This is a genomic window from Belliella calami, assembly GCF_022549695.1.
Classification (GTDB): domain Bacteria; phylum Bacteroidota; class Bacteroidia; order Cytophagales; family Cyclobacteriaceae; genus Belliella; species Belliella calami.
Window position 1 is genome coordinate 321,486 of sequence record NZ_JAKZGS010000001.1, and the last position, 57,671, is coordinate 379,156.

The 57,671-nt window shown below is 38.4% G+C and carries 39 protein-coding genes (2 of these 39 cut by a window edge); 8 read left to right on the plus strand and 31 right to left on the minus strand.

From position 1 onward, the window contains the following. The 5 genes from xylA to uxuA form a co-directional block, all read right to left on the minus strand. Positions 1–539, minus strand: partial view of a xylose isomerase gene (gene xylA, locus MM236_RS01330; RefSeq protein WP_241273123.1) — the start only. It extends 775 nt beyond the left edge of the window; 539 of the gene's 1,314 nt are visible here — the first part of the coding sequence; the start codon lies at positions 537–539; its stop codon lies beyond the left edge, outside the window. A 221-nt stretch (positions 540–760) separates the two neighbouring features. After that, positions 761–2,254, minus strand: a complete 1,494-nt coding sequence (locus tag MM236_RS01335; protein ID WP_241273124.1) for a xylulokinase — start codon at positions 2,252–2,254, stop codon at positions 761–763. Positions 2,255–2,276: 22 nt separating this feature from the next. Next, entirely contained in the window at positions 2,277–5,129 is a 2,853-nt protein-coding gene (locus tag MM236_RS01340; protein ID WP_241273125.1) for a glycosyl hydrolase 115 family protein, read from the minus strand. Between the two features lie 51 nt (positions 5,130–5,180). After that, complete coding sequence (locus MM236_RS01345; protein WP_241273126.1) at positions 5,181–5,363, minus strand: YbbN family protein; 183 nt, start codon at positions 5,361–5,363, stop codon at positions 5,181–5,183. A 1-nt stretch (position 5,364) separates the two neighbouring features. Next, positions 5,365–6,546 carry a mannonate dehydratase gene (gene uxuA / locus MM236_RS01350; RefSeq protein ID WP_241273127.1) on the minus strand — a complete coding sequence of 394 codons (1,182 nt, stop codon included), beginning with the start codon at positions 6,544–6,546 and terminating at the stop codon, positions 5,365–5,367. A gap of 723 nt (positions 6,547–7,269) precedes the next feature. Here uxuA and MM236_RS01355 point away from each other — a divergent pair. Beyond that, positions 7,270–8,304, plus strand: a complete 1,035-nt coding sequence (locus MM236_RS01355; protein ID WP_241273128.1) for a LacI family DNA-binding transcriptional regulator — start codon at positions 7,270–7,272, stop codon at positions 8,302–8,304. Between the two features lie 65 nt (positions 8,305–8,369). On the opposite strand, the gene MM236_RS01360 is transcribed toward MM236_RS01355, so the two are convergent. Then, positions 8,370–10,313 carry a RagB/SusD family nutrient uptake outer membrane protein gene (locus MM236_RS01360; RefSeq protein WP_241273129.1) on the minus strand — a complete coding sequence of 648 codons (1,944 nt, stop codon included), beginning with the start codon at positions 10,311–10,313 and terminating at the stop codon, positions 8,370–8,372. 5 nt (positions 10,314–10,318) lie between these two features. Continuing rightward, positions 10,319–13,423 (minus strand): SusC/RagA family TonB-linked outer membrane protein, encoded by a 3,105-nt coding sequence (locus tag MM236_RS01365; RefSeq protein ID WP_241273130.1) that lies wholly within the window; start codon positions 13,421–13,423, stop codon positions 10,319–10,321. Between the two features lie 525 nt (positions 13,424–13,948). On the opposite strand from MM236_RS01365, the gene MM236_RS01370 reads away from it, so the two are divergent. The 7 genes from MM236_RS01370 (at position 13,949) to MM236_RS01400 (ending at position 22,709) form a co-directional block, all read left to right on the plus strand. Further along, positions 13,949–16,087: an alpha-glucuronidase family glycosyl hydrolase gene (locus tag MM236_RS01370; RefSeq protein ID WP_241273131.1), complete on the plus strand. Its 2,139-nt coding sequence runs from the start codon at positions 13,949–13,951 to the stop codon at positions 16,085–16,087. Positions 16,088–16,499: 412 nt separating this feature from the next. Next, a complete protein-coding gene (locus tag MM236_RS01375; protein WP_241273132.1) occupies positions 16,500–17,249 on the plus strand; it encodes an SDR family NAD(P)-dependent oxidoreductase in 750 nt (249 codons plus the stop codon). 41 nt (positions 17,250–17,290) lie between these two features. Further along, on the plus strand, positions 17,291–18,409 hold the full coding sequence (locus MM236_RS01380) for an endo-1,4-beta-xylanase (RefSeq protein WP_241273133.1): 1,119 nt from the start codon (positions 17,291–17,293) through the stop codon (positions 18,407–18,409). A gap of 105 nt (positions 18,410–18,514) precedes the next feature. Beyond that, positions 18,515–20,464: a 7TM-DISM domain-containing protein gene (locus tag MM236_RS01385; protein WP_241273134.1), complete on the plus strand. Its 1,950-nt coding sequence runs from the start codon at positions 18,515–18,517 to the stop codon at positions 20,462–20,464. A 371-nt stretch (positions 20,465–20,835) separates the two neighbouring features. After that, positions 20,836–21,015 (plus strand): hypothetical protein, encoded by a 180-nt coding sequence (locus MM236_RS01390; RefSeq protein ID WP_241273135.1) that lies wholly within the window; start codon positions 20,836–20,838, stop codon positions 21,013–21,015. 147 nt (positions 21,016–21,162) lie between these two features. After that, positions 21,163–21,468, plus strand: coding sequence for a helix-turn-helix domain-containing protein (locus MM236_RS01395; RefSeq protein WP_241273136.1), 306 nt, complete (start codon positions 21,163–21,165; stop codon positions 21,466–21,468). Further along, on the plus strand, positions 21,465–22,709 hold the full coding sequence (locus tag MM236_RS01400; RefSeq protein WP_241273137.1) for a type II toxin-antitoxin system HipA family toxin: 1,245 nt from the start codon (positions 21,465–21,467) through the stop codon (positions 22,707–22,709). Before MM236_RS01395 ends, MM236_RS01400 begins: the two co-directional genes overlap by 4 nt. 185 nt (positions 22,710–22,894) lie before the next feature. On the opposite strand, the gene MM236_RS01405 is transcribed toward MM236_RS01400, so the two are convergent. From MM236_RS01405 to MM236_RS01520, 24 genes are all read right to left on the minus strand, one after another. Beyond that, positions 22,895–23,236, minus strand: a complete 342-nt coding sequence (locus tag MM236_RS01405; RefSeq protein ID WP_241273138.1) for a hypothetical protein — start codon at positions 23,234–23,236, stop codon at positions 22,895–22,897. Positions 23,237–23,282: 46 nt separating this feature from the next. After that, the gene (locus MM236_RS01410; protein WP_241273139.1) at positions 23,283–24,476 is read right to left on the minus strand and encodes a DUF4934 domain-containing protein; all 1,194 of its coding nucleotides are present in this window, start codon (positions 24,474–24,476) and stop codon (positions 23,283–23,285) included. Positions 24,477–24,522: 46 nt separating this feature from the next. Further along, on the minus strand, positions 24,523–25,359 hold the full coding sequence (locus MM236_RS01415) for an alpha/beta hydrolase (protein WP_241273140.1): 837 nt from the start codon (positions 25,357–25,359) through the stop codon (positions 24,523–24,525). A gap of 127 nt (positions 25,360–25,486) precedes the next feature. Next, positions 25,487–26,968, minus strand: coding sequence for a Gfo/Idh/MocA family oxidoreductase (locus tag MM236_RS01420; RefSeq protein ID WP_241273141.1), 1,482 nt, complete (start codon positions 26,966–26,968; stop codon positions 25,487–25,489). 189 nt (positions 26,969–27,157) lie between these two features. After that, complete coding sequence (locus MM236_RS01425; RefSeq protein ID WP_241273142.1) at positions 27,158–28,288, minus strand: endo-1,4-beta-xylanase; 1,131 nt, start codon at positions 28,286–28,288, stop codon at positions 27,158–27,160. 249 nt (positions 28,289–28,537) lie between these two features. Then, positions 28,538–29,911, minus strand: a complete 1,374-nt coding sequence (locus MM236_RS01430; RefSeq protein WP_241273143.1) for a glycoside hydrolase family 43 protein — start codon at positions 29,909–29,911, stop codon at positions 28,538–28,540. 80 nt (positions 29,912–29,991) lie between these two features. After that, a complete protein-coding gene (locus tag MM236_RS01435) occupies positions 29,992–31,926 on the minus strand; it encodes a glycoside hydrolase family 97 protein (RefSeq protein ID WP_241273144.1) in 1,935 nt (644 codons plus the stop codon). Positions 31,927–32,004: 78 nt separating this feature from the next. Beyond that, the gene (locus tag MM236_RS01440) at positions 32,005–33,378 is read right to left on the minus strand and encodes a glycoside hydrolase family 43 protein (RefSeq protein WP_255742236.1); all 1,374 of its coding nucleotides are present in this window, start codon (positions 33,376–33,378) and stop codon (positions 32,005–32,007) included. Between the two features lie 16 nt (positions 33,379–33,394). After that, complete coding sequence (locus MM236_RS01445; protein WP_241273146.1) at positions 33,395–35,137, minus strand: alpha-L-fucosidase; 1,743 nt, start codon at positions 35,135–35,137, stop codon at positions 33,395–33,397. A gap of 11 nt (positions 35,138–35,148) precedes the next feature. Then, on the minus strand, positions 35,149–36,906 hold the full coding sequence (locus tag MM236_RS01450; protein WP_241273147.1) for a glycoside hydrolase family 43 protein: 1,758 nt from the start codon (positions 36,904–36,906) through the stop codon (positions 35,149–35,151). Next, positions 36,906–38,873 carry a glycoside hydrolase family 97 protein gene (locus MM236_RS01455; RefSeq protein WP_241273148.1) on the minus strand — a complete coding sequence of 656 codons (1,968 nt, stop codon included), beginning with the start codon at positions 38,871–38,873 and terminating at the stop codon, positions 36,906–36,908. The genes MM236_RS01450 and MM236_RS01455 overlap by 1 nt, the downstream gene beginning before the upstream one ends. A 22-nt stretch (positions 38,874–38,895) precedes the next feature. After that, positions 38,896–39,879, minus strand: a complete 984-nt coding sequence (locus tag MM236_RS01460; RefSeq protein WP_241273149.1) for a glycoside hydrolase family 43 protein — start codon at positions 39,877–39,879, stop codon at positions 38,896–38,898. A 260-nt stretch (positions 39,880–40,139) separates the two neighbouring features. Continuing rightward, on the minus strand, positions 40,140–42,242 hold the full coding sequence (locus tag MM236_RS01465; RefSeq protein WP_241273150.1) for a hypothetical protein: 2,103 nt from the start codon (positions 42,240–42,242) through the stop codon (positions 40,140–40,142). 72 nt (positions 42,243–42,314) lie between these two features. Next, positions 42,315–43,259, minus strand: a complete 945-nt coding sequence (locus MM236_RS01470) for an alpha/beta hydrolase (RefSeq protein WP_241273151.1) — start codon at positions 43,257–43,259, stop codon at positions 42,315–42,317. 182 nt (positions 43,260–43,441) lie between these two features. Then, positions 43,442–45,190: a glycoside hydrolase family 43 protein gene (locus MM236_RS01475; protein ID WP_241273152.1), complete on the minus strand. Its 1,749-nt coding sequence runs from the start codon at positions 45,188–45,190 to the stop codon at positions 43,442–43,444. Between the two features lie 201 nt (positions 45,191–45,391). After that, positions 45,392–47,011, minus strand: a complete 1,620-nt coding sequence (locus MM236_RS01480) for a glycoside hydrolase (RefSeq protein WP_241273153.1) — start codon at positions 47,009–47,011, stop codon at positions 45,392–45,394. A gap of 27 nt (positions 47,012–47,038) precedes the next feature. Then, on the minus strand, positions 47,039–47,875 hold the full coding sequence (locus MM236_RS01485) for a sialate O-acetylesterase (RefSeq protein ID WP_241273154.1): 837 nt from the start codon (positions 47,873–47,875) through the stop codon (positions 47,039–47,041). 13 nt (positions 47,876–47,888) lie between these two features. After that, positions 47,889–50,375, minus strand: coding sequence for a glycoside hydrolase family 95 protein (locus tag MM236_RS01490; RefSeq protein WP_241273155.1), 2,487 nt, complete (start codon positions 50,373–50,375; stop codon positions 47,889–47,891). A gap of 13 nt (positions 50,376–50,388) precedes the next feature. Continuing rightward, positions 50,389–51,783 (minus strand): family 43 glycosylhydrolase, encoded by a 1,395-nt coding sequence (locus MM236_RS01495; protein WP_241273156.1) that lies wholly within the window; start codon positions 51,781–51,783, stop codon positions 50,389–50,391. 6 nt (positions 51,784–51,789) lie between these two features. Next, entirely contained in the window at positions 51,790–53,358 is a 1,569-nt protein-coding gene (locus tag MM236_RS01500; protein WP_241273157.1) for a glycoside hydrolase family 43 protein, read from the minus strand. 97 nt (positions 53,359–53,455) lie between these two features. Further along, complete coding sequence (locus MM236_RS01505) at positions 53,456–53,683, minus strand: hypothetical protein (protein ID WP_241273158.1); 228 nt, start codon at positions 53,681–53,683, stop codon at positions 53,456–53,458. Between the two features lie 123 nt (positions 53,684–53,806). Continuing rightward, on the minus strand, positions 53,807–54,955 hold the full coding sequence (locus MM236_RS01510; RefSeq protein WP_241273159.1) for an endo-1,4-beta-xylanase: 1,149 nt from the start codon (positions 54,953–54,955) through the stop codon (positions 53,807–53,809). A 369-nt stretch (positions 54,956–55,324) separates the two neighbouring features. Then, entirely contained in the window at positions 55,325–57,433 is a 2,109-nt protein-coding gene (locus tag MM236_RS01515) for an endo-1,4-beta-xylanase (RefSeq protein ID WP_241273160.1), read from the minus strand. 20 nt (positions 57,434–57,453) lie between these two features. Next, positions 57,454–57,671, minus strand: the 3' portion of a protein-coding gene (locus MM236_RS01520; protein ID WP_241273161.1) for a DUF5627 domain-containing protein. Its footprint extends 811 nt past the window's final position; the window shows 218 of its 1,029 coding nt (coding positions 812–1,029); its start codon lies beyond the right edge, outside the window; it ends in the stop codon at positions 57,454–57,456.

Here is a 57,671-nt window from a genome sequence, read left to right on the forward strand (position 1 = left end):
TTGATAGTGGCATCGATTGCATTTTTTACTTGGGTACCAGCCCAAGCCAATACGTCAAAGTCAGGATTGGTAGAAGCACCATTCATATATCTTGGGTTAGAAAATACATTAGCTGTACCCCAAAGTAATTTCACCCCAGTTTCTTTTTGCTTTTCCAAAGCATAGTCAGTGATGATCTTCATTCGCTCTTCGTATTCTTCGATAGAAGCACCTTCGTCAATCAAATCCACATCATGGAAACAATAATATGGAGCACCGATTTTCACGAAAAATTCAAAAGCTGCATCCATTTTATCCTTTGCACGCTGCACTGCATCTTCGCTTGCATCCCATGGATGAACGATCGTACCTGGACCGAAAGGATCACCTCCAGTGCCACAGAATGAATGCCAGTAAGCGATGGCAAATTTAAAATGGTCTTTCATCGATTTTCCTGCAACAACTCTATTTTCATCATAGAATTTAAATGCAAAAGGATTACTTGACTCTCTGCCCTCAAACTTGATCTTGTCGATGTTTGGGAAATAAGTTTTTGACATAATACTATAGGTTTACTTTTGTTGAAATTTATTTTATTTGATTATCCGCTACTTTACCAGAAATGAAGAAAGCAAACCATCATGTTGTGGATAATCGTCAACTACGCCACGCCTGTCCGCCGTGGTGGAGCGCACAAGTGTCAACGGACGACAGTCAACAGAAATGAAAACCCGTTGATGGAGAAACTTTGTTTGGCTAGTGGAAAAGTCGCAGATAATTATTATTTTAAATGGTTTTCAAGGTTATCAAGCCAATTTGCATAGACTTCTTTATACATTTCTAATTTGCTAGGACTTGGTTCTAAGGAAGCGATTTTTTCAAGGCCAATGAAAGCATCAGCAGCATGGGCATAAATCCCTAATCCTACACCCGCTCCCCTTGCAGCCCCTTGCGATCCATCTGTATCATAAAGTTCCAAAGCGACTTCATTCATATGGATAAAAGTCTCTCTAAACAATGGACTCAAAAACATGTTTGCATGGCCTGCTTTGACTGTATTCAAGTTTAGACCCATTGCCTTCATGATGTCAAATCCATAAGTCAAAGATGCGACTATACCTTCCTGGGTTGCTCTCAATATGTGTTTTTGATTGTGTTTCAAAAGATTAATACCATTCAAATGCGCACCTATATGCCTATTTTCCATGATTCTTTCGACACCATTTCCGAAAGGTATAAAACTCAGGCCTTCTGCACCAATGGGCACTTGAGATGCCATTTCGTTCATCTCTGGATAAGAAATATTCTCCCCACCTAGCAATCTCTTCACCCAAGAATTCAAAATCCCAGTACCATTGATACATAAAAGCACTCCATAACTAGGGTTTTCTTTCGTATGGTTTACATGGACAAAAGTATTTACTCTGGATTTAGGATCGTATAGTGGCTTGTTGGCAACTCCGTAGACTGTACCAGATGTACCCGCTGTCGTTGCTAATTCCCCGTCATTTAACACATTCAAGGAAAAGGCATTGTTTGGTTGATCACCTGCTCTATACGTAATAGGGATACCAGCTTCAATACCAAGTAACTCAGAAACTTCTCGGCTCACTTCTCCTTGCAAAGAAAAAGATGGAACTGCTTTTGGCAATAGACTCTTGTCTATTCCATAATAATCAAGAAGATTCTGGGAAATTCCATTTGCCTTGAAATCCCAAAATACTCCTTCAGAAAGCCCAGATTCTGAAGTCAAAATATCACCGGTAAGCTTCATGGCAATGTAATCTCCAGGAAGCATCATTTTATGGATTTTGGAATAATTATCCGGTTCGTTTTCCTTGACCCATTTCAGTTTTGAAGCGGTGAAATTTCCTGGAGAATTCAACAAATGCGGAAGGCAATATTCTGACCCTAATGCTTCAAACGCTTGATTACCGTAACTCACTGCTCTACTATCACACCAAATGATCGATGGTCTGATTACTTGGTGATCTTTGTCAACCAAAACCAACCCATGCATTTGGTAGGAAATCCCAATAGCCTTTACCTCTCCTTTTTGGATATTTGCTGACTTCACAATTTCTCGTGTAGTTTCCACTATATACTTCCACCACATCTCAGGATCTTGTTCTGCCCAATCCTTCTGCAGAGAATGGATAGGCATTTCTACCTTAGGAAGACCTTGGGAAGACACCACTTTTCCAGTGTCCGCATCAAGCACTGTAGCCTTGACTGACGAACTCCCGATATCATATCCAATCAATAATTTTCTCATTTTCAAACAATCATTTAAGATTTTAATATACCAACACACTCTCTTTAGGACCCAAATTACTGGGCTGAAAACCTCCAGCGTCAATAATTATTTTCTGAAAAACTACTCCTGAGTTCACCAGGAAAACTTTAAGTTGATTATGCCCTTTTTCAAATTTCAATTTACGTTTTGTTAAATTGATACTGTTTGTAACCCAAGTATCCCATCTTCGCATTCTTTCATTTTCATGAATTGAGACCAATACTAGTTCTTCATCATTTACGGCTATTCCATATTGTAGTCCTTTTTCTAAATTCAGGTAATTCAATGATGGATTTGTCATAACGCTTACTTCAAACTCACCGCCTTCTTCCAACCAGACATCATAAACCAAATAACTTCCCTGTACGGTATCAATATCAGTAAAACTTATTTCAGGACTAGCCATTATTGCATTTCCTGTTTTTCCAAGATCATTTATAATTTGCCACCTCACGGGATTTACCTCATGCTTCGCAGTGAAATGATCAGCTTCCATTGAAACTACTCCATAAGACTCTACAAATCCAGAAAATGTATCTGCTATTTCATGATTATTAATTGGAATCTGTACTTCTACTTTATCCCTTCCACTTGTAATCTCAATCTTAGCAATGTGTTTCCCTTTGGGAGCTTTTGACCAATCTACCATCACAGGAACGATCAATTGATCATCAATCTTCCCAGATTCTGTTTGTATTTTCAACCAATTCAACTTGCTTTTGATTTTGAAATCAACTGGTTTTTTCCCTCTATTAAACAATTCCAAATTCATCTTTTGCACATCATAAGGCGATAATGCGATTGATTTCAAGACTTTTTCTTCAGGATAAAATGACGTCGACTGTGAAATGGCAACTCCCAAAGAACCAGATTCCGATAACTCAAGGTTTTTCAATTCAGGAATTCTATTCCTTCTTGGTTCCTGCCAGCTGGTGTAGCCAATATGGGTCTGATCCATCATATGAGACCATTTTCCATCGAGTAATTTATTGTTATAAAAATCTGAAATCAAAGAATCATTTTCAAAATAAGATTTGACTTCATCAGCCATTTTGTTGGTCAAAATCCGGCCTTGCTCAAAGTAAAGGTGGTTCAAAGCAGTACTTTCATAAAGTCTGTGAAGGTTTGCAGAAGCAGTTATTGGGTGTTCTACTAGTTGGTAGAATGCTGCATGGTACTTATCTTCCAATTTTGATTTCACAAAATCAGTTAATGCTTCAAGATCCTTCCACTCTTTGGATACAGACTCCATCTCTTCATAATAATGCACACTGTAAGTTCTTTGATCCAATAACTCAGGCTTTCTTCTTCCACTCAATTTTCCAAATCCTGACAATAGTTCAGAGATTTGGGAAGAAAATTCTTCACCAAATTGAGCTGCTGCCCAAGTTTTTGTATAGTCAGCGACTGCAGATGCTGGTATAGCATCAGGGTTCCATGCAAAATCCAAAAAGAAGGAAATTGGAAATTCCATTGGTTTGATATCACCGACATTGACTACCCACAATTCATCTACTCCATGCTTGTATGTACGGTTCATTTGCTCCCAAATTTTGGGCAAAGGATTCGTATTTATCCACTTGTAATTTCTTGGCCCACCAACATAATCAAAGTGATAGTACATTCCATAACCACCTTTTCTAGGCTTAGCTCCTATCTCAGGGAGTTTTCTTACATTTCCCCAATTGTCATCACACAGTAAAAGGGTAATATCATCAGGAACACGCATTCCTTTGTCATAGTACTCCTGAACTTCCTTGTAGAGTGCCCAAAACTGAGGTGTTTCTGAAGCAGGCTTACCTGTTACTTCTTCTATAATCTTCCTTTGATCATCGATGATTTGCTCCAGCAAAGCGATATTGTTTTCTTCACTCATTGGTTCATCGCCGTCTCCACGCATACCCAAAGAAACAGTGGACTCCATGTTTCCCTGCCTCTCCATTCCTTTTCTCCAAAAATCCTGAAGAACTTCCTTGTTTGTCTGATAATTCCAATCACCTTCACCGTATTTAGACCACTCAGCATGTGCCCTCATCAGCGGTTCATGATGTGAAGTACCGATTACAATTCCAAATTTATCAGCCAGTGGACCATTCAATGGATCATCATCATAAAACGCCCTACCCCACATAGCTGGCCATAAATAATTGCCTTGCAGTCTTAGGATAAGTTCAAATACATTTTGGTAAAACTTATGATTAAACCCTCCAAATTTCTCATGCGTCCATCCTGATAAGGCTGGTGCCTCATCATTGATGAAGATTCCTCTATATTTTACAGCAGGAGTACCTTTAGAATACACTCCATGATTGATATAAATGGAAGATTTTTCTTCTATTGGCACATCAGCCCACCAGTACCAGGGAGATACTCCTATTTGCTTTGAAAGTTCGTAAATCCCAAAAATCGTCCCTCTCTTATCACTGCCAACAATCACAAGTGCTTGATCAACATCTGGAAAAGGATTTTGGATAGTTTGGATTTGGAAGGTTTCCCATTTGTTTGCCAATGAAGAAACGTTGATTTTCCCATCCTTCACCAATTTATCAATCAACTTGCTTTGGCCAAGCTCGCCAATGATCACTACAGTTTTTTTGTCAACTCCATCTTTCAATAAATCAGGAGTCTTTCCTGTCACTGCATTGATATCTTTACGGAGGTTTTCTACAGCAATTAGAACTCCTTCATCACCCCCGTCAAAAACAATAGGCGTAGCAACTTCTTCAACCAGTTTAAAGCTATGTAAGGAAGGTGTGGAAGAAAGAATATTGGAAATGTCTGATTGGGCATTTACCATGGATATGGAAAATACCCCTAGAAAAACAATGGTGGTTATTTTAAGTAATTCCTTCATTATTTGTTAGGTTTTTATTGGGTTTGGTCAATTCTATTTAATCAAGAAGTCCTACAATCCTGTCTTTGAGCTCAATTGAGCTAGGGGCATTGCGTCCTTGTCATGAATTCTTCCGTTTTTATCTACGATCATGTATCTAGGAATAGACTGAATTTGAAATTGCTCACTCATAAACTGAAATTCATCACCATTCAATAGGCCAAAATCTAACCTGATGAATTTTGATTCTATCAAATCACATGTTGTTGGAATTCTTCATCCTAGCTATCCCCATTTCCAAACCACGCAGCTCAGCCAAGCCTTTTAGTCTTCCGATTGCTGAATAGCCAGGATTGGTTTCTTTGTGGAGATCATCAAGAATCTGATGCCCATGATCAGGTCTAAATGGAATAGGTACTTCTCTAGTGCTGTTAATGTCAACCAATTCTTTCATAACCTCAAACATATCAACATCACCATCAAGGTGATCCGATTCATAAAAGTTGCCAAACTGGTCTTTTTTGACATTTCTCAAGTGTGCAAAATAAACCCTTTCGCCAATTGCTTTCAATATCGATGGGAGATCGTTAAAACTGCCTGCACCTAGAGATCCTGTGCAAAAGCATACTCCATTGAATGGTTTGTCAACTGCATTCAAGATCCAAGACAAGTCATCATGGTTGGAGGCAATTCTCGGCAATCCCAAAATCGGAAAAGGAGGATCATCTGGATGAATTGTCATTTTGATACCATTGGATTCACACACTTCGGCTATGCTTTCTAGGAACAAGACCAAATTTCTCCTCAAACCATCCTTTCCAATTGCTTTATAAATCTCAAGGCTATTTCTCAACTGTGAAAGACTTACACTTCCTTCCGTGGGTACGCCCATGCAAATGATGGATTCCAAGAGTTGCTTTTTTTCTTCAGGAAAATCTTCAATTTTCTTCTCTAAAATCTCCAAATTAGCTTTGGAATAATCATCTCTTGCACCATCCCGCCTTAGAATATAAATATCAAAAAAAGCCAAATCAGACCAATCGAGGTAAAGAGCTTTTGCTCCATTTGGCAAAGAAAAACTCAAATCTGTTCTGGTCCAATCCAATACTGGCATAAAATTGTAGCAGATTGTTTTTAGCCCAGCTTGGGCAAGATGCGTAAGTGTTTGTTTATAGTTTTTGAGATACCTATCAGCATCTTTGGAGTTTGTTTTGATCGCTTCATGTACAGGAACTGACTCTACAACCGACCAAACCAATCCTGCCGACTCAATGATTCTCTTGCGTTCTATAATATCCTCGAAAGGCCAAATTTCCCCATGGGGAATCTGATGTAACGCAGAGACTATTCCTTTAGCTCCAGCCTGTTTGATATCAAGAAGACTTACAGGGTCATTTGGGCCATACCATCTCCAAGTCTGAATTAGATGTTTTTTCATTCAATGATTCCAATATTTTGATTTTGCTGGATTTCATTTAGCAGATACCCAACACTATTTGGTCAATAAACACTAAGTGGATTCCTAATCACAAAACCCTTACCCATTACAAACTTCTTGGATTGGGGTTTTGGCAAAATAAAACCGGAAGTTCCCAGAAGGAACTCCGGTAATGAATAATAAACCCTAATATTTATTGAACTATGAATAACAAACACAAACCATTATAGAGATTTGCAATCTGTACCAAAGTTAAATCCTAAGAATTGCTGAAAATGTCTGATTTATAGAAATCGATCCATTCGAAATTGCCTTATCGAAAAGGCAACAAAGACATTATCAGTGTGCAATTCACTTTCATGACATAAACTTGATGAAAAAAAAATAAAAATGCAACCGATTTCATAAAATTTTAAATATTTTTATGAGGATGATGATTTGAGCAACTATCAGTTAAAAGTTTGTGAAAATAAAACTTCTAAAATACAGATACAGAATTCGTTTAAAAAACAACCTTATCATTGATATCTCCGACAACAAGCATACCTTTGTGAGAAGACAAACTCAACCTGTTTGAGCGATCTATGGCAACAATCGATTTCAATAAATTTGGTGGAATTTAAATTAAAAGAAGGAAGTTTTTTATATTCCACTATTTTTACGAATAGAACACAAGCAGAATGGAAATCTATTTTGTTGAATTAAATTACATTTAATCCTAGAATGGAGAAAGACATAACGATATACGACATCGCAAGGGATCTTGGTGTTTCACCCACTACGGTAAGCAGAGCGTTAAACAACCACCCAGCTGTAAAGGAAAAGACAAAGAAAAAGATTTTTCAGGCGGCTTCTGACATGGGTTACCAGTCCAATATATTTGCTGCGAACTTGAGAAGCAAAAGGACAAACAATATCGGCGTGATCGTACCAAGTTTGAACAGTAATTTCCAGGCATCAGTATTGGCTGGGATGGAGAAAGTAGCCAATGCTGCAGGATTCAATCTAGTAATAAGTCAATCACTCGAGTCCATTGAAAAGGAAATTGCCAATACCCGCTCTATGTTCAATAGTAGGGTTGATGGATTATTGGTTTCTTTGGCAAGCGATGCCGAGAATTTGGCACATTTTGCTCCATTTCACAAAAGAGGTATACCCGTCATCTTCTATGATAGGATTGCCAACAGCGACAGTAGCACTGGTGTCGCCATTGACAATATTCAAGCCGCACAAATAGCTACCAACCACCTTATAGACCAAGGTTGCAAAAAGATAGTTCATGTATTGGGAAGTACAAATGTAAGTGTGTATTCTGACCGATTAAAAGGCTATAAATATGCCTTGATGGACAAAAATATTTCTTTCGATCAAGATCAAATCATTGTACTCTCTGACATCAATGAAGAAGCTGGTGAGAAGATCGTAGCACAAATCTTGAAAATGGATCCACTTCCCGACGGTATTTTCATTTCCAACGATGCATGTGCAGCTAGCTGTATGAACCATCTAAAGCAAAAAGGCATAAGAATCCCTGAAGACATGGCTATTGTAGGATTCAACAATGAATTGATTTCAAGACTTGTAGAACCAAAAATCACCACGATTAACTACCCTGGGTTTGAAATGGGAGAAGTTGCCATGAAAAACATGATCAATTATTTGGACGAACCTTCAAACACCACCCTTCACAACACAAACAAAATTACTTTAAGATCAGAATTACTGATCAGAGAGTCTTCTTTGAAAAAGAAAAAATAAAAAATGGAAACTTTTAAAGCTTCCATTTTTTATTTTTTAAAATCTAAAGAAATCCAATTTTCAAATCAATAGCCAGGGTTTTGATAGATTGCCCTATCCCCTTCCATGGCATCAATTTGACCTTGAGGAATAGGTCTCAAGTAATGAAAAGGCTGAATGTTTCTGGTGACAGTTTGAGGAGTACGGTCACTATAACTCATCCCTCCTATCTGATATGTCCCAGCGAGCTCTTCCCACTTTTGAGTTCTGATCAGGTCATACCACCTGTATCCTTCCCCATAGTATTCTCTCGACCTCTCAGCCAAAATATAGTTGACATCTATTTCAGCTGGAGTAGCTGCTATCATTTCAGCGCTATTATCTTCGATTTTTTCTTCATTTCCATTGTTATTCCATCTCCATACACCTGCTCTTGCCCTGATCACATTGATCAATTCGCGAGCACTCATAGACCCTGTAGCACCTTGTACCGCCGCTTCTGCTGCTATGAAATAAAGTTCAGACAGCTTGGCAATATTAAAAGGTCTAGTACTACCAGCATTTGGTTCCCCAAGACCTGATCCACTATCCGTTCTATAGGGCCCAAGCTTCCAAAGACCTGGGTGAACAATCCTACTTATACCACTCGGGGAAATGACAAAATCTGATCTTCCAGGTAAAATTCCTGCACCTATATTTCCTCCCAAACTCGAAGGAGACGGGTAATTTATCGCTTGATCAGGCTCTTCGTCCAAAAAGGTTAGAATAGCATCACCTGCCTGAACTTCCATTAAGTTTGCATTATACATAGGCCCACTAATCAATGGAGTCCTGTCATTATTAGCTCTATAAACTGTAGTGAATGTCCCATCGTACCTAGAGTCATTGGTTTTGTCTGCAAAAGTATTGGTAATCACACCAATAGGCGGAGCCATTCTTGTCCAAGGCCTACCTGTAGCTTGAATTGCTTCCCTTCTGACAGACTCTATATTACCCACCCATTCACTTGAAGATGAACTACTTCTGAGCACTGTGTAATTCCATGTCATCATCCAGCCAGCAAAATTATCCGGTGCAGCACCATTACCCCACACGAGACTTCCACCATTGTAGAATTCACTATCCTCAGTATGATCAGCATATAATAGCAACTCGCTATTTCTATCGTTCTGAGCCAAATTCACATCGTAAAATGTTTCTTGAAGAGAAAATGGCCCTGGATCATTAATTGCATCCATTGCTATATTATAAGCTTCTTGATAATACCACTGAGCCGAATTTCCATCAGGATCCTGTCTTGGCGTCTCTGGATAAGTTGGTATGTTGTTTGGATTATCTAGCCACCAAGCATACGTCAAATATGCCTTTGCCAAGTACAGCCTTGCCAAAGTTTTAGTCGCTGTGCCTGTTAGCCTTGGGACAGAAGGCAAATCGTCAATAGCCTGAAGCATATCGGGAAAAACACCTCTTGTATAAACTTCCGGAACTGTATTTCTTACTGATGTCCTAGAAGGTTCAATATTGAAAGCCAATTCACCTGAGCCTAAATCCAAAGGAACTCCTCCGAAAGTCTGAACTAGCAAGAAATAGTCAAAGGCCCTAAAGAACCTTGCTTCCGCAACTAGCGCCTCTGAAACTCCAGCTTCTGGAGCAAATTCAATAATCCCATTAGCTGTATTGATATTTGAAAAAGCGGCTCCCCAGAGTGCATCTGCTCTACTGTTGTTAGGATCAATATCTCCTTGACCACTTAAGTCCATCACCAGAAAATTTTGATCTGCACTTTGTGCATAAGTAGCTTCATCAGTTCCTGTAAGAGTGGTATTATAATAGTATGCTTGTCCATATATATATCTTAAATGTGCATACATAGAGGTAATACCTCCAAAGATTCCTTCCTCAGTTTGGAAAAAACCTGGTTCAAAAATGCTCCTTGGTTGCTCTTCTAATATGTCTGTACATGAAACTAAAAGCAAACCAGTCAAAAGAAACACCTTGATTGATTTTAAGTATAATTGTATATTTTTCATGGTATTTAGAATGTCAAGTTAAGACCTATAATAAAATTTCGTGTAGCTGGTGAATTGGTACCAATGGTTAACAACCTACTTGGAATAGCATCTGTAATGGCTGCATTCTGGTCACCAAACGAGTTGGTCTCTGGATCCAAACCAGTTTCTCTGTTGAATGGAGAAAATAGGACAAATGGATTTTGAACTGCACCATAAACCCTTAATCTACTCATTCCTGACTTGGTCATCCACTTGGAAGCATTGTCAAAATTATACCCCAAAGTCATTGTACGGATCTTCAAATACGATGCATCAAAATAGCCTAAAGTACTTCCATACTTTGGATTATCACCACTTGCCAAACCACCAGGTGCAGGATACCTAGCCTCTGTATTCTCTGGAGTCCAGTAATCCACAGACACATTATTCCTCCTACCACTCATTAGGTTCAAATAACCTGACGAAGAATGAAGGGTACTGATCAATACTCCGCCACTTTTGAAAGTACCTATAATACTTAGATCAAAATTTTTGTAGGCAACACGGGTATTGAAACCACCCATAAAGTTTGGCTGAAGATCTAGGATTTGACGATCATCTGGACCAATCGCTCTGGTAGGAACTCCTTCATCATCAAAATCACCAGTATATTTCACTTTAATCATACCTACGTTTCCTCCTGGCTCCAAAATATCCCTGTGAGCATCACCTTCCTGCCACAAACCAACATACTGATGATCAAAAATCACATCGATTGGGTGTCCGACAAACCACCAGTTTCCCTCATCCCTATCTTGCCCTGAAGCCAAAGAAACCAATTGATTTCTATTCGCATAAATATTGACTCCAGCTTCCCAACTCCAGTCATTGTTTTCGAATATCAATCCATTTAAAGCCAACTCCACACCTTTGTTTTGAGTCTCGCCAATATTTGCTGTATAGCTCCCTACTCCAGAAGTAGCCGGAAGGTTTACTCCCAAAAGGATATCCTTTGTGTTTGTAATATAGTACTCCAAACTACCAGTCAGTCGGTTGTTAAACAAACCAAAATCAACCCCTACATTGTAAGTTTCTGAATATTCCCATCCTAGATTTGGATTCGGAAGAGAATTTACAAAGTACCCTGTCAATAAGGCATCATTGCCAAAGTTATATGGCCGTATTCCCAAACCTCCCAAAGTAGCATATGGAGCTATCGCTTGATTTGATGTTTGTCCATATCCAAGTCTGAGTTTGAGCATATCCACTTGAGAGACATTATTCATAAATGATTCTTTGCCAAGATTCCAACCTACCGAGACAGCGGGATAGGTATGCCATTTGTAACCAGGAGCTAGTCTGGAAGACCCATCAGACCTCAGCGTTGCAGAGATCATATATTTATCATCGTAAGAATACATCACACGACCCATTAATGAACTCAAACCCCAAAGCTGATAATTTTGGTCATTAGGATTGATTTGGATTTCACCGTCTGAATTTCCCAGGTTGTAAAACTGGAATTGATCGGCTGCAATATCCCTTGCCCACATTCTCGAGCTATAGAACTTATTCTGTTCGTTGGCATATAAAGCTGTCACATTTACAATATGCTTATCTGCAAAAATCCTGTCATAGGTAATCAAATTCTCCATGATCCAATGAAAATTATGTGAATTACCTACCGCTGCAAACGACTCCGTATCTGGATTTGGGCTATTTACTCCTCTGGCAGTAAACTCGCCATTGTTGGTTTGACGATAATCCAAACCTAAGTTTGCTCTATATTTCAAACCTTCTATACCTGGAATTTTCAACTCAGCATAAAGGGCATTGTAGGTGGCATAAGTTCGGTTTTCATTCAACCATTGCCCATCCAATTCATTCAACACATCTCTTGTTCCAACCCAAACATCATCCATTGGCATACTAATATTTCTTCTTCTAGAACCATCAGGATTAAATGGACTTGCAAGTGGGGACAAACTTAATATACCATACGAACCTACCTGTGAACCTTGAGTTGTATTGAAGTTACTATTGCTGTTGAACCCAATTCTCAAATGATTCCCAATTTCCTGATCCACCGCTGCTCGCATCGAAATCCTATCAAACTGCTGGGTCGGTACAACCCCTTCATCATGATAATATCCCAATCCAAAGCTATACGTGCTTTTCTCTCCACCACCAGACACATTTACATCATGACTAGACATTGTACCTGTCTGATAAAACAATCCTTGCCAATCTGTATTTACATCATTGGATTCGCTTGCACCTGGGCTTTCGAACAAACCAGCAGCTTCCCTCATTGCAAGAAACTCAGGGCCATCCATCATAGGGTAAGGTGAAAAAACTGTCCGAGGACCATGAAAACCACTATAACTCACCTTTGCTTTCTGTCCCTTAAATCCTTTTTTGGTAGTAACCAAAACCACACCATTTGCTCCCCTAGATCCATAAATGGCAGTAGCAGAAGCATCTTTCAAAATATCAATGCTATCAATGTCTTCGGGATTGATATCTGCTATTGATCCAGCAAAAGGTATCCCATTCAGCACAATCAAAGGATCATTGCTGGCAGTAAGAGACCTATTTCCACGAATCCTAATTTGCATTGTAGCTCCAGGCTGCGAGGAAGTCTGGGAAATATCTACACCAGGCAATCTACCTTGTAGTGCTTGTGATATGTTCGCTGAGGGAACTTCTCGCATAACATCTCCTCCAATCGATGCCACTGAGCCAGTGACAGCTTCTTGCCGCATGGTACCGTAACCCACCACAACGACTTCGTCCAAGGAACTGACATCAGCACTCATATTGACCGTAATAGATGATCTATTTCCTACCAAAATCTCTTGGGTAGCAAATCCTATGTAGCTCACTACCAAAGTAGCTCCACTCTGTACACTGATACTAAAATCACCATCCAATCCTGTAACTACACCATTTGTAGTACCTTTTTCCTGAACCGAAGCTCCCGGCAGTCCCATTTCTTCTTCATCGAGAACCACCCCCGTTATGTTCACTGTTTGAGCTTCTGATAAAAAGCTAACAAAAGTAAATAATAGCATTGCCCAAATTTGGGCAAACCATTTAACAGATTTTTTTTTCCCAGGTCCATTAATCCTAGCTGATCTTAAATCCATAAGTCTGATTATTTTGAGGTTTAGTTTTTTGAAAGTATCAATTAGATCACTATCAGTTTCTTAAATCAAAAAACTGATACTTTTCCATCAATAATCATTAAACTTCCTAAAAATTCATTTTAATTGCAACCGATTTCATTAAAAATTGTGTTTTTTTACATAAAATTTATAGAAATTATTCTACAAAAATCGAAATCTAGAGTAAATAGGACCATCTCTTTGCTCAATAAATAAAATTCTGACACAAAATAAAAGCGCTTATTTTTTTTCAAAAACTGCACTAAAACACCAAAAAATGAAACAAACAGTTTAAACGGCATATTTTAGCAATACCCAAACAAGCAGAAACAATACAATATGAACTCTAGATTGATTTAACAGAATATAAATCTATTAAGAAAAATAATGTAACCGATTTCATTTAAATGCTTTGATCAAGGAGTCAAATATGGTATTTTTGAGTTTACCAATTTGTTTCTGAAAGTAGAATCACGCAAAACCCAATTAGAACCTAACCCTATTGAAATGAAAATTCTTTTCTTCAGCCTACTTCTCATAATAAGTACTACTGTTACTAATGCGAATGACGGCTACAAACTCTGGTTGCAATACAATCAATTAGAAAATCCAAGTGAGTGGCAAAAAGACTGCTTTGAACAGTACAAAATCAATGGCTCTTCTTCCACTTTGGACATTATTGATGATGAAATTCAAAAAGCTAGTATGGGATTTTTTCAAAAAGTAGCCAATCAGGAGCAAAACAACCCTAAACTTATTATTTCCAAAATATCGGATTTGGACTTGAAAAAATTCAAGCTAGATGCTACAAAAATAACTGACCTTGGCTCTGAGGGTTTTTTCATTCAAGAGTTGGTGACAGATTCTCAAGACAAAACTACAATAGTAGCCGCAAATACTGATATAGGCTTACTATACGGAACTTTCCACCTTCTTCAAAAGATCCAGAAAAACGAGTGGATACCAATAGAAGGTATTTTTCAATCACCCAAAACACAACACAGGTTACTGAATCATTGGGACAATTTAGACAGAACAGTAGAACGGGGCTATTCTGGCTTCAGTATTTGGAACTGGCACAGACTTCCTCGCCATATTGATCAGCAATATATAGACTATGCAAGAGCAAATGCTTCCATTGGAATCAACGGAACTGTATTAACAAACGTCAACGCCAACTCTCTTGTATTGACACCAGAATATTTGGAAAAAGTAAAAGCACTGGCAGACACATTCAGACCCTATGGGATCAAAGTTTACCTAACTGCTAGGTTTTCCTCACCTATTGAAATCGGAGGGATCAAAACGGCCGATCCACTTGATAAGGAAGTACAAAACTGGTGGAATAAAAAAGCCAAAGAAGTATATGAGTACATCCCTGATTTTGGAGGATTTGTAGTAAAAGCTGATTCGGAAGGACAACCTGGACCTCACAATTATGGCCGAACCCAAGCAGATGGTGCCAATATGCTTGCAGACGCCGTAGCGCCTTTTGGGGGGATTGTCATGTGGAGAGCTTTCGTATATAGCGAAAAGACCCCCGATGATCGACACAAACAAGCATTTAATGAATTCAAACCTTTGGACGGGACTTTTCGCGAAAATGTAATCGTACAAGTAAAAAATGGAGCGATAGATTTCCAACCAAGAGAGCCATTCCATCCTCTTTTTGGCGCAATGCCAAAAACCCCTCTGATGATGGAATTCCAAATAACACAGGAATACTTGGGACATGATACCCATCTTGCTTTTTTGGCACCTATGTATGAGGAAGTACTAAAAGAAGACACCTATGTAAATGGAGAAGGAAGTGAGGTAGCAAAGACAGTTGACGGGAGCCTGCATTCCCACAAATTGACAGCCATGGCTGGTGTCGCAAATATTGGTACTGATAGAAATTGGACGGGGCATCACTTCCATCAAGCCAATTGGTTTGCCTACGGAAAATTGGCATGGGATCCCTATGAAACATCTGAAAACATAGCAGAAGATTGGCTTAAATTAACTTTTACTAATAATCCCGATTTTGTTGATCCTGTGAAAGAGATCATGCTTGATTCTCGGGAAATGGTAGTCAACTACATGACACCACTCGGCTTACATCATATTATGGCTGAAAGTCATCACTATGGACCTGGCCCCTGGGTAACTGGTGGATCAAGAGCTGATTGGACTGCAACATACTACCACCAAGCAGATGAAAATGGGATTGGATTTGACAGAACAAGTACAGGAAGTAATGCCCTTGGGCAATATGCCGAGGAAATTCAGACTAAATGGGGAGATGTCAATTCAATTCCGGAAGAACATCTACTTTGGTTTCACCATGTTTCATGGGATCATCAATTGCAAAATGGTGATAACCTTTGGAACAACCTTGCTAAGTACTATCAAAAAGGTGTAGAGGAAGCAAGAAAAAATGTCAAAATATGGGAATCTTTAAAAGGGAAAATCGATGACGATAGGCATCAACATGTCTTATCATTTATGACTATCCAAGCTGAAGAGGCCGAATGGTGGAGAGACGCTTGTCTGCTCTACTTTGGTCAGTTTTCCAAAATGCCGATCCCTGAAGGTGTAGAAAAACCCAAGTATGACTTGGAACATTACATGAATTACAATCCAAAAAATGTCCCCGGGATTTGAGGAGTAGTTAGAATGTTTGAAGGTTAGGGGATTGGAAGATTGAAAGATTGGAAGATTGGAAGATTGAAAGATTATGGGATAGAGATAAACTCTGTTGAGATATAGCTTTCCATGAATTTACTAGTCGGGAGTAGGTTGTAAATTATTACTACATCTTGCGTATTGTGTCTTATATCTTTCTAAAGAAGGTTGAAAGATTGGAAGATTATGGGTAAGGGATAAACTCTAGGGTTGAAATATAGCTTTCCTTGACTTTACTATTCGGGAGTAGGTTGTAAATTATAGCCACTTCTTATGTCTTGTATCTTGCGTCTTGTGTCTTGCGTCTTGTGTCTTATGTCTTGTATCTTGTATCTTGTGTCTTCCCAGCATTGTCTGAAAATCAAATTCTAGCAATTAAAAAAGTATTAAAATGAATCAACAAACTCAAAAGATAGCAATAGTAACAGGTGGAGGGTCAGGACTTGGTTTGGCGACTAGTAGAAAATTTGTCAAAGAAGGAATAAAGACCATTATTATCGGACGTGATTCCAAAAAACTGGAAGATGCCAAAAATGAATTGGGTGAGCTTGCATACCCTATATCCTTTGACTTAAGTGACCTTGGTAAAATCCCAAAGCTTGTAGAAGACATAAAGTCAGAGTTTGGCAAAATCGACATTTTGGTAAACAATGCGGGTATCAATATGAAGAAAAACTTCCTTGAAGTCACTGATGAAGATTTCTTTAACGTGATCAATACAAACGTATTTTCTGTATTTGCTATCAGCAGAGAAGTATCAAAAGTAATGGTAGCGCAAGGAAATGGATCGATAATAATGATCTCTTCAATGGCTGCAAAATATGGTATTCCAAAAGTCATTGCCTATACAGCTGCCAAAACAGCCATCGAAGGCATGACCAAAGCTATGGCTGTTGAGCTTTCTCCATTGGGAATCAGAGTCAACAGTGTAGCACCAGGTTTTATCTTTACAGCCATGTCATCCAAAGCATTGGATTCTGATCCTGAAAGAAAAAACAAAGTACTTGGAAGAACCCCAATGGGTAGATTGGGTGACCCATCAGACGTCGCAGAAGCTGTATATTACTTTGCCTCTGACACTTCTATGTACGTGACAGGCACTTCACTCGCAGTAGATGGAGGCAATTCTATAGGATTCTAAACTATAACTAACAATACATCAACCCCAAACACATAATCTATATGAAAACCCAACTTCGTATTTTTATTTACATATTGGCAATCTCTATCTTCAACACCTCCTATGTCTCATCACAATCCTTGAAAAAAAGTTACGAGGGTATATTTGACATAGGTGCAGCCGTAGGAGTAAGAGAAGCAAATGGTACCGATACAAAAGCATTTCCAATATTGGACAAACACTTCAATAGCCTGACACCAGAAAACCTGATGAAATGGGGATCGATTCACCCAAGACTTGGGCAATATAATTTTGAGCCGATGGATCGATTGGTAGCCTTGGCTGAGAAAATCGATGCAAGGGTCATTGGACACACTTTGGTTTGGCACAATCAGACTCCGGATTGGGTGTATGAAGATGAAAATGGAGAAAGGCTTTCAAAAGATGCTTTGCTCCATAGGATGGAAGAGCACATAGAAGCTGTAGCGGGTAGATACAAAGGAAAAGTATTTGGCTATGATGTAGTGAACGAGGCGTTTTTTGATGATGGTCAGTACAGAACCTCTAAATGGTACGAAACAGCAGGAAAAGACTTTATCAAAAGAGCTTTTATCAAAACGCAGGAAGTGGATCCAGATGCAGAGTTGTATTACAATGATTACAACATGTGGAAGCCGGAAAAAACTGACGCCGCAATCCAACTTGCAAAAGAGCTACGTAAAGAAGGCATCAGAATAGACGGAATTGGAATGCAGGGACATTATGGATTGGACTCCCCTAGTCTTGAAATAATTGAAACTGCAATAAACAAAATAGCAGATGCGGGATTTAAGGTGATGTTTACTGAAGTTGATATTGACGTATTGCCAAACCCTGTCAATAGACATGGTGCTGACATCGATGCGACATTCCCTGCTGATGAAAGTTATAATATCTATAAAGAAGGCTTACCAGATGAAATTCAAGCAAAACTTGTGAGCAGATACAAGGAGTTATTTGAACTATTTAAAAAACACGAGGAAAAAATCACTAGAATTACATTCTGGGGAGTACATGATGGAGGGAGTTGGCTAAACAACTGGCCAATGCCTGGCAGGACCGCATATCCTTTGTTATTTGACAAAGACTACCAAGAGAAAAAAGATATCATACAGGCAGTAATAGATGTTGCTCAAAATTGATTTACAAAATTGATTTATGAGACTACAAAAAGGCAATCCACTACTTTCCATTAAATAGAATGGTAAAGTAGCTGGATCTTTCTAAATTGGATTGATATAAAGCATATGATTAGAATTTTATCAAAATCACCAGATCAAAGGTTCAAATTGAGAGACGAGAGAATTACTTGGTATAAATTCCTGGTACTTTCTTCCTTTTTGGTATGCTTTGGTATTCAAGCTTATGCCAATGAAAAAACAGTGATCAAACTGACCGATGACATCTCTGAAGTTTTTGTAGCAACAAAATTTGATTTTTTCTTGGACACAGCGGGGATATATTCGGTTCAGGAGATTTCCGATGAGCGTTTTCAGGGGAAATTTCAAAAAGTGACAGATACGCATGTTTTATTTGACTATCTTGACTCACCGGTTTGGATGCGCTTTACGATTGAAAACAACCAAAATAAATACAATCATTCATGGTATTTAGAATCTTGGGGTTTCGACATCAAAAACATCACTTTCTATTTCCCAAACCCTGATGGATCTTTTAGACCTTCCAATGCAGGGTTTGAAATGCCATTTGAAGAAAGGGATATCAAACACAAAAATTTCAATTATTTTCTTGATATTCGGCCAAATGAAACCAAAACTTTCTATATCAAAGTAAAGAGAAGCTATAATCAGGAGTTTAGTTTTCACCTCAGAACCAATGAAAAATTCTTGGTTCATTCCCTGAACGAGTATTTTCTATTGGGGATTTACTATGGTGTGCTGATCATCATCCTCACTTTCAACTTGTATCTTTTTTATAGACTTCGAGATACCTTATATCTCTATTTTCCTTGTTTGATTTTAGCTTGTATTTGGTTTTCCCTAGGAAGAGATGGTTTGGGCTTTCAATTTTTGTGGCCAAATGCACCATGGGTAAACAAACTCAACAATGAGAGATTTATAGAATTGATAATCATTTTGTCCACTTTACTATTTTCAGATAGATTTGTTCAGAAGTATACCAAAAGCAAACGCGTCCTGACTTTTACCTACATCGCAATTTTACTCAAGGTGATCCTGTTTTTAAGCCAAATATTTATCTATGAGTTGAATTACATCGCGTATATCATCATCACGATCATCATCTTATCCATACCATTCTCTATGGGTCTATATGCTTTGATCAAGGCTAAAATATATTCCTGGTCCTATACCTTCGCCTATTTATGCCTTTTCTTGGTGATTGTTTATTCCTATTCCAAAAGCATTCAGTTGTTCAGCAGCCCAGTGATCAACTGGTACTTTGTGTATCCGGTAATATTTATGGAAATGATTTTGTTTTCATTCTCAATATTCAATCAGCTTAAATTTCTCCAGAACCAATTTTTGGAAGCCAACGAAGAGAAAACAATTGCTCTGGAGAGAAACAACCAACTTACTCAAGAGCTCAATTCCAAACTAAAAGAAAAAGTAAGAGCAAGAACAGAGAAAATAGAAAGGATGGCTGCTGACTTGGCACAGAAAAATGTGGAATTGCAAACTACAAACCTGAAACTGGAAGAACTTAACTCCCAAGTTACGCAAATCAATAACTACCTTACCGAAAACAACGAGCTGCTCAAATCAAGTGTTGATGAAGTCACTAAAGACCTTGCTTTGATGAAAGGGCTTGATTTTGAAGATTTCAAAAATGTCTTTCCCGATAAAGAAACTTGCTTAAAATTCCTTTCGGAATTGAAATGGAAAGACAAGTATCATTGCAAAAAATGTGAATACAATAAATTCATGGAAGGCCCCAATCATGGCAAAAGATGCAAAAATTGTAATTATTATGAGTCCCCAACTGTAGATACACTTTTTCATAAACTTAAATTTCCGATTGAAAAGGCATTCTACATTCTTTACCTCTCCAACCGAAAAGATGTAGATCTTACGTTGAACGAACTTTCTGAGATATTGGAATTGAGAAGAGAAACCTGCTGGGCCTTCAAAAACAAAATCGCACAAGCGATGGAAAAAGTAGGCCACAATACCGACTTGAATGGTTGGGAAGCGCTTGCATTGGTTCATTTGGAGTGAGTTTATGATTTCAATCTAAGAAAGATCTTACAATTTGATAATGACTACAATCCTACAAATGCTATCAAATGTGAAAATCAACTTTTCTTTAATGCTATTTACAAATTCAACGGATCTTATCTTGGATATGGAGGATACAATAATGTCAACCCAGAATTGAACAGCAAATCTTATAAAGTAGCTAGATTGGATGAAAATTTCACGATAGAAGAGACCCTATTCACTTTTGATGAAGCATTTAGAGGAGCAATGATTTTATAATTTTTGCTTCATTTGATGCAGAATTTAAACAGTTCTCAATTGTCTATAACAAAGTTACAGGAGAAGTTATTGGCAATGGGAGGTATTTAAAAGAATCAAAAAAGTACAATTTGATACTTCCTTTTTTTCATACAGTCGATGCAGCTGGAAACCGATTTATAAGTGTATTGGAAGGGTATATTCTAAAGCAATTTGTAAAAGAAGCTAGTCCATTTGATCAATATTTGACTAATGAAGATGATTTGGAATCCTACTATTTGGTGGAAGTGATATTTGACGAGCTTAAATAATAGTACACCAAAGCTATTTTTAATCTTTCATTTGGTTTTAAAGTCCATAAAAATCAAAAATTACATTTGTTTTCAAATAATACTTTGTAAATTTACTAATACTATTGTATCACTTAAATTAAAAAAACATAAATAATAAATATTATAATGTTACTTATATCACCATCAAAAGCTCAAGTCAAAATAGCAAATAGTATCCGAGAAAGAAGATTGCAAATGGATCTTACCCAAGAAGGATTGTCAGATCGATCAGGAGTACCATTGGCTACTTTGCGGAAGTTTGAACAAAAGGGAATAATCTCTTTGGAATCCCTCTTAAAACTATTAATGATAGTAGGGGGATTAAGGGAAATTGTAAATACTTTGAAACCAGCTAAGTCACAATTTGCAACAATTGACGATGTATTAAGTGAAAACAAACATGTTGAGAGAAAAAGAGGACGTAAAAAATGATATCAAAAATTTCAGAAATAGAGGTTGGAGTTAATTTTGGGTTTGGGATAGAACCAGTTGGAAGACTTGCTGTTCATAATCACACCTTTTACTTCGAATATGATTTATTATTCCTTAAAAAAGGACTAGAAATATCTCCATTCTATTTACCACTTAGAAGCGGATTAATAGAATTACCATACCGTCCATTTGAAGGTCTAGCGGGTGTTTTCAATGATAGCCTACCAGATGGTTGGGGTAGGTTGCTTTTTGACAGAATGGTAAGATCAGAGGGATTCTTACCAGAAGATTTTTCCCCTTTGGATAGGTTGGCTAATGTTGGGCTTTTTGGTTTGGGAGCTTTGGTATATGAGCCAAATAATAATCAAGAAAATAGGAATTCAAAAATTGATTTAGATCAGTTGGCTGATCAAACAGAAGAAGTCTTGCAAGGTTGCTCTGAAGACATTATTAGTGAATTACTTGCTTTAAACGGCTCTTCTGCCGGTGCACGTCCTAAGGCACTAATTGGCATTGACTCAACATATAAAAACATTATTCATGGCACCCATTTACTTGAAGAAGGTTTTGAGCCGTGGATAGTCAAGTTCCCCAATCAACAAGATGGGACTGATGCTGGAGCCATTGAATTTGTATTTGCAAAGATGGCTGAATTAGCAGGAGTCGTTATACCTAAAATCCATTTATTTCCCTCTTCAAAATGCCCTGGTTATTTCGCAATCAAGCGTTTTGATCGGGAAAATGGTCAGAGGTTTCACATGCATACAGCATCTGGGTTACTTCATAGTGACTTTAGAGTTCCTGCATTTGACTATGAAGATTTATGTAACCTGACAGGTCAACTCACAAAAGATATTCGTGAGGTTGAGAAAATTTATCGATTGGCTGTATTTAATGTTTTATCTCACAATAGAGATGATCATGGGAAAAACTTTAGCTTTCTAATGGATTCTTCTGGAAATTGGAAGCTTGCTCCTGCTTATGATTTGACTTTTTCTAGTGGACCTAGAGGAGAACAAAGTACTATGGTGATGGGAGAAGGCAAAAACCCAAGAATAAAGCATTTAAAAAAACTTGGTATGGAAGCAAAAATATCAAAAGAAAAAATAGACAACATTATCGAACAAACAGTATATGCTGTTAATAATTGGGAATCTTTGGCCAAAAACTACGGTGTAAGTCATTCCAATATATCATTTATAGGCAAAGCTATCAAGAAGATCAGGGAAAATGACAAATAGCAACAACTGGGTTATCTAAGGCATCTAATGCTTTAAGCTTAAGGGTGCTTATTACTTTCATTTCTAATTCCCTCTTGATCAAAATATACCTTCCAAATAATAGCTATTAACCTATCACATGGCATCAAGAATAAATTCGTTGGGATGATTATTCAGACAAAACTTCTCATCTCTTTGTCCTTATATCAAAAATCTTTCAACCTAAACTTTACCAAAATAATGTTTTCGGCTTCCCTTTGACTCCTTCCCAAATCCTGTTTTTCAATTTCTTCAGAATCATTTGCAATAAAAAATCTAGGCTGAGCTGGAAAAGTACTTTCAAAGACCTGCTCATTTGGAAGTCGAGAATTGTACATCGCCATAGTAGAATCATTTATTGGGAAAAAGGAGGAAAGATGCGCCTTGTTTCTCATAGCACCCAAATATTCCACTCCATCATTTGAACCGCCACAAGCCTGAAATAGCGCTCCACTAAACAAGAAACACTTCACAAATAACCTACCCACTAAAATTTTCGAATACTTCATTTCATTTTTTCTTAAACGTTTAGAAAAGCAATATTTCTGTCAAAGACTAAAACTCCTTCAAATCAAACCAAGTCAAAACAGGGTTACTTGATTTGTCTATTCCCTCCAATAATTGATTCAAGCCTGATTCATCTCTATCAGATTTGGGAAAGATTTCACCTAACATAAGAACTACATCCGGCCAAGACACAGTCACGATGGACTGATCATAATAATGAAAATAAGAAGGGGAACCGTTAGAGCTAAACAGGGGATGTGAAAAGTGGCTAAATACAGGTTTCAATAAAGAAATTGAATTCCCTGACTCCTTGGAATATAAAACATTAAAAACCTGTTTATCACCAAAAATGATAAACATAGCTCCGTCTTTCAAACTTATATATCCATTAACAAAACTTTTATTTGCATCCATCTCCAAATATTCTTGAGTATTGATGCTAGGCAAGCGCTCTTGGGGAAAACCATGAATCCCCATATCAAGCTTATAAAAAGGCAATGCACCCTCCTGACTGATGGAATAAATCACATTTCTATAACGAGGATTAAAGAAAATATCCGAACCGGAAATCCGTAAAGGATCTTGTATTGTAAAAGAAAAATTGTGATTTCTGTCTTCAAACGCTTTGTAACTTACTTTACCTTCCATGTCAGCTACTACCAAAGAGTATCCATCAATATCTTCTTTATCCTGATTGGCTGACAACCCTGAATTAAAAACAAATTGACCATCTGTCAAATGAATCATAGAACTAAACAAAAAAGGCATACGAACACTTTCAATAAAATCCCCTTCATATGTGTAAAATTTTATCCTTCGCCCATCCAAATCCACTAAACAAATGCGCTTATTTGAAACATCCAAGGAAACATCGCGAATAGAGAAATATTTATCTGGACCATCCCCTACGGCATGAATCTTATGCATAAATCTCCCCTTCATATCAAATACGAATATTGATTTGGTTACATATTTATCTACTACAAAAATCTTTTCGTCATCAAAAAGCAAATTATCAACACCACCGATTAAACTTTCATCGGTAGTCTCTAACTTCACATATTTGACAAAATCAATGTAATCCTCATACTTAATTTCAGACGTATTTTCGAAATCAACTGAAACAATATGTTTGACATTAGTTTCTTCTAACTGATCAGCAACAGGTTTTTTTCGATTGCAACTACTTGTAAGAATTACAATAAATAGACTTAAGTAGAATAATCTTAACAAAGTAGTCATAATTATTATTGGTAAGGAAATTATGAAAATCACAAATAAGATCTATCTAAAATATCTCTTGGACGAAGAAATACAACTCATTTTTCCAATATTCAAAATTATGGTGGTGACCCGGAATCACTCTGTAGGTATGATCGATGTTTTGCTCATTTAGATAATCATGCGTTTGATTAGCTACTCTCATCAAGTTATCTTGATCACCACAGCTTAGAAACAGCAACTTTAGGTTTTCTCGGGAAACATCTGCTTGTGGAAGCAAATCACTGCCTCGCTTTGTATTTGGTGCTGGTGAAAAACCTCCAACCCAGGCAAAGTCCTCAGGATGATTCAATCCAAAATTCAAAGATTGACCTCCACCCATAGAAAGTCCAGCTACAGCCCTATTTTCTATTCCAGGCTTTACTTTATATGATTTTTCAATAAATGGAATCAAATCATCCATCAAATCCTTTTCGAATCTTGCAAATGCCTTGACAGGTTCTTCTCCAAAGATATCACCTTCCGCACGGTCGTTTTCCATGGCACGACCATTTGGCATGACGATGATCATTGGCTTTGCTTTTTTGTCCGCATAGAGATTGTCTAAGATTACATTTGGTGTACCTTGATCAAGCCACTCTCTTTCATCCCCACCAATTCCATGTAGTAAATAAAGCACTGGATAAGCTTCAGACGCAGTGTACCCCGGAGGGAAATAAATATTGGCAACACGATCCACACCAACTGTCTTTGATGGATAGGATATCTCTTTTACTTCTCCTTTTGAAACCTCTTCTTTTACTTGATCAAAACCTGATGGTGCGATGATTTCTGCGTCTTGGGCTTGGGTAAAATTTGACAGGAAAACAGTAATGATTAATAAGGCTAATTTGAAGGTTTTCATAGGTTTTAGGTTTAATGGTTAATTTGATGTTTTCATTTAATAGTGGTTCTTGCTTATTGCTTCTCTGACCCTGATTATAGGAGACCTTCGAGGTTTTTGGAAACCTCAAAGGTCAGGTTCTCTTTCCTTATAACTTATAATATTCCTCCCATCCTTTTCTTGGTGGGGTGCCATTGAGTAGCTCGTTGGCAACTTTATTGTTGGTGATTACTTTTTTCTTTCTGTCAAATTTCAGGTTGGTATTCATTTGTTGGGCTAGGACTCCTAATGAAAATATCTGGCTCAATGGTCCTGAAACTTCGAAAGGAGATCTGGTTTTTTCTTCACCTTTGCATGCCAAAAGGAAGTTTGCAAAATGGTTGGAGCTACTTTCTGGAACTTCCGGCAAACTACTTTTCATATCATTTGCTGCTTCTTCTGGAATGATAGAAAGTGTGCTTCCATGTGAACCTCCCTTAAATGTCAAATCTTTGCCATAAATTATTTTTCCAGGATTTAGATTTCTCTGCTCAATTTGTCCTGTGCCGGCAGCTGGGATATCAGCACTCAACTCTGAACTACCATAACCCTCAGGAAGTGGTGGTAAATTTTCCAATCCATCATACCAAGTCACATTTACAGCAGGCATTTTTCCTCTTTTTGGAAATTTGAAATCCAAAGTTGTTGCTTGTGGATAGAACAAAGGATTGTGTCCTTTCAGATTTACTGCGTTGATTTCTTCTGGAAGACCCAAATCCAAATATCTATGGAAACTATCCATAATGTGTGCACCCCAATCTCCCAAAGCTCCCATCCCGAATTCGTACCAGCATCTCCATTGGCCATTGGCGAAATCTTTGTTGTAATCATGATGCTCTGCTGTCGTCAGCCAAAGATCCCAATCAAGTGTTTCTGGTATTGGCTCTGCCTTTGGATAGCTAGTCATAGAAGTATCCCAACCATGCCATCTTCTCCTGCTGTTCATATGACAAGTGATTGCATCTACATCTTTGATAATCCCTGCATCTACCCAAGCTTTAAATTGAAATGCATTTGCTTCTGAATGTCCCTGGTTACCCATTTGGGTAATCACTCCGTATTTTTTGGCTGCCTTCATCATCAGTTCGACTTCCTGAAATGTCCTTGCCATTGGTTTTTCTACATATACCGGCTTACCTGAAGCCATGGCGTGCATGGTTATAGGGAAATGTGAAAAATCCGGTGTACAGATGATAACTGCATCAAAATCAACTTCTTTTTGGTCCAAAAGCTCCCTAAAATCCTTGAAACGCTTTGCTTTGGAATGCTTTTCCATGATTTTGGTCGTATGGGGAGCACCCATATCCACGTCACATAGGGCAACCACATTTGACAAGCCTGTTCTATCAAAGTCATTGATTACTTGCTCTCCCCTATTTCCTATTCCAATACAAGCAAGGTTCACCCTATCACTTGGCACTTTAGATGCCATTTGCACGATTTCCCCAGCTTTGTTTCTGATTTCAGGTTTTGAAAAAAGTACATGGCTTGGAATAATGTGAAAAGCCCCAAATGCAAGTGCGCTTTTCTTTATAAAATCCCTTCTTTTTTCGCCACTGGTTAATTTTGATTGGTTTATTTTATCTTTCATTTAAATCATTTTTATATTCTGATCCCTAAAATAATGCATATTGCAACCAAATAGAAACCAGTCACATAATTCTAGTGATTTTATAAAATTATTCATATAATCACTATGAAACTTGTATAATATTTTGATTCTAATACTTTTTATAAAATAATTACTATAAAATTTAAATTTTAGTCCCAATCCTAAATATTATCGGTTTTGAACTAATTTTTGTACTTCAAAATACACTGGTTTCGGATTCAACTCCTCATCAAGTAGAAAAGGAAAAGCCTTCCTTCCTGGCTGGTCTAACCACGTATGATCATCACCTATACCCCAGAATGTCACGTTGGTAATAATGTCACTATAATCCAACAAAACATCAAAAATCATGGTATAAGCCATCTTTTGTCTAAAAGAAAAAGTATCATTATACACAGTAGCTCCTGGCTCATCACTTGATAGATAGACAGGAATATCGAGTTCAGTAATCTGAATTTCTACATCCAAACTTCTAAACAAATCCAAAGTAGTCCTAATGTCTGCCTCTGAAGTATTTACCATCCAGTGACCCTGCAGCCCTATTCCATCTATAGGAATATTATTGTCTTTGAGTCTTTTGACCATATTGTAAATCTTGTTTCTCTTCCAACTGAAAATGGAATTGTAATCATTGTAAAATAATTTGGCATTCGGATCTGCTCTCCGTGCATATACAAAAGCGGAATCGATGTATGTCTCACCTATCATTTGGTACCATGGTGAATCTTCCCTGTACTCAATCACACCCGCAGGATCCCAATCAAACATCGCTTCATTGACGACATCCCAGGCATATACATCATCTTTGTACCTCGTAACGACAGTTGTGATATGTTCCTCAAGTTGGGCAAGTGCTAGTTCTCTCGAAAGCAAATCCCCATTTTCATCATAAAACATCCAATCAGGTGATTGTGAATGCCAGGTTAGGCAGTGTCCTCTCACTAGCATATTGTTATCCTTGGCAAACTGTACCAATTGATCTGCACTTGACCAAGTATATTGGCCTTTGACACGTTGAAGAGCATCAGGCTTCATGACATTCTCGGCGGTGATGCTCGAGAAATGCTTCCTCAAAGTCTGTCCATGTGCTGTACCAAGATCTGCTTGCTGAGGAGTAACAGCAGCACCAATTTCAAAGTAGTCCTCGAAAAGTTCTTTTAGTGGGATCACTACTTCCCCGGTATCTTCTTCATCTTCAGGAACATTCAAATCTGGAATAACCTCTTCAGAATTTGAACAACTCCATATTATTAAAACAGAAGCCCCTAAAGCCCATAATTTTGATTTATTGATTTTCATTGTTTTATTTTTTTGGTTATGGTTTTATGCTTTTTTTTCAATATTTCAATTCATCAATTAGATTAGTTTGTGAGGACACAAAACAAGGATTTGACGCGCTTTTGGTCTGTGGGGACACAAACCAAGGAAGATCAGTTAGAATGGTTTATGAGGACACAAACCTAGGAGAAGATAGTTTTACAATCTTTAAAATTTTTAATCCGCCACGGCGGACAAGTTCTTCAAATATTTCAATCTCCAATCTTTCAATCACTTTCTAAATAACCAATAATCAAAGTACATGATGTCTCGAGGTGCTTTTCCCTTGAATACAAAATACAAATCGTGGACACCTGTGGTTTTTTCTATTTCAGAATCTACCAAAACCCACCTATCATCGCCACCTGTCAAAGGTACTTTGATGGTAGTCAACAATTTTCCCTCTTTGCTTCCCAACCTAACTTCCATTGATACGCCACCATTATGCGTTGTACCTACTCTCGCTGTGAACTTGGTAGCGCCGCTTTCTCTAAAATCAACTCCTACCACTTTGGTATAAGCATCATCACGGGTAGCTGTGATAAAATTCCCAACTACGTCATTGCTTTTGGCTTTGACTCCTTCTGACCATGCGATCATCTCTGCTTCACTTTTCACAAATGGATTTATGGAACCGATACTTTTGCTAATTCCCTCTGTCATTTTCATAGGCACGATTGTACCATCTTCATTGAACTTGATCTCTTCCACTGCAACTGAACGTGTAAACCCACTTCCACCTGGCAGTCCTCCATTATGATAAAAAAGATAGGTTTTGCCTTTGTAATCGATGATCCCAGGGTGATTGGTGAAACTTCGGCCTTCAGCTGGCATCAGCACTCCTTGATACTTCCAAGGTCCTGTTGGGCTATCACTTGTGGAATAACCCAGATGCTCTGGAAGTTCTCCTGCAGCAAAAAGTAAATAATAAAGATTATTTCTCTTGTAAAGCCAAGGACCTTCTTCATAAGTTGTGGGTCTTTTGGGATCCTCAGCTTTTCTTTTTCCGAAGGATTCAATTGTATTGGGAAATTGACCGACTTCACCATCAAGAGAAACCATGTCTTCATTGAGTTTGGCAAAATAGCAGACCGGATTTCCCCACATCAAATACGCTTGTCCATCATCATCTACGAAAACTGTCGGATCTATATCTGCACTGCTATTGCTGATCAAAGGTTTGCCTAAAGGATCTATAAATGGCCCATAAGGACTATCAGAAACAGCTACTCCTATGCCATTTTGATTGTTTCTGTCTGTAATGGGTACATACATGTAGAACTTCCCATCTCGCTCTATACATTGAGGTGCCCAAGCATTTATTTTTCCCCAATCAAAATCCCTAAAAGACAAGACCGATCCATGGTCTGTCCAGTTTACCATGTCTTCAGTGGTATATAGTCGCCAATCATTCATAGTAAACCAAGTCGATCCATCTTCATCGTGGGAAGTATAGAGATAGACTTTGTCATTGTACACCATCGGTGCTGGATCTGCGGTGTAGGCAGTTTGTATGATTGGATTTTGTGCCAAAACAATCCTACTGAATAATACCAAACAGCTTATTAAGAGGTATTGGGAAACTTTTACTTCTTTTACTTTCATCAGATAATATTTTGGTGAAAAGGATATCTATAACCCTCCTCCTTTATTCTTTTTTATTCAATACTTACTTATTACTAATATCAATGGTTGGTCAAGACAAACCCACCACGGGATTGGATAGTAACTTCGAAAACACCTTCTTTCCCTACTTCCACTGTTTTTATGAAAGGTTTTTTACTTTTATCATCGTTATAGAGATTAAATTTTTCCCCAACTACCATGGGAAGTTTAAGCTTCAAGGTTTTAGCATCAGCCTCAGCATTGACACCTGCGATATACCAATGATCCCCTTTTCTTCTAGCTAATACACTATATTTGCCTGGATAGCCATCTATATGAATCGTCTCATCCCAAGTCGTCGGTAATTTTCTCAAAAAATCCAGTTCAAAATCAGGAACATCCTCTAGATTGTTTGGCGTCAAACCGAACATCTGTACCGGATTTTGGAAAAGCACACCTGTCGCCAACTGGAAGATATCAGTTGTCAATCGCTCCTGTCCACTTTGGTTTCCTTTGTTGAGATATTTATTGAGAAGAATTCCCCCAAACTCCATACTCGCCACAGTATTTCGGATAAAAGGATGGAGTGTGGCATAAAAAGCCTCTTTTTCCCTAATATCTTGTACGAAAACCAACATTTCAGAAGCTAATACAGCCTCACTTCCAACAAAATTGGGATACATCCTCTCCCATCCTCTTGGCAATGTGGCTCCATGGAAAATCACCATCAATCCAAAATCGTTGGCTTCCACCAAAATATCTTCATATAGCCGCATGGTCTCTTGCTTGTCTCCTCCAAAAAAATCAACTTTCAAGCCTTTCACCCCTGCTTCTTGAAGCCATTTCATCTCCTTTTTCCTGGCAATGGAAGTATTCATTTTATTCAAAGGCGTTTGGAAGGCATCATTGGCAGTACCATTGGAATTGTACCAAAGAAACACATCCACATTTTTTGAATTTGCATATTTGATCAATTCTTCCATGCGGTCGTAACCGATTCTATCATCCCACCAAGCATCTATCAAAATGTATTCAAAATCCATCTCAGCTGCCAAGTCAATGAACTTGACCTGATCATCATAGTTCATGCTGTTGTCTTGCCAGAGTATCCAGCTCCAAGTACCTTTTCCGTATTTGTAATCTTGAGAAGCTTCATATAGTGGTTCTACCACATCATAAGGAATTGTGGTCTCCACTATTGGACTAAGGGAATTACCAAGCGTAATAGTCCTCCAAGGAGTCTGATTTGGTAGTCCTAACTGTGCTCCAGGGCTTCCAAAACCATTATTTTGTTCCATTTGAGGATATGAAACGGTATAAACACCATCTTGAACCCCACTCAGGTGTGATGCGGTATAATTACTCCCAACACCTGTCTCTGAAAGCAATACCCAACCATCATTTCCTATTTTGAATAGTCCAGGGAAAACATAACCTAGTCTTGCACTAGTTTTATCGATAGGTTCATCAGTGACATAGCCACTTTCGTAACTAGGTGCAGTTCTTGCAAATCCAGTCATGGGACGCATCATGTTTGACAAAAACGCCGTAGATGAAGATGGGAATTTGTATCCTGTGATCTCTTTTTCTACCAGAATACCTTTGGTCTCCTTCCACATTGGAAGCTCATACCTGAAAGCAATATCATTGTTACTGACTTGAAAATGAACTGAAATCTCTTGATCAGCTTCATTCTTTATTGTATAAGTGAGTGTATTGGCTTTGTAATGGATATCAGACTTCTTGATTCTATCTTGAGTGTAAGACTGATCTACAATTCCAGTTTTGGTTTTGACAAAAGAAAGTTGCTCAGTGAAGGAGCCAGCATTGGTTTCCAAACCCAAAGGAGATTTATCAAGCATGGTCTTCTGATCGTAATTCACGGAGTAAAATAACTTTCCATCTTCTAGTACCAAACTTACTTTGACTAGTCCATCTGGGCTTTTCACATCAGATTCTTGTGCATAAGTGAACAAGCTTATAAATGTCAAACAGCAAAATATTAGTTTCTTCATAGTTTTAATTTCTGTCTTAATATATATTTTAGAGATTTATTGATTTGCATTTAAATCTTTTAGCAATGTTTATAAACCTTAATCAATTATGTTTTCAAATTGCCAAAAATCCATTCGGAACAACTCATGTGGTTCATTTCCTTCAAAAACCATAAATAAGTCATGAATTCCATCTATGGCTTCAACATTTGTGACCAAAGTCCTCCAATCATCCCAATCACCTAAATATGGTATATTAAGAACTCCAACAACTTCTCCGTTATAACTATCAAGTTTCAATGTAATTTTTCCTCCAAAATACCTACTTGACACGCTAGATTTAAAAGTTAAATTTTTACTTTTTCCAAAATCCACACTACTTACTTTGATGTAATCCTTGTTGTGAATTTCTTTAACAAAAACACCTATTTCATGATTTTCCCCCAATTTGACCCCTTTAGATTCTGCTATTGTTTCCGCTTCATTTCTAATAAATGGATTTATTGAACCAGCACTTTCAAACACGCCTTGAGCTTTTGGGATTTCTGGAATTGACCCATCTTCATTGTAAACAAATTCTTCTATGCAAACCGATCTTTTAAAATCACCTCCTCCTGGAAGGTCTGCACCATGATAGAAAAAATATGATTTCTCTTTAAAATCAATGATTGCCGGATGGTTAGATCCACTATTGCCTGAATGAGGCATAATTCCCCCCCCATATTCCCATGGTCCTTCTGGACTCTTAGAAGTCGTATAATGAATAGACTCTACGACATTTGAAGCATAAATCATGTAGTAGATGCCTTTACGTTCATAGGCCCATGGAGCTTCTTCAAAATCAGGCCCAAACACAGATTCATCAAAAATATCCAAAGCAGAAATTTCGCCATCAATTGAAATCATATCTTCATTTAGCTTGACCCAATAGCATGCGTTATTTCCCCAGTAAAGATATGCTTGACCATTTGAATCAATCATAACTGATGGGTCTAAGTCGTCCCAAGAATGTTTGGCAAACTTTGTCATATCATTTGTAATTAGCGCTTCACCAATCGCATCTTTGAAAGGGCCAAATGGACTATCTGCAACAGCTACTCCAACACTTACACCTGGAGAATTTCTATTCAATGTAGAGATATAAAAGTAAAACTTACCATTTCTTTCTACACATTGTGCTGCACTTGCATCCCCAGCTGACCATTCGAAATCACTGGTTTTTAAAGGAGTCTTTTGAGCTGTCCAGTTTACCATATCTGTAGTTGTAAATAAGGAATATTCACGCATCAAGAAGGAATTATTTGGTGCATTATCTTCATCATGGCCAACGTATAAGAAAACTGTATCATTGTAGACAAGAGGTGCTGGGTCTGCTGTATACATGGTTTGTATAATTGGTGTTTGCGCACTCAAAGTGTACGTAAAACCAGATAAGACCAAGACTAAATATGCAATTTTAAAAAACTGTTTCATGAGTTTACTTTTTAATTCAATCGATTTTAAAGACCGCCGAAGTTCTAAAATCAATATTTTCAGGGAATTTTATTATAAGTCCTTTTTCATCCTGAACCCAAGTCAAATCTTTATCAAAACCTAATAGAGAAACTTTCTGAATCTTTTTTTCATAAATCTCACCTGATTCATTCAAGGACTTGATAATGATCTCTGATGATGCACCTGGAATTACCATTGAAAAAACATACAATGAATTATCTTCACCTACAGTAAATCGGAAATCAGTTTCATTGAATTCAAAATCAGCATGTTTGCTTCTCAATGCCCCACCTGGGAGCTGCTTTAATTTACCATCTACAATTTCTCCTTCTCCATGAATTTCCCAGGCCCTACTACCATATACTGCCTGACCATTTCTCTTCATCCATACTCCAACCTCCTTCAACATTTTTTCGCTTTCCTGATTTATAGATCCATCTGGCATTAATGAAATACAAATGGCTGCATTTCCATCCCTAGCTATTGCTTCAATGATGTATTTTATCATCATTCCCGAATCATAAGTGAAGTTTGGTGCATAAAACCAATCACCTACTGGTGTTTCAGCTATCCAAGGTTGATCTGTTTTTATTTTTTCAGGTATACCATGCTCCTCGGTATTCACTGTGCCATTATTTTTACTTCTGAATTTAACAATACTAAAGGTATTTACTTCTCCACGGTCTTGAAGAGTCCTATTATAAAAATCCGCCATTACTCTCGGCATAGCATCAGATTTGTATCCTGTTCCAGTACCATATCCTACAAAAGGACCTTGAACAGTTCCATCAGTATAAATAAAGTCTGGCTTATAGTTCTCAACTACATCCATTATTCTCAAAGCCCATTGTGTACTATACCAGTTTGCATAAGGAAGATGGTTTGAAAATATTCCAGCTGGGGCAGCTGACCAGCCAGTATGCGCATTCTTTTCTACTCCTTTATATTCTCTGAGATCCACTCCATAGAGTAATCGAGGATCATATCCTTCCCACCATTTTCCCTTTCCATCTTCTAGTGAAAGATGCCCATCATAAGGAATATTTGCCTTTTCACCCTCTTTATCATTTCCAAATGCTGTTTGCCACCACCACCAAGTATATTCGTGATGAAAAGTAACTCCAAATTTCATATTACTTTTTCGACAGGCTTCTTCCCATTCTTTTAACAAATCTCTTTTGGGTCCAATATTTACCGAATTCCAAGGATGATATTTAGAATCCCATAGGTCATAATTATCATGATGTACACCTTGAATCATCAAAAAGCGAGCGCCTGCATCTTCATATATTTTAGTTAGTCTTTCTGGGTCTAACCCCTCAGGATTCCAATTTTGTAAAACATCTTTGTATCCAAATTCTGAAGGATGCCCATATCTTTTTATATGATTATCGTATGCCCAATGGCCAGGTTTATATAGATTTCGTGCATACCAATCACCACTTTCCCCAGCTGATTGAGGTCCAAAATGTACCCAAATCCCAAACTTTGCCATTCGAAGCCAATCAGGTTCTCCAGGATAATTCTCCTCAATAGATTCCCAAGTGGGCTCAAATGGTCCAGCAGCTATTGGAATATCCAATTTCTGTTCTGGAAAGCTCTTCCAGTCTCCCAGTTCTACACTATTTATAGGTAGACTTTTTACATCTTTAGGAAAAGGTGGTAATAAACTCTGCTGCGCTGATGAATTTTTGCAAAAACTTGCAACTAATATCATAATGATCAATAACTTTTTCATAATATTTTTTATTATTTGACTATACCTTTTTGTGTTAGTTCAATTGGTTTGATTTTACCATTATCATCGAAATAAAGATACTCCAAGCATACCTGCCTTCTAGTGTCACCTCCAGGAGCTCCGTTCAAATCATATCCTCCATCATGGTAAAAGAAATACCATTGATCTTTAAACTCAATAACCGCTGGATGAATAGTGAATCCATGTTTTGCTGGACCTGTAAGTAATCCTTCGTAAGTCCAAGGCCCTGTAACATTCGAAGCAGAGGCATAAGCTATTTGCTCAGGTTGCACACCAGGTGCATCAGCAGCATAAACATTGTAATAAATATCACCTCTCTTAAATATCCATGGTCCTTCAGCTACATTTCTGAAAGGGACTTTTGTGATTTCACCATCTACTTCCACCATATTTCGATTTAATTTTACCATATAAAAATCCCCATTTCCCCACATCATCCACGGGGTTCCATCATCATCTATAAATACAGTTGGGTCGATATCAGAATTAGCTCTGTGAGAATCCATGGTCATATCATCAGTGATAAGAGGTTGACCTGGAGTTGCCTCTACAAAAGGCCCTGTTGGCTTATCACTCACTGCTACTGTTATAAAATGTCCTTCTGGTCGATCAAGAGTTACATAGAAATAAAACTTACCATCTTTTTCAACAACTTGAGCTGCCCATGCTGACTTACTATTTGCATTTAAAAAATCACTGGCTTTGAGAACAGATCCATGAGGAGTCCAGTTTATCATATCACTTGATGAGTAACAAAGCCACTCTGGCATATTAAACCATTCCCCTGGTGAAGCTTTATCATGCCCTACATAGACGTATACCGTATCATTAAAAACTAATGCCGCTGGATCAGCAGTAAAAGTATCTGTAAAAATTGGGTTCTGCCCTTGAACTCGAGGTAAAGCTTCCCCTGATATTTTCACTTCGTCAATTCCTCCATCCAAGACAGCTAGACTATTAGGAAAACCTCCTGGATAACCTCTTCCAATAATCCAAAGTCCTGCATTGTTTTTCATTGCTGAACCCATAAATGAAATAGGCTCAGCTTCTTCAAATTTCAAATTAGAAGAAAGTTTTACTTCAAAATTTAAAGTTGTACTATCTGTTTTTTCATCGTAAAAAGTATGGGCACGTAAATCATACCATTGACCTGCTTTGACTTCATTACCAGCAAAAATCCTACGAGGTATGTTATCCGAGCAAAATACTTCTACAAAATATCTTTTTTGCATGTTATCAAACCCTATCGAAACATCACCTACCAACTGCCCCTTGGCTCCTTCTTTAGTTAAGAAAACTTGTTCTGTTCCTAAAAGATTGGTTTTAAGGCTCAACTCAATCTCCCAGCTTTTACTCAAATCAAGATAAGGCAATGATCGATGAAATGAAACTTGGAATTCACCACTTTTGATCTCTAAGGATCTTTTATTCTCTTGACCATTTCTTGTTGAAAAGGGTACATCAGAAGAAAAAATCATAGATTCAGCTTTTTGCTTTTTCACTTCCAATAGATTTCCATTTCCAGATTCATCATTGATAAAAGGTGAAGGATCTGCTGGTTTAGAGTCTTTCTGAGTTAATATTGATCCTGATTTAGTAGGGATAATTGTACCGTCAAGAGATTGAATATTTTCAAAACTCCAATGTGCAATTAGTCTATTTTGAGCAAAACTAATGTGCACATTAAATAAGAGTAAACTAAATACTATACCTATCTTTAAATTTTTACTAGAAATTGAAACTTTCATTATTTTATTGGTTCAAGTTTTCCTAAATATCCTCCTCTAGGCAGCATTCTAATTGAGATTTTCTCACCTTTGCTGACTACTTTATAAGAGGTTTCTAATTCTTGATCATGATTACCGTCTTTGATCAAAGTAAGTTTGTATTTCTGACCTTCATCTAGAAAATCTAGGGAAAGGTTTATTCGTTTTGGCTTAGACTCGCTATGTATTCCACTTAGATACCATTGATCCTCGCTTCTTCGAGCTAGGTTAATATCTACTCCTGGATATCCAGAAATGAACTGTGTATCATCCCAAATTGTCGGAATATCTCGTAAGAAAACTTTGGCCGCATAAGGTATCATTTCGTACCCTTCAGGCCGATCAGCCAAATGTTGTAGAGCGGATTCAAACAAAACACCTAATGCTATCTCATGGCCATAAGAGGTAATGTGAGGAAATTGAGAATTGGAAAAAGTCACTGGTGTATAATCCATCGACCCTACTACATTTCTTGTAAATGGCATGATTGTATTGTGAACTGGGGCTTCAATAGTGAAATCTGGGCCATTGTTGTACCACTCTGCACCTCTGACACCTTCATAAGTCATCAAGTGAGGATATGTCCTTGCCCAGCCTCTAGGCACTAAGCAACCATGAAAGTAAATAAGCATTTCAAATTCAGCGGCATCTTCCAAGATATCGATATAATAATTGATCATATCCTGCTTTTCACTTTCAAAAAAATCAATTTTAACACCCACGACGCCCTTCTCTTTGAGCATTGTAAATTCCTTTACTCTGTTTTCATGGGTAAGCATCCTATCTTTTGGAGTAGCTTCTACCCAAGTATGATTTCCGCCGGAGTTGTACCAAATCAAAGGTTTTACACCAAGGTTTTGAATGTAAGTGAGCGCATCATTCAAGTTTCCGCCGTTACTAATCGCATCCCACTCCCAATCGATCAAAGTATAAGGCCAATTCATTTCAGCTGCCAAGTCTGCGAATTTTTTGACTACTTGAAAATCCTTGGTTCCATGATTGTGAGACCAATAATTCCATGAAACTAAACCAGGCTTGATCCATTCTATATCGGTCAAAATTGATGCAGGAGATAGATCATCCACCAGAGTGGAAGCAACTATGGATCCGATATCACCTACTTGTATCACTCTCCATGGCGAACTCCAAGGTAAAGAAATAGTAGGTTCTCTTTGCCCTTGTCCCCTACCATTCCAATCATCTGGAAACACAAGCTTATAAGATTTACTATCACCTTGATTACTCAATTTGGTTCCACAATAATTTCTATCAAGCCCAGCTTCGTGAATTAGAAAAAATGCAGATGTATCAGCTGTATGAAATAATGCCGGATATGCCCAATCAGCTTGTGTATTTCCATCTTTGCTTGCCCTATAATAACCTTCATTGGCAGGATTGAATTTCTGAAGCCAACGCATCGTACTATCGGGAATATGGTAGCTCGTAAACTCATCCAAAACCTTGAATTCTCCTGAGTTTTTTTCAGGAAAATGATAGCGAAAAGCCAGCCCGTCATCATAAAGCCTGATAACCACATCAAGCTTCGCCTTTTGAGCATTTTCAAAGTTAGCAACAACTTCATAAGCTGTATTGGAGCGAGAGAGCCTTTTTCCATGAACTGCTTCATATTGCTCCTTGATAAGTTTTGGCTTGCTCACCTTGAGTAGATTCAAACCAGAACCAAACTCTTGATCCTCTCTTTTCAATCCAAGCTCAATCATAGGAATTACCTCATTCTCTACCCTTGATTCATCCAAATAAGATAAAACCAGTATCCATTTTTTATCTTTTGCAAGCATTGCTTCCTCTAGGCTTACCTTAATTTTCCCATTTGGGGAAAAAATTGCATCTGAGCTCCTTTGGGCAAATGATTGATCAAAAATCAGGAAGAGATTAAGAAGCATCAATAGCGTAATAAGCCCAAACCTGTATTTAGTAATCCTTTTCATTGATTTCTTCTTTCTCTTTTCCCTATTGCACAGCTTCGACCCCTTCTTCTGTTTGGATCACTTTCTGGATGGTGCCATCTTCATTGTAGTACATGTAGTCTATACAAATCGATCTTCTGTAGCTTCCTCCAGTCGGCAACACACCATTGTGATAGAAGAAATAGTCTTTACCCTTGTATGTAACCACTCCTGGATGTACGGTGAAGCTATTGGGAACACTTTCCATAATCACTCCTTTGTGTTCCCATGGCCCCTCTGGACTTGTGGCTATACAATAGTCAATTTGCTCTGCTTTTTCACCTTTGCTGGCATAAAGCAAGTAGTACAGATCATTGCGTTTGTAAACCCATGGGCCTTCAATGAAATTTTCGGGATTCAAATAATTGATCGGACCATCCATTTCTATCATATTTTCCTTGAGCTTTGCCCATTTCAGACTTCCATTGCCCCAATAAATGTAAGCTTGCCCCTGCCCGTCCGGCAGGCGGGCATCATCATCAATAAAAACTGCTGGGTCGATATCATCCCAACCATGCTTGTTGTCAGTTGTCATTTCATTTACAACCAATGCTTTGCCAATAGCATCTACAAATGGACCTGTAGGATTATCAGACACAGCTACACCTATGGCTGCTCCACCTTTACTATTCTCATCTTCCTTGTGAAATGTAGACACATAAAAATAAAACTTCCCATCTCGTTCGGTACAATGTGCCGCATAGGCATCACCTGTAGCCCAAGAAAAAGTTTTTGGGGAAATGGGAGCTCCCTGATACTCCCAATTCACCATATCAGTTGATGAAAAAACAAGCCAATCTTTCATCTCATAGTTCTTGGATTCCACGGAAGCTGTATCGTGACTGGTATATAAATAAACTATGTCGTTGTGTACAATCGGTGCTGGATCAGCTGTGAAATAATCACGGATAATGGGGTTTTGACAGAAACCTATCTGGGAAATTAAAGTGATAGCTAGCGTGAAAAAGAATTTTATGGCAGTTTTCATTTGGTTTAGGTTTAAGGTTGTGATGTAACTTTCCCAAAGTTTTTGGCTTTGGGAAAGTTTATATGTGAAATTTTAGAAAAGGTAAATCAACCTTTTCAGTCTATTATGAAATTTTTATTTAGATAACAATGTCGGTTAGTTAAGGAAACAGACCCTTCAGGTTTAAACCATTTTTTAGTCTTCACTGCCAAATAAGAAACCTTTTCCTATTTGATAGAAAACCTCGCAGGTCTTATCTAAACGTCATTGATTTAGATAGCTTAATTAAATCTCACTTTGTAAGTTTTGATAACTCCTCTGTAGTCACAAGTTACTGTAGCTTCTACGTCTTTATTTTCAGCTTGTTCAATTGAGACTTTCACAGATGGATTATCAGCTTTGGCAGTTACTTTAGGATTAGAATCCGAATCAGCTGGTAGGCTTGCAATTACTTCATAAAGACCATAACCAAGAATGCCATTTTCATTTGTGGACCTTACAGGTGTTTCTGAAACTTCTACATCATCTCCATTCACTGATATGCTGATCTTTGGAGAAATAGGCCTTTCGATTTCTTTTCCCTTTGCACTAAATGCCAATCCCATCAGGTCAAAAAGAGGTTCTGATCCATCACCTTCTGCCACTAAGTAAACAGCATGTTTTTTGTCCAATTGATCAACATATTCCGATACATCAATTTTGAATTTTGTCGATTCTTTTTTAGAATTTGCAGGAACTTCGAGTATACCGATCTTAGTACCTTTCCAAGTATCATTTGCATAAGGACCATCTATCCAAACATTGACTTTGAAGGCTTTGTCTGTCTTTGGAGTAAGGAAAAGATTGAAAGCAGTTTGATTTCCAGATTTTGTTCCTTCAAATGCTTTGAGTCCATGTTTATCTTCAGCAAGACCACCAAAACCAAAGTATTTGTATCCAATAATATGACCGCCTTTGACTTGCGTGATCGGCATATGGTTGTCCCAAATATCCCAAGAATCCTGCTGGATGCTGATATCAGAAAGATATGCAGCATAGCCTGCTGAGTAATATTGATATGGATCAAGACCATACATGTGGAAACCTTCGGAGGTCACTTCAGCACCTTTGTATTCTCTGCCTTGGCTATCCTTCGCTGTCCACTGCTTGTTTTCTGCATAAGGATCATAGGCTCTGATTCTGGCTCCTCCACCTTCTGCTACTGGAGTTTCATCCACTTCAATACTGATAGGTGCAACTACAGGCTGACGGGCAAAACCAAAACCTCTAGGTGGCTTGTGGTAAAACACATACCATTGCCCATTGATCTCTTCGATACTTCCATGAGTATTGTGCCCACCGTTGGTAAGAATGATACCTGTTCCATCTTCATTCAAAACTGGCCCTCTTGAATCCACCAATACACCTCCGCTTTTCCATGGACCAAGTGGAGAATCACCCACTGCATATCTCAAAGTTGAATTGGTGCTACTTACGCCATAATCAGGGCCTGAATAGCCACTGAATACAGTGATGTATTTATTACCAACTTTTCGGATTGATGAAGCTTCAAAGAAATTGAATGTTCCCAAATCTTCTTCCTCGTAGATATTTGGATATTGAGTTCCTTCTGGATCTCGTAAAGAACCATATCTATTACTAGCAGGGAGAAAATACGGAATCACTTCGGTACCAGGCCTGATGGAATACATGGTATTCTGATCCAATTCAGCTGCCATAGATCGCTGGAAACCCCAGAATCCGTAGGCTCTGAAACCTATCTCATAATCAGGATCATTTGGGTCATCGATATTTTCAATATAGATAGCTGGATCAAAACCCAAAATACTTCCAGGAATCGTTCGTCTTCCGTCTTCGGTCATATTTATCGGAGTAAATGGCCCATCTGGTCTTGAGCCTTTTGCTACCATTGCTTCTCTTCCAGGACCTCTGCTATGTGGATATAGGTAGTATTCCTTTGTTCCGTCTTTTCTTTTTACTTCCACCAAATCTGGTGCATACATCACATCCCATTGCCCATCTATCTCATAAGTAAAAATAGCTCCTTCATCTCTCCAGCTTGTCAAATCCTCTACAGGAGCTGACCACATCCTGATATCAGGACCACAATAACTTGTAAATCTTAGATCGTGTGATCCAATAATGTATGCCCTATATTTCCCAGGATTATCCGGGTCTTCAAATACCCTTGGTTCTCCGTCAGGAACATGCTCCCACAAAGGAAGATATGGGTTGCCAGCAACAGTATGGACGTATTTCCCATCTTGGACCAGACTTGTCTGGGTTTCTTCTTGGGCACATGATACAGATACAGAGATCATGACCAATCCAAGTGCTAGTTTTAATAAGTCTTTTCCTTTGGAGAAAAGCGATAACTTTTTCATAGAATAGGTTTATTCGTGTGATTTAATATTTCTATTTTTTCTTATTAATTATAGGTAAATCCTATGCCCCCATCACTCCGATGACTTAGCTTCAAGAAAGCTATTGACATCCAGCCAGTGAATAAAGGCATCAAACCAGCGGTTACTTGTCCGGTTGGGATTTCCCAGTCCGAAACCGTGACCACCATTTTGATAAAGATGAAACTCAACAGGTATGCCTGCTTTGTACCAAGAATCGATGACACCAAACTGACCCCTGAAGAGAAAATCATCAGTAGCAATTACATTGAACATAGGGGGTGCATTCTTAGGAACCTCTACCGCACCCATTCCGCCATAGATCGGACCTATGAAGGCTAGTTTCATCTCCTTGGAATTCAGTGTACAATGCATAGTAAGACCAGCACCAGCCGAAAAGCCAATCATTCCTATTCTGTCTGTATCTACTCCCCATTCTTCAGCTCTTTCCACGATCATCGCATAGGCAGCCTCAGCATCCTCGAGTTGATCAGAAAGATCTCTCTGTACTGGACGAGGTCTTGGTTCTTCGTCTTGTCCAGAATTCGCTGCTGCATCGAAAGTTCTGTTCATGGAATCCCTAAAGCCGTCCAAAGATTCTGGGGTTGGATGCAATCTATATTTGAGCACAAAAGCGGTGATTCCTTGATCTGCCAATGCTTTTGCTACTTTCCAGCCTTCATTGTCCAGTGAAAGCCATCGAAACCCTCCTCCAGGAGCTACAATTATGGTCGTGCCATTTGCTTTTCCAGGTTCTGGAAGGAATGGAGTTAAGGTTGCAACAGTGATATTGCGTGCCATTGGATCACCCCATTGCCTGAACCAAGTCTCTGAGGCAGGTTGATCATCTACTCCTCCTGTACCAAGAGGAATGGCATTGGGCTCATCTGGCGTTTCAAGTGGATAAATGGTTCCATCCTGTGCAATTGTAGATTTTGCGCAAAAAAGCAACAAGATCAGAATAGAAGATTTGGCGAGTGTTTTTAGTGTGTAAAGCATAATTAGGTCATTTTGCTGAGGTTAAAATGTATGATTGGTTATTTTTTATTCATTTCTAAATCCCGCAACATATTACTGTAATCAGTTGACCTATAGCGAGAAAAAACCTTCCAGGTTTCACCCACTTTATTCTTACAAACAGCTGATTATCGATAAAACCTGAAAGGTTTGCGGATTTTAGGTTATTTCTGTTCCACACTCGCATCATTGGCTGTAGTTGCATACAAACCAATCATAGCTCCTGTAAAACCACCAGCAACATTTGTAGATAAAATGTCTCCTGAAACTGTTCCTCCTAGGTTTTTGAAATCTTTACCATCGACAGTATATCCAAATTCATAATCATCTCCAGTTGCTTTTACTTGAAGTTCTATAGGCCCAGAAATATCTATTTTGGTAGAAGCCAAGATTTTGGAATCAACAGACCTATTTCTTCCCATTCCTTTTCCTTCAGTTCTTTCCAAAAGAAGGATAAAATCATTCCCTACTTTGGTGACACCAAATACATAATTGAAAGCTTCATTTTGGACGCAAACTATTCCTGCCAATTCTTTTTCTGACTGAGGCTTAAAGTCCATCTTGGTGGTAAAGGAGAAATTTTTATGCTGCTGTCTGTAGAATAAAGTGGAAGTTGGTTTCACTTCTTTGATATTTACGGCAAATGGATTGATCTTCAAACCACCTTTTGAAAACTCCATGAAATCTTCTCTTGGCCCTCTCAATCCGATCCATCTGTAATCGAGCTTTTTGCCATCAAATTTTTCGGTATAGACAAAATTGCCATTTGGGAAAAATCCATCTTGACCTGTTTTGTTTTCAGTAACTCCTTCTGGCATTTTCAATTTGGGTTCCATTGGGATCAATCCATTTTCGAAAACAGGCCATTCACCTGACCAATCTACTGGAAGAATGAATGTCTCCCTACCAGTATTTACCCTGTTCTTGTCATTTGGCCTGATTCCCAAAAACACTCCATAGTACTTATCATCTGGACCTAAGACCAAATCAGCATGACCGGCCCAATCTACCCTGTTACTTCTGTTGTTTCCAAAATAGCGCTGTGTCAATATTGGGTTGGAAGGTGCAGGAATAAAAGGCCCCATAGGACTATCACTTTTGAAAATCACCTCACTGTGGTTGTCCCCTGTGCCACCTTCAGCACACATTAGATAGTAGGCACCATCCTTTTTGTAAATGTGAGGCGCTTCGATCCAAATAGGGTTTTTGTCAGGATCTACTCCGCCGTCAACTATAATCTTGTCAGAACCTGCTATTACTTGATCATTTTCCAAATCATATTCCCAGACTTTGATCACTCTGTGACCAGTGTATCGCTCTTCTCCTTCATTTGGGGCATCATTGTGAACTACATAGGCTTTGCCATTATCATCAAAAAATATCCCTGGGTCAATCCCATCAAACTTCAACTTGATAGGATCACTCCAACCCTGAAAAGGATCTTTGGTCTTCACAACAATATTTCCAAATCCTCCTGCAAACTGCGTCGTGATCATATAGAAAGTATCATTGTATGGATTATACTTGATATCCGGTGCATAGATTCCCATGCTGATACCAGTATCATGAACCTTAAGCTGAGATTTTCTATCCAATACATGCCCTATCTGAGTCCAATTCACCAAATCCTTGGAATGAAAAATAGGCACTCCCGGAAACATCGCAAAAGACGACACAACCATAAAATAATCGTCTCCCTTTCTTGTGATGGCAGGATCTGGATAGCAACCTTGCAGCAATGGATTGTAAAACTCCCCTTCTTTCAATGGGTTGTCGATATAAACCTGATCCTTGCCTTCATAGACAGCTTCGCTGAACAAAGGGGAGTTACTTTTTTTCTTTTGGGCATAGCCATCTATGATGGAAACAAAAGCCAAAAAGAGAGATAAAATAATAGCTTGGTTTTTTTTCATTCTACTGGTATTTGATAATTGGTTTTTTTTATTCTAAATCTTTGATAAACGCTTTTTTCACTTTCAAAACTTCAAGGGTTTAACCCACTATTCAAAAGGAAAATCACTTGTCTAAAAGCCTTAAAGGACCTAGCTTCTCCAATATGATGATCAATTGGTGTGAGAAGCTTTTCTCTTGTGCATTTAGGGCTTTCTATTATTCTACTCAAGAACAATAGTGGTAATACTTCTTGCAGGCAATTTGAGAGTTGCTATTTTCCCATCCAATGCGACTTCTACGACACTCTGCCTGTGATTCAATGAAGTTGTTGTGGCTTTTGCCGTATTGAAATTATCGGACAATTCCAATTCTATGGCAGGAATACCATCCTCCTCTTTATTAATCAACACTAAAACAACTTTCTCATCTCCTTTGTACCCTGTAACATCTATCTCTCTTGGCTCATTTAAGCTTGCTGAAATTCTTGTAAAACCTGGACGGATATGCTTGGCAAACTGGGCAAATGCATCTCCTCTCCTCAAAGTCTGCTCTCTGGTAGTCCCTTGTTCTCCTTCTCCAAGGAAAGAATAAAACCTTCTGATATACCACCATATATATGCACTCCAATTTGAGACCATGGAAGTGTGAATAGTCTGTAGCATCCCCATGGATTCTTCCCATATCACTGCTTCATCCCTGTTCCAATTATTGATATCGGCTCCACTGTTTTGATTCATTAGGTATTCCGTCATCCATACTTCTTTCCCTTTTTGTTCTGCAAGTGGATAAGGTGCTAAGCCACTTCCGTAGATATGTCCAGATACTAAATCAAGATTTGCCAAAGCTTCTGGATCATTGAGAAGCTGATCTGTATAAGCTTGATTGAAATTAAAAGACTCTGAGGCTGTAAATTTTGCACCTTGTATTTTGTGGGCATGGTTTTTTACAAAATCCAAAATCTGTGGAATTGTCCAGTCACAAGATTCATAACTCACCTGAATATCAGGTTCATTTTGCATAGAAACTATATCCACATCAGCCCCCTCTCCAGCCATAAACTGCACAAAATCATTTAGGTATTGGGCGTAGGCATCATAATTATCTTGTAACAAATACCCTCCTACCAAGTTATTATTACTTTTCATACTTGCCGGTGGGGACCAAGGTGAGGCAAGAATTACGGCTCCATGTTTTTTGGCTTCTTTTACAGTATTGACTACTGCAGGCCAATCTGACCTAACTGGTGATAACCTTACACGATAAATCGACAAACCTAATTCTCCTTCACCAGTACCATAAGCTAATTGGATTTCTCTTGCACTCAAAAAGTCTGTTCCCCACATCATATTTCCTCCTCCGAATCCTGAAATATTCTGAAATGTGACATCAGGATTAAAATTTACACGAAGCGGTATGAATTCCTGACCAACTTGGCTTATAACCCTTGTTAGCTTGACTCCACTTCCATCTGTTGACTGAAGGCTTATTCTAACTACATTTTTTGTGTAACTGGAATTTTGTCTATATCGAATGGTAACTCTAGTGGTCGTATTTCCAATAGTATTTGAACCAGCTACTCTTGGTGTGAACTCCTGAATAAAATCTTCTCCCTCCAATACTTCCTCTACACGGATTTGCCATTGGGTAAAAGCCCAATTTACATCAAGATTTATGCTCCCACTATTGGCAGACAAATCTCCTTCGGGAACACTGCTCAAATCCCAACTCAGTTGCGCTTTATTATTTTCAGCCTCTTCATCTTCTACACAAGAAACTATAGCAAACATCGCTACCAAAACTAGCATGGGAAAAATCCCTTTATAATTCTTAAAACATTTCATTGATTTACATTTATTTATATTTTTTTTTCAATAAGAAGATGGACTTTTCAATAGTGACAACATCTTTATCCCGTACCTTTTACCCAACTCTCTATACCCTTCTGCTGAGAAATGAAGTCCATCATCTACAGCTTCACAGTCTGTCGAGGAGATTACATAGGCATTAGGAATTACTTGAGGCAATGTTGCGATGATTGTATTCATACTTGCACACTTGCCCCCCTGCTCTGCACTGACCATTTCTCCAGCAAGCAATGGAAGTGAATTTTCTTCCAATTCTAGATCCATAAGAATACTATCATATACCCCTTTGACTTTACTTGGCCAAGTTTGATCTCCCGTATTAGATTCTCCTTGATGAAGCAATATGCCTTTGATCACACCATCTTTCTGTGCCAGCTTAGCCATCTCTATCAAGCGACCATAAGGGTCATCGTCATACTCTTTTACCATATTTTGAAGCCAGTCAGGCGCTGTGTCCACATAGCTTTGATAATCATCTTTTTGGAAAAGCTCGATCTTTGTTCCTCCGATGGAGACATTGATGATACCCACTTTTATATGACTTGGGAGATTTTCGACTAACTCACGCCCAAAGTAATCCGATGGTCCAAGGCCAGTGTGACATCTGGTGATCGGTGCAGCTGCTGAATACCATTGCCCCATTTTCCTTCCAAGATTATCGCAATCAACTGCCTGAAGCACCTGAAACCTTTCGTCAACTTTTGTATCTATTTCTTCAAATTTGGCATGCCCTTCCATATTGGATTGGCCAAAACTTAGGAAAACATAGAAGTTTTCATCTTGGGCATTTGCTGTCAAAGTGCACATGGTTAGAATTAGAATCACAAGAATTTTCTTCATTGAAGTAAGGTTTTTATCTGTTAGCATTATTGAGTGTGTATATCTTTCCTTTTTCGGTCTCTAGGTCATATTCATAGATCTCTTTCAAATCAGGGCTTTCAATATTAGCCTTGTCGTGAATGATGGCTTCCTTTATTTGAGGTATTTCATAAAATGAATTGGAGTTTTTCCCACTAGCTTCTTTCAGTCCTTTTCCTTCCAAAGGATAGTAAGATCTTATTCTACAAGTCCCTCCAAGTTTAGAAGCTATTTCAATTTTACTTGGCTGAGCATTGTCCCAATCAATCGATACTTCAAACCCACCTCTAGCCCTCAGACCGCTTACTGAACCTTTGCTCCAATCATCGGGAAGTGCTGGTAGCATATGAATTGCGCCATCATGGCTTTGGAGGAGCATCTCTGCTATTCCAGCTGCACAACCAAAATTGCCATCAATCTGGAATGGAGGGTGTGAATCGAATAAATTTGGATAAGTACCTCCTCTTTGTTTGCCGTCAGGAAGTATAGCTGGACTAAGTTGATCCTTAATCAATTTGTAAGCGTGATTTCCATCCAGAAACCTAGCCCAAAGATTGACCTTCCATCCCATCGACCAACCCGTAGATTCATCACCTCTAGCGATCAATGAAGTCTTGGCAGCGCTAAAAAGCGCTGGTGTTCTGTAAGGTGATATTTGGTTTGAAGGATACAAGCCATAGATATGTGAGACATGGCGGTGATCATCTTTGGGATTGTCCCAGTCTTCTTGCCATTCTTGAAGCTGACCCCAGCTCCCTATTTTCATAGGAGGCAGCAATGCCAATTTCGCTTCCATTTCTTTGATCAATACATCTTCATCTCCAAGAATTTTGGCCGCTTTGATGGTCTTGGTGAAAAGGTCAAAGAGCAATTGGTTGTCCATCGTATTGCCCGATGCCACTGCCGAATTGTGAAATCTATATGGGGTGTTTTCAGGGGAGACAGATGGGGAAACTACCATATGCCCTGTCTTTGGGTCTTCTACTAGAAAATCCAAGAAAAAAGTAGCGGCTCTCTTGGCAGCTGGATAGACTGATTCCAAGTATTTTTTATCTCCTGAGAAATCATATTTTTCAAACAAATGTTGGGAAACCCAAGCTCCGCCAAGCGGCCACATTCCAGCGGCAGCAAAATCAATCGGTCCCGTCACTCTCCACAAATCCGTATTGTGATGCAGCACCCAGCCTCTTGCTCCATACATATCATTGGCCGTTTGTTGGCCCGATTCTGAGAGTTCTTTTACCATCTGGATAAAAGGTTCGTGCATTTCAGTCAGGTTGGTGATCTCAGCAGGCCAATAATTCATTTCTGCATTGATGTTGACAGTGTATTTGCTGTCCCAAGCTGGATTCAGTTGATGATTCCAGATTCCCTGTAGATTCGCAGGCTGCCCGCCAGGTCTGGAAGCAGCAATCAAAAGGTATCTTCCAAATTGGAAATACAAAGAGACAAGCTGTGGATCATTTCCCTTCGAAAATTCTTCGATCCTTTTGTCAGTAGGCAAATCAGCCGCGTCTGTTCTTCCCAAGTCCAATTTTACTCGATCATAAAATGACCGATAATCTTCAACATGATCCTTATAGATCCTTTGAAAGTCTTTTTTGATGGATTTCTCCAAAAATGCTGATGACTTTTGAGAAGCATCCGCACTGATATTTTTATAATCAACAAAATTGGTGGCGATGGAAATGTAAATTGTCACTTCATCTGCATTGGAAACTTGGATTTCACTTTCTGTAGAACTTACACTTCCTCCTTTGTTTACGAATTTGACATTTGTTTCAAATTTTACAGCTCCTTTGATCCCTTCATGTTCACTTGATAGTCCAGAAAAAACCAACTGATCATTTCCTTTGGTTTTGATTTTGGAGTCTCCAGGCCTATCCATGCTTGCAGTAAAATTGATGGATTTCGCTTGTTCGGATGAGATTTTTGCTACAATAATTTGATCAGGAAAAGATGCTATTACCTCAGTGGAATATTTTATTCCCGATTTTTTAAATGAACTTTTTACTATGGCATTTTCCAAATCCAAAGCTCTATAATATTCTTCGACCTCACTGTCATCTTGATACTTCAATTTCAGATTACCGATAGTCTGATATGGCATTCCATGTGGTCCACTAAAGAAATTCTCATCAACTTCCTTCTGTGCGTCCACATACGCACCATCAAAAATCAATTCTCTGACTTTATCCAATGCTGACAAGGCATTTGGATTGTCATTTCGGTGTGGCTGACCAGCGTAGAATGTATTTTCATTGAGTTGGATGATTTCTTCATTTGGATTTCCAAAAACCATGGCACCCAATCGTCCATTCCCAACAGGAAGTGCTTCTACCCATTGCGTCGCTGGTCGGTCGTACCAAAGTTTCATGTTAGAATCGTCACCTTTGGATGATTGTCCATAACAGGCATTCGTAGCAAACATTATGGTCACTACAATACTATACTTCAAATGCCTCATTGCTTTAAAACTCATTTTTTTACCTGGTTTAGTTGAATGACATCCAGTCAACTGCTATGTTTCCTTTTCCTTTATATACCAATACTAAATCTTGGACTCCTTGGACTTCATCATTTAGATCCACTTTTATTTCTTTCCAATCTGAAGAACCATTGATCTTTTCCTTAGCTATCAATTTGCCTTTTTCATTCCCTAACCTTAACTCCAGGGAACCATCATTATTTTTTGATTGTAGATTCAAAATCACCTTCTTCATTTTTCCATTTCCAAAATCCACTTGGTTATATTGCACCCAAGCTCCATTTTTGGAAAAAACGGATTTCCAACCATCAAATGGACTGGCTGGATTCAAGAATTCTATGCTATAGCCATCCTTGCTGTGATTGCTAAATCTGTCCAAGTGGATTTTGATTTCAGCTTTTGAAATACCAATTCCCCTGTGAGTTGGGGTGATTTTTTGGATCTTTCCTTCGGCATCGAAAAACAAACTATCGGCTCTTATTGAGCGATTTTTGTCGAAATTTGGAGAATAATCATTGTGGTGATAGAAGAATAACCATTGCTCATCAAGCTTTGCGACTGAAGGATGATTCGTCCAGCAGCCTGTCGGTGATTCGTCCATTACCACTCCTTGAAAAGTATATGGTCCTAAAGGACTGTCGGAAGTCGCATATTCTATCCTTTCGGTATTTTTTTCTACGTGTGGATATACCATATAGTACAGTCCTTCTCTTTCGAAAACAAATGGCCCTTCTTTCAGTCCTTCGTCGGGAAAATCCTTGAGTGTGAATACTTCCGAATCCAGCTCTTTCATATTAGGCTTCAACTTGGCCCCAAAAAAATGATGCTGAGACCAAAAGAGGTAAGCTTGTCCATCATGATCAATGAATACATTAGGATCGATACCATCTACATTGGCAATGGGTAATTTTTCGGGAACATATGGGCCTTCAGGATTCTCAGCTACTGCTACACCTATTTTGAAACTGGAGCCATTCACACCCGGTGCATCGCTTTCCAATGTTCGGTTTTTTGCTTTGCTGGGAAAATAGAAGTAAAACTTCCCATCCTTTTCTATCGCATCAGGAGCCCACATACTGAAGGATTCCTGATCTACCCAAGGAACTTGATATTGACTCAATATCATTCCATGATCTTCCCAGTCAGTCAAATTGGAAGAAGAAAAAACATGATAATCTTCCATACAAAACCAGTCAGGGCGTCCTTGGGTATCTTCACATCTGATGTCATGTGATGGAAAAACATAGATTTTCCCATTCATAACTCTTGCAGTAGGGTCAGCTGTGAATTGATCTCTGACAAGCGGATTTTGTCCAAAAGTCTCATGGCTAAGCACCAGTAGGATTGCTAAAGCCAAACTTTTCTTAAACAGACCCAATTTTATATCTAATAGACTCTTCATTGTGAATTAAAATTTAATTTGATCTTCAATTTTAAAGAAATCGAAGTCAACAAACCCTCCAGTTTGTTGGGTGGAATAATTGAACAGGGCAAACCTGTAGCCCATAAAATGAGGAAGGGTATATTTCATTTTCAACACATCGCCTAATTGATTCCAGTTTTTCCCTCCATCAGTGCTGTAGTAGAATTTGGCTTCATCTTTTCTGTCATTGAAGTCACAAACGGCCCTAAGCAAAATTTCATCACCTTGAAAATCAACAGATTCAATTTCCTCCACCACATTATCTTCGATCCTTTTCATTTTAAGTTTCTTTCCTTCATCGCTTGCTTCTACACCTATCAGCCCATACTCTTTTTGAAGCAATCCCAATCCTGCAAAGTCACCGGTTTTCATCCCTTTCAGGCTGATTTTTATAGTCCCCATACTTTCAGGTCCAATTGTTCTCTGGGTAAGGGTGTTTCTTACAGATAAAAAATCCTGATCTAACCGGTCTGTTTTGAGTCTTAAGTACCCCTTTTTTCGGTTGACCGACCAAAGTGCATTAACCGGATTATGATTCCATTGCCAAACCAGTGGAAGGTCAGGCTCACCTTTTTTCCTTTTAAAATCATCTGAAGCTACTATTCCAGGAATCAATCCTTTACTTTTGGGTAGATCCAATTCCATAGGGACTTTTCCATCTACACCCAATACAGGCCAACCATCTTCCCACACAACAGGCACCAGATAGGGAATCCTTCCTACTGCCCCATTGTCTCTAAAGAGATATGCGTACCAATCTCCATTTGGAGTGTCAATCAACCCACCTTGAGCTACACCCTTGTCTTGAAGGGCAATGCGACCTTCATATGGACCAAACAAATTGTCAGATTTATGGACAATCACTGTCCTCATCCCTCCTCTAGGCCAAGAGATGTTGAACAAGTAATATTTGCCATCAATTTTGAAAATCTGGGACCCTTCCGCTGGAAGCATGATCTCTTCCTTGATGGGTTCATGGGCATTTTTGATTATTACCCGCTCGGTATTTGGCTTGATACCAGAAAGGTCACTTTCTAGCTCTACAAGCTTTATCTCACCAGCCCCCCAAATCATGTAAGCTTTACCCTCATCAAACAGCAAAGTATGATCATGCATAGAAGGGCGAAACTCAATGGATTTCCAAGGACCCTTTTCAATATTTTCAGTGGAGAAAATGTAGGTTTTTCCTGTATTTCCTGAAAAAGTACTTATATAATATGTATCCTCGTGAAATCTCAAGCTACTTGCCCAAGACCCTTTCCCATACATATCCTTGCCATTTTGAAGCAGAAGATCATCTGAGTTACCTAAAGTCTCATATGCATAGCTTACCAATTCCCAGTTTACCAAATCCTTGGACTTCATGATTGGTACACCGGGATTGACATGCATGGTGGTACTACTCATGTAGTAAGTATCTCCTACTCTTATGATCGAAATATCTGGAACATCAGCATGGATGATGGGGTTAATGGCTTTTTGTCCCAAAGTTTCAAGGCAAAAAAGAACAGAGATAAAAAAAATAAATAAAGTATTTTTAAGATAGTAAGTCATTTCAATGCTGGGTTTAAGAGGATTTCCATGTACTAATAATAGTGTATCTGGAAATCCTCAAGATTCAATAGGTTTGATAGGTGCTTTTATTTTTATATTAAACTTCAACGGTAATTGATAACTTATCCATAGTTTGTGTCTTGGTTCTTGGATCCTTGGTTTGTGTCCTCACAAACCAATCTCCACCTTGGTCTGTGTCCTCACAGACCAATCCTTCCAAACCTTCCCCTCTACCTTGGTCTGTGTCCTCACAGACCAAACCTTTCTCCATCTCTACCTTGGTCTGTGTCCTCACAGACCTATACTTCTTTATCTTTTGGGGCACAAACCACAGAGTTGGTGGACTATTGTGCTGTGGTCTGTGGGGACACAGACCACAGCGTTAATCTAATCGTCTGTGGAGACACAAAACCCTGATGGTCTGTGAAGACACAGACCATGGTTCATCTCAATATTTTGCAGCCAATTCAATGATGTCATTGACCACACTTTTTGGCGTATTGTCTCTGTTGAAAAGCAAAGGATAATCTGTTCTTCCCCTTACTGGCCAACCGTTTTTCCAAGAGTCACCATCGTTGATTCCCCAAAGCGTCACTCTTGAGATTTTGTCATGGTGATCCAAGAAAAGTTTGAAAAAAGCCATATACCTTTCATCAAATTTCTTTTGAACATCATCAGGTAATCCATCGGTATATGGATTGAGGCTTTGCTGGTATTCTACATTGGTAGCTACATCAGCTCCCATATCTCTTCTCGGAGATGGCAACACACTTAGATCCAACTCAGTGATCATGACTGTCACTCCTAGATCAGAATATGCCAAAATGCTCTTTTCAAATTCATCAATAGTAGGATATTCCAAGCCAATATGACCTTGCATACCAATGCCATCGATTTTGATTCCTTGAGCTTGTAGGTTTTTGACCATTTTGACTACGCCTTCTCTTTTGCCGGGATTGGCCATAGAAAAGTCATTGTAATATAGCTCAGCATCAGGATCAGCTTCATGGGCAAATTGGAACGCCAACTTCATAAAATCTTCACCTAGAATTTCATAGAATTTACTTTTTCTCCATGAACCATCGTCTAAAATAGCTTCATTGACCACGTCCCAGCCTTTAACCTTACCTTTGTATCGTCCTACTACTGTATGGATATGGTCTTTCATTCTTTGGGTCAAAACTTCAGGAGTTACTTGATTTCCATCATTATCGGTAAAAAACCATCTTGGTGCTTGAGAATGCCATATCAAAGTATGTCCAACGATATGCATATCATTGGCTTCACCATAAGCGATGAATTTATCTGCCATATCAAAGTTGAACTCACCCTCACGAAGCTGTATCATACCACTTTTCATATTATTTTCAGCCACTATCGAGTTGAAATGGGTATTTAAAACCCCCATAGAAGGTTGGCTTTGGTTGTTGATATGGTTTGCACTGAGTGCTGCCCCGATGTGGAATTTGTCTTTGAAGGCTTCTTTCAGGCTAACGGCTGCTTCTTTGTCCTTTTTGACTATGCATCCCAGTCCTAAAAGAAGAATTGTAGATAGAATTATTGTGTTTTTTATGGTATGTTTTTTTGTGGTTTTCATTAGTTGTTGGGTTTGGTTTGAAATTTTTATTTGATTCAATAATCCCTTTCTTATTTTTTCACCATTATTCCCTCCTCTTTAGACCAGAAAAATAATCATTTTGAAAATCTTGAATTAATAAATTATTGATTTATAAAACATTGAGACATTATGGGTACACAAGCGAAATTTTCAATAACTTTTATTCAAAATGTATTAAAGAATTAAGACCAAATTGTTTTTTTATGATTTTACAGTGGGAATCTTGAGAACTTGAATTTGAAGGTGTTTTTCTGTGTTTCAATCAATACCTAGACAAAAGAGACAGTGGGGATTAAAAAAACAGAGAGGATATGAGACAAAAATCCAATCCTCTCTGTTTTAAATAATTTAGTTTTCTAGCCCCTCAGTAACACCAACATAAGCGGGTTTTCTGACTAGATTTGTATTCCAAAGACCTTGTCTCAAGGTATTGTCTGAATCCACAGGGTTAGTCAAAGTAATGCCGTATTGTTGAGATGCGGGGATTATTTGATTATAAAGCTCAATAACTGACTTGAACATATCTGCTTGAGCATCTAAAACAACCTGAGCAGGGTTACTGACATTCAACCTAACTTCCAAACCTGAAATTTTGATTTTCTTCCCAGATGCAGCTAAAAGCCTTAGCATACTTTCTACATTACCCAAGTTAGAATTTAAGTCAAGTTGCAAATTTGCCCCGATTCCATCAACTTGAGCATTTTGGCTTTCTATGTAGGAAACATACTCAATAAGTGCTCTACACTTTTCCAGATTGGACTCCATACCACTTTCATTGATAAACAAAAGGTCATTGCTGTTTCCATATTCTCTGGCTAACTGGAAAGCCATTACTGCATAATCCTTTCCAAGATAGTCCTGCCAATAGAATTCATTTGCTCCGAGAGTTCGGCCTTCTCCAGATCTTAATTCATTGGGATTGTTGTTATCAAGAGGTTCATTGATGACATACCTAGTATTGACAAAGTCTCTTGTTTCGCCGACAAATTGAGATACCCAATTTTCAAACTGACCATAGGTGATTGCGGATTTTTCTTGAGGAGTTCTATCAACAATGGTGGTGGAGCCACCAGAAAGACTAGCACTTGCCAAAACTACATCATCAATATAAACTGTTCCTGCAAATTCTCCATAACTGATAATGAATCTATTCCTATCAGCAGCAGATATTGTAGTAGAGACAGTGACTAAGGACCAGTTGGTTGTCACGAAAACTTGTCCAAAACCATTTGAAGAAAAATCTGGACTTTGAAGTTCAGGTCTGATGACCCCCTCTTCTGTTCCCTTCACCCAAAAGCTTAAATTATAAGTTTCTCCCATTTCAGCTGGTTCAGCAAGTTCATAAATAGTCTGAACTTCCCAAAAACCTCCAGTAACAGAAGGGTTAGTAACAAAAAATGCTCTGCCTTCATTTCCTACGCCTTGTCCATCTTCTGTAAGTCCCCGTGTTGAGTTATTTCCCCAACCTCCCCAAGCGATTCCAGACTCAAACTTTCCATCAGATATCAGATTATTGATAATGGGTTCACCAGCAATATCATAAATGTATAAATTATTGATGTCAATGAAATAGTTCACACCTTCCTGATAGCCCAACTCAAATTGAAAACTAAATGAGTCATTTTGAAAATCGCTTATTCTGAATCTGATTTCCTTCCATGACAAATTTGTCTCAAAAGTTTGTGCTATTTCCCCTGATGAAAACCAATCGATTTCTGGTTCATTGTTTGTCAAACCATCGAAAGTTATCCTTCCTTCACCAGGAACATCAGATTTTATATAGGCGATAAATTCATAAACCTTACCTTGTTCGATTGGAATATCTGGGGAAGAAAACCTTACATTTGAAGGAGAAGATACACTACCTGACGAAACTACGCTTACGGCAGGTGAGTTTCCTCCCATTCCCTGATTAGGTTCGATAGTGGTTCCTGCACTAAACTCCCATTGTTCTAAATTTCCACTTCCGAGTTCTTGTACATTCAATTCATTCGCGAATGCTGGTGAATTTACAATTAAGGGGGATAGTGCTCCATTTAGTAAAGAAGCATTTTGGTTTTGGTGCCAGATTAACGAAGGGCTAACAATCTCAACATTTGATTCACTAGCAACGCTAAGAAGGTTCATTACACCTGTCAAATTATATGTTCCATTGTTTTGAGCAATGCTGCTGTGAGTCATACCATTAGTTGGGGTGAACTCATTAAAATTCCTATTAACCAACCTATACATTAAGCCTCTATTGGCAAAATTTTCCATAGGCATTGAAGCTCCAAGTTTATAGTTTGGATTGTTTGTAGAATCCAAATAACTCTTTAGCGCTTCATAACTATCCAATTCTTCCTGAAGGATAATACTTTCAGGTTTTTCCACATTGAACTCTAAAGGATCAAAGTCTGCACAAGAGGTAAACATTAAACCTGCTGCTAAGAATATGTATAAAACATTATTTTTCATTTTTCTTTAATTTAAGGTGATCATTTGATAACAGGACTAAAAGTCTCTATGCTAACACCTCTATTCCTAAGGACAAGTGTATCTGTAGCGATCACGCGCATTTGTGGTAAATCGACTTCGTACTGTAAGTATATGGCATCCCTATCCTGATTTCCCCAGCTTTTCTTTTCGCCATCTTTGACAAATCTACCTTGACCAGTCACTGTAACTCCCTCTGTGGCTGAAGTCACTGTACATT

Excerpts from the sequence above, each read along its gene's own strand:
- MM236_RS01335 (WP_241273124.1), bottom strand. The coding sequence starts at position 2,254 with ATGAGAAAATTATTGATTGGATATGATATCGGGAGTTCGTCAGTCAAG.
- MM236_RS01340 (WP_241273125.1), bottom strand. The coding sequence starts at position 5,129 with ATGAAGGAATTACTTAAAATAACCACCATTGTTTTTCTAGGGGTATTT.
- uxuA (WP_241273127.1), bottom strand. The coding sequence starts at position 6,546 with ATGAAAAAACATCTAATTCAGACTTGGAGATGGTATGGCCCAAATGAC.
- MM236_RS01355 (WP_241273128.1), top strand. The coding sequence starts at position 7,270 with ATGGAGAAAGACATAACGATATACGACATCGCAAGGGATCTTGGTGTT.
- MM236_RS01360 (WP_241273129.1), bottom strand. The coding sequence starts at position 10,313 with ATGAAAAATATACAATTATACTTAAAATCAATCAAGGTGTTTCTTTTG.
- MM236_RS01365 (WP_241273130.1), bottom strand. The coding sequence starts at position 13,423 with ATGGATTTAAGATCAGCTAGGATTAATGGACCTGGGAAAAAAAAATCT.
- MM236_RS01370 (WP_241273131.1), top strand. The coding sequence starts at position 13,949 with ATGAAAATTCTTTTCTTCAGCCTACTTCTCATAATAAGTACTACTGTT.
- MM236_RS01375 (WP_241273132.1), top strand. The coding sequence starts at position 16,500 with ATGAATCAACAAACTCAAAAGATAGCAATAGTAACAGGTGGAGGGTCA.
- MM236_RS01380 (WP_241273133.1), top strand. The coding sequence starts at position 17,291 with ATGAAAACCCAACTTCGTATTTTTATTTACATATTGGCAATCTCTATC.
- MM236_RS01385 (WP_241273134.1), top strand. The coding sequence starts at position 18,515 with ATGATTAGAATTTTATCAAAATCACCAGATCAAAGGTTCAAATTGAGA.
- MM236_RS01395 (WP_241273136.1), top strand. The coding sequence starts at position 21,163 with ATGTTACTTATATCACCATCAAAAGCTCAAGTCAAAATAGCAAATAGT.
- MM236_RS01400 (WP_241273137.1), top strand. The coding sequence starts at position 21,465 with ATGATATCAAAAATTTCAGAAATAGAGGTTGGAGTTAATTTTGGGTTT.
- MM236_RS01405 (WP_241273138.1), bottom strand. The coding sequence starts at position 23,236 with ATGAAGTATTCGAAAATTTTAGTGGGTAGGTTATTTGTGAAGTGTTTC.
- MM236_RS01410 (WP_241273139.1), bottom strand. The coding sequence starts at position 24,476 with ATGACTACTTTGTTAAGATTATTCTACTTAAGTCTATTTATTGTAATT.
- MM236_RS01415 (WP_241273140.1), bottom strand. The coding sequence starts at position 25,359 with ATGAAAACCTTCAAATTAGCCTTATTAATCATTACTGTTTTCCTGTCA.
- MM236_RS01420 (WP_241273141.1), bottom strand. The coding sequence starts at position 26,968 with ATGAAAGATAAAATAAACCAATCAAAATTAACCAGTGGCGAAAAAAGA.
- MM236_RS01425 (WP_241273142.1), bottom strand. The coding sequence starts at position 28,288 with ATGAAAATCAATAAATCAAAATTATGGGCTTTAGGGGCTTCTGTTTTA.
- MM236_RS01430 (WP_241273143.1), bottom strand. The coding sequence starts at position 29,911 with ATGAAAGTAAAAGAAGTAAAAGTTTCCCAATACCTCTTAATAAGCTGT.
- MM236_RS01435 (WP_241273144.1), bottom strand. The coding sequence starts at position 31,926 with ATGAAGAAACTAATATTTTGCTGTTTGACATTTATAAGCTTGTTCACT.
- MM236_RS01440 (WP_255742236.1), bottom strand. The coding sequence starts at position 33,378 with ATGAAACAGTTTTTTAAAATTGCATATTTAGTCTTGGTCTTATCTGGT.
- MM236_RS01445 (WP_241273146.1), bottom strand. The coding sequence starts at position 35,137 with ATGAAAAAGTTATTGATCATTATGATATTAGTTGCAAGTTTTTGCAAA.
- MM236_RS01450 (WP_241273147.1), bottom strand. The coding sequence starts at position 36,906 with ATGAAAGTTTCAATTTCTAGTAAAAATTTAAAGATAGGTATAGTATTT.
- MM236_RS01455 (WP_241273148.1), bottom strand. The coding sequence starts at position 38,873 with ATGAAAAGGATTACTAAATACAGGTTTGGGCTTATTACGCTATTGATG.
- MM236_RS01460 (WP_241273149.1), bottom strand. The coding sequence starts at position 39,879 with ATGAAAACTGCCATAAAATTCTTTTTCACGCTAGCTATCACTTTAATT.
- MM236_RS01465 (WP_241273150.1), bottom strand. The coding sequence starts at position 42,242 with ATGAAAAAGTTATCGCTTTTCTCCAAAGGAAAAGACTTATTAAAACTA.
- MM236_RS01470 (WP_241273151.1), bottom strand. The coding sequence starts at position 43,259 with ATGCTTTACACACTAAAAACACTCGCCAAATCTTCTATTCTGATCTTG.
- MM236_RS01475 (WP_241273152.1), bottom strand. The coding sequence starts at position 45,190 with ATGAAAAAAAACCAAGCTATTATTTTATCTCTCTTTTTGGCTTTTGTT.
- MM236_RS01480 (WP_241273153.1), bottom strand. The coding sequence starts at position 47,011 with ATGAAATGTTTTAAGAATTATAAAGGGATTTTTCCCATGCTAGTTTTG.
- MM236_RS01485 (WP_241273154.1), bottom strand. The coding sequence starts at position 47,875 with ATGAAGAAAATTCTTGTGATTCTAATTCTAACCATGTGCACTTTGACA.
- MM236_RS01490 (WP_241273155.1), bottom strand. The coding sequence starts at position 50,375 with ATGAGTTTTAAAGCAATGAGGCATTTGAAGTATAGTATTGTAGTGACC.
- MM236_RS01495 (WP_241273156.1), bottom strand. The coding sequence starts at position 51,783 with ATGAAGAGTCTATTAGATATAAAATTGGGTCTGTTTAAGAAAAGTTTG.
- MM236_RS01500 (WP_241273157.1), bottom strand. The coding sequence starts at position 53,358 with ATGACTTACTATCTTAAAAATACTTTATTTATTTTTTTTATCTCTGTT.
- MM236_RS01510 (WP_241273159.1), bottom strand. The coding sequence starts at position 54,955 with ATGAAAACCACAAAAAAACATACCATAAAAAACACAATAATTCTATCT.
- MM236_RS01515 (WP_241273160.1), bottom strand. The coding sequence starts at position 57,433 with ATGAAAAATAATGTTTTATACATATTCTTAGCAGCAGGTTTAATGTTT.